The organism is Streptomyces sp. DI166 (assembly GCF_900091315.1).
Classification (GTDB): domain Bacteria; phylum Actinomycetota; class Actinomycetes; order Streptomycetales; family Streptomycetaceae; genus Streptomyces; species Streptomyces fuscus.
Genome location: NZ_FLSP01000040.1, coordinates 1 through 57,186 on the forward strand (window position 1 = coordinate 1; position 57,186 = coordinate 57,186).

The 57,186-nt window shown below is 71.3% G+C and carries 48 protein-coding genes, 1 tRNA gene and 3 pseudogenes (1 of these 52 only partly in view); 26 read left to right on the forward strand and 26 right to left on the reverse strand.

The annotated features are described in order from the left end of the window. Both GA0115233_RS41815 and GA0115233_RS20290 read right to left on the reverse strand, forming a co-directional pair. Positions 1-1,325 (reverse strand): annotated as a pseudogene (locus GA0115233_RS41815) (hypothetical protein); the annotation flags it as partial. A gap of 8 nt (positions 1,326-1,333) precedes the next feature. Continuing rightward, complete coding sequence (locus GA0115233_RS20290; protein ID WP_093721735.1) at positions 1,334-2,371, reverse strand: SMI1/KNR4 family protein; 1,038 nt, start codon at positions 2,369-2,371, stop codon at positions 1,334-1,336. 290 nt (positions 2,372-2,661) lie between these two features. Between GA0115233_RS20290 and GA0115233_RS20295 the strand changes: the two genes are divergently transcribed. Together GA0115233_RS20295 and GA0115233_RS20300 are read left to right on the forward strand one after the other, a co-directional pair. Next, complete coding sequence (locus tag GA0115233_RS20295; protein ID WP_093721681.1) at positions 2,662-3,213, forward strand: YwqJ-related putative deaminase; 552 nt, start codon at positions 2,662-2,664, stop codon at positions 3,211-3,213. A gap of 60 nt (positions 3,214-3,273) precedes the next feature. Next, positions 3,274-3,768 carry an SUKH-3 domain-containing protein gene (locus tag GA0115233_RS20300; protein WP_093721682.1) on the forward strand — a complete coding sequence of 165 codons (495 nt, stop codon included), beginning with the start codon at positions 3,274-3,276 and terminating at the stop codon, positions 3,766-3,768. Between the two features lie 12 nt (positions 3,769-3,780). On the opposite strand, the gene GA0115233_RS20305 is transcribed toward GA0115233_RS20300, so the two are convergent. Further along, complete coding sequence (locus GA0115233_RS20305; RefSeq protein WP_093721683.1) at positions 3,781-5,094, reverse strand: sensor histidine kinase; 1,314 nt, start codon at positions 5,092-5,094, stop codon at positions 3,781-3,783. A gap of 167 nt (positions 5,095-5,261) precedes the next feature. Between GA0115233_RS20305 and GA0115233_RS20310 the strand changes: the two genes are divergently transcribed. The 6 genes from GA0115233_RS20310 to pth all read left to right on the forward strand — a co-directional run bounded on the left by GA0115233_RS20310 (position 5,262) and on the right by pth (position 10,363). Beyond that, positions 5,262-6,122: a hypothetical protein gene (locus GA0115233_RS20310; RefSeq protein ID WP_093721684.1), complete on the forward strand. Its 861-nt coding sequence runs from the start codon at positions 5,262-5,264 to the stop codon at positions 6,120-6,122. Positions 6,123-6,137: 15 nt separating this feature from the next. Continuing rightward, positions 6,138-6,213: transfer RNA gene (locus tag GA0115233_RS20315), tRNA-Gln, on the forward strand. A gap of 112 nt (positions 6,214-6,325) precedes the next feature. Then, positions 6,326-7,774: a bifunctional UDP-N-acetylglucosamine diphosphorylase/glucosamine-1-phosphate N-acetyltransferase GlmU gene (gene glmU, locus GA0115233_RS20320; protein ID WP_093721685.1), complete on the forward strand. Its 1,449-nt coding sequence runs from the start codon at positions 6,326-6,328 to the stop codon at positions 7,772-7,774. Between the two features lie 143 nt (positions 7,775-7,917). Further along, on the forward strand, positions 7,918-8,898 hold the full coding sequence (locus GA0115233_RS20325) for a ribose-phosphate diphosphokinase (RefSeq protein ID WP_093721686.1): 981 nt from the start codon (positions 7,918-7,920) through the stop codon (positions 8,896-8,898). Positions 8,899-9,085: 187 nt separating this feature from the next. After that, positions 9,086-9,682: a 50S ribosomal protein L25/general stress protein Ctc gene (locus GA0115233_RS20330; RefSeq protein WP_093721687.1), complete on the forward strand. Its 597-nt coding sequence runs from the start codon at positions 9,086-9,088 to the stop codon at positions 9,680-9,682. An 84-nt stretch (positions 9,683-9,766) separates the two neighbouring features. Further along, entirely contained in the window at positions 9,767-10,363 is a 597-nt protein-coding gene (gene pth / locus GA0115233_RS20335; protein WP_093721688.1) for an aminoacyl-tRNA hydrolase, read from the forward strand. On the opposite strand, the gene GA0115233_RS20340 is transcribed toward pth, so the two are convergent. Further along, positions 10,320-14,843, reverse strand: coding sequence for a caspase family protein (locus GA0115233_RS20340; RefSeq protein ID WP_093721689.1), 4,524 nt, complete (start codon positions 14,841-14,843; stop codon positions 10,320-10,322). The two genes, pth and GA0115233_RS20340, sit on opposite strands and share 44 nt — an antisense overlap. A 212-nt stretch (positions 14,844-15,055) precedes the next feature. Between GA0115233_RS20340 and GA0115233_RS20345 the strand changes: the two genes are divergently transcribed. Both GA0115233_RS20345 and GA0115233_RS20350 read left to right on the forward strand, forming a co-directional pair. After that, entirely contained in the window at positions 15,056-15,544 is a 489-nt protein-coding gene (locus GA0115233_RS20345; RefSeq protein WP_093721690.1) for a hypothetical protein, read from the forward strand. Positions 15,545-15,674: 130 nt separating this feature from the next. Continuing rightward, complete coding sequence (locus GA0115233_RS20350) at positions 15,675-16,367, forward strand: LPXTG cell wall anchor domain-containing protein (protein WP_093721691.1); 693 nt, start codon at positions 15,675-15,677, stop codon at positions 16,365-16,367. A 55-nt stretch (positions 16,368-16,422) separates the two neighbouring features. Here GA0115233_RS20350 and ppc read toward each other — a convergent pair whose 3' ends face one another. Continuing rightward, positions 16,423-19,164: a phosphoenolpyruvate carboxylase gene (gene ppc, locus GA0115233_RS20355; protein ID WP_093721692.1), complete on the reverse strand. Its 2,742-nt coding sequence runs from the start codon at positions 19,162-19,164 to the stop codon at positions 16,423-16,425. Between the two features lie 309 nt (positions 19,165-19,473). On the opposite strand from ppc, the gene GA0115233_RS20360 reads away from it, so the two are divergent. Continuing rightward, positions 19,474-20,484 carry an acyl-CoA desaturase gene (locus GA0115233_RS20360; RefSeq protein WP_093721693.1) on the forward strand — a complete coding sequence of 337 codons (1,011 nt, stop codon included), beginning with the start codon at positions 19,474-19,476 and terminating at the stop codon, positions 20,482-20,484. Continuing rightward, entirely contained in the window at positions 20,481-21,158 is a 678-nt protein-coding gene (locus GA0115233_RS20365) for a TetR/AcrR family transcriptional regulator (protein ID WP_093721694.1), read from the forward strand. The genes GA0115233_RS20360 and GA0115233_RS20365 overlap by 4 nt, the downstream gene beginning before the upstream one ends. 117 nt (positions 21,159-21,275) lie before the next feature. Here the strand turns inward: GA0115233_RS20365 and GA0115233_RS20370 are convergent, their stop codons facing one another. Next, entirely contained in the window at positions 21,276-21,671 is a 396-nt protein-coding gene (locus tag GA0115233_RS20370) for a VOC family protein (protein ID WP_093721695.1), read from the reverse strand. After that, positions 21,671-22,471, reverse strand: coding sequence for a trans-aconitate 2-methyltransferase (locus GA0115233_RS20375; RefSeq protein ID WP_093721696.1), 801 nt, complete (start codon positions 22,469-22,471; stop codon positions 21,671-21,673). Before GA0115233_RS20375 ends, GA0115233_RS20370 begins: the two co-directional genes overlap by 1 nt. Positions 22,472-22,559: 88 nt before the next feature. On the opposite strand from GA0115233_RS20375, the gene tamR reads away from it, so the two are divergent. Beyond that, entirely contained in the window at positions 22,560-23,057 is a 498-nt protein-coding gene (tamR, locus tag GA0115233_RS20380) for a MarR family transcriptional regulator TamR (RefSeq protein WP_093721736.1), read from the forward strand. A gap of 15 nt (positions 23,058-23,072) precedes the next feature. On the opposite strand, the gene GA0115233_RS20385 is transcribed toward tamR, so the two are convergent. Next, complete coding sequence (locus tag GA0115233_RS20385) at positions 23,073-23,843, reverse strand: LuxR C-terminal-related transcriptional regulator (protein ID WP_093721697.1); 771 nt, start codon at positions 23,841-23,843, stop codon at positions 23,073-23,075. A 228-nt stretch (positions 23,844-24,071) separates the two neighbouring features. Between GA0115233_RS20385 and GA0115233_RS20390 the strand changes: the two genes are divergently transcribed. Next, on the forward strand, positions 24,072-24,527 hold the full coding sequence (locus tag GA0115233_RS20390) for a GNAT family N-acetyltransferase (protein WP_093721698.1): 456 nt from the start codon (positions 24,072-24,074) through the stop codon (positions 24,525-24,527). On the opposite strand, the gene galK is transcribed toward GA0115233_RS20390, so the two are convergent. The 3 genes from galK to galT are packed head-to-tail and all read right to left on the reverse strand — an operon-like array spanning position 24,520 to position 27,691. Beyond that, positions 24,520-25,671 (reverse strand): galactokinase, encoded by a 1,152-nt coding sequence (galK, locus tag GA0115233_RS20395; RefSeq protein ID WP_093721699.1) that lies wholly within the window; start codon positions 25,669-25,671, stop codon positions 24,520-24,522. The two genes, GA0115233_RS20390 and galK, sit on opposite strands and share 8 nt — an antisense overlap. Continuing rightward, positions 25,671-26,633, reverse strand: a complete 963-nt coding sequence (galE, locus tag GA0115233_RS20400; RefSeq protein ID WP_093721700.1) for a UDP-glucose 4-epimerase GalE — start codon at positions 26,631-26,633, stop codon at positions 25,671-25,673. The genes galK and galE overlap by 1 nt, the downstream gene beginning before the upstream one ends. After that, complete coding sequence (galT, locus tag GA0115233_RS20405; protein ID WP_093721737.1) at positions 26,630-27,691, reverse strand: galactose-1-phosphate uridylyltransferase; 1,062 nt, start codon at positions 27,689-27,691, stop codon at positions 26,630-26,632. Before galT ends, galE begins: the two co-directional genes overlap by 4 nt. Before the next feature lie 129 nt (positions 27,692-27,820). Here galT and GA0115233_RS20410 point away from each other — a divergent pair, with 129 nt between their 5' ends. Both GA0115233_RS20410 and GA0115233_RS20415 read left to right on the forward strand, forming a co-directional pair. After that, complete coding sequence (locus GA0115233_RS20410) at positions 27,821-29,521, forward strand: sodium:solute symporter family protein (protein ID WP_093721701.1); 1,701 nt, start codon at positions 27,821-27,823, stop codon at positions 29,519-29,521. A gap of 27 nt (positions 29,522-29,548) precedes the next feature. Then, complete coding sequence (locus GA0115233_RS20415; protein ID WP_093721702.1) at positions 29,549-29,872, forward strand: hypothetical protein; 324 nt, start codon at positions 29,549-29,551, stop codon at positions 29,870-29,872. 43 nt (positions 29,873-29,915) lie between these two features. On the opposite strand, the gene GA0115233_RS20420 is transcribed toward GA0115233_RS20415, so the two are convergent. From GA0115233_RS20420 to rsmI, 10 genes and pseudogenes are all read right to left on the reverse strand, one after another. Next, positions 29,916-30,608, reverse strand: coding sequence for a helix-turn-helix transcriptional regulator (locus GA0115233_RS20420; RefSeq protein ID WP_093721703.1), 693 nt, complete (start codon positions 30,606-30,608; stop codon positions 29,916-29,918). Between the two features lie 219 nt (positions 30,609-30,827). Next, positions 30,828-32,766 (reverse strand): annotated as a pseudogene (locus GA0115233_RS20425) (PQQ-binding-like beta-propeller repeat protein). Positions 32,767-32,833: 67 nt separating this feature from the next. After that, positions 32,834-34,645: pseudogene (locus GA0115233_RS20430) on the reverse strand (PQQ-binding-like beta-propeller repeat protein). 241 nt (positions 34,646-34,886) lie between these two features. Beyond that, the gene (locus GA0115233_RS20435) at positions 34,887-36,689 is read right to left on the reverse strand and encodes an ABC-F family ATP-binding cassette domain-containing protein (RefSeq protein WP_093721705.1); all 1,803 of its coding nucleotides are present in this window, start codon (positions 36,687-36,689) and stop codon (positions 34,887-34,889) included. 187 nt (positions 36,690-36,876) lie between these two features. Next, positions 36,877-37,779: a 4-(cytidine 5'-diphospho)-2-C-methyl-D-erythritol kinase gene (locus GA0115233_RS20440; RefSeq protein WP_093721706.1), complete on the reverse strand. Its 903-nt coding sequence runs from the start codon at positions 37,777-37,779 to the stop codon at positions 36,877-36,879. Then, the gene (rsmA, locus tag GA0115233_RS20445) at positions 37,776-38,651 is read right to left on the reverse strand and encodes a 16S rRNA (adenine(1518)-N(6)/adenine(1519)-N(6))-dimethyltransferase RsmA (protein ID WP_093721707.1); all 876 of its coding nucleotides are present in this window, start codon (positions 38,649-38,651) and stop codon (positions 37,776-37,778) included. The genes GA0115233_RS20440 and rsmA overlap by 4 nt, the downstream gene beginning before the upstream one ends. Positions 38,652-39,004: 353 nt before the next feature. Then, positions 39,005-40,360, reverse strand: coding sequence for a resuscitation-promoting factor (locus tag GA0115233_RS20450; RefSeq protein WP_093721708.1), 1,356 nt, complete (start codon positions 40,358-40,360; stop codon positions 39,005-39,007). Positions 40,361-40,485: 125 nt separating this feature from the next. Beyond that, on the reverse strand, positions 40,486-41,364 hold the full coding sequence (locus GA0115233_RS20455) for a TatD family hydrolase (protein WP_093721709.1): 879 nt from the start codon (positions 41,362-41,364) through the stop codon (positions 40,486-40,488). Between the two features lie 62 nt (positions 41,365-41,426). Beyond that, the gene (locus GA0115233_RS20460; protein WP_093721710.1) at positions 41,427-41,792 is read right to left on the reverse strand and encodes a hypothetical protein; all 366 of its coding nucleotides are present in this window, start codon (positions 41,790-41,792) and stop codon (positions 41,427-41,429) included. Between the two features lie 168 nt (positions 41,793-41,960). Continuing rightward, positions 41,961-42,812 carry a 16S rRNA (cytidine(1402)-2'-O)-methyltransferase gene (gene rsmI, locus GA0115233_RS20465; protein WP_093721711.1) on the reverse strand — a complete coding sequence of 284 codons (852 nt, stop codon included), beginning with the start codon at positions 42,810-42,812 and terminating at the stop codon, positions 41,961-41,963. 62 nt (positions 42,813-42,874) lie between these two features. Between rsmI and GA0115233_RS20470 the strand changes: the two genes are divergently transcribed. From GA0115233_RS20470 to GA0115233_RS20480, 3 genes are all read left to right on the forward strand, one after another. Further along, positions 42,875-44,626 carry a dolichyl-phosphate-mannose--protein mannosyltransferase gene (locus GA0115233_RS20470; protein ID WP_176711880.1) on the forward strand — a complete coding sequence of 584 codons (1,752 nt, stop codon included), beginning with the start codon at positions 42,875-42,877 and terminating at the stop codon, positions 44,624-44,626. A gap of 239 nt (positions 44,627-44,865) precedes the next feature. Continuing rightward, on the forward strand, positions 44,866-46,479 hold the full coding sequence (locus GA0115233_RS20475; RefSeq protein WP_093721713.1) for a penicillin-binding transpeptidase domain-containing protein: 1,614 nt from the start codon (positions 44,866-44,868) through the stop codon (positions 46,477-46,479). A 147-nt stretch (positions 46,480-46,626) separates the two neighbouring features. Next, the gene (locus GA0115233_RS20480; RefSeq protein ID WP_093721714.1) at positions 46,627-48,291 is read left to right on the forward strand and encodes a penicillin-binding transpeptidase domain-containing protein; all 1,665 of its coding nucleotides are present in this window, start codon (positions 46,627-46,629) and stop codon (positions 48,289-48,291) included. A 143-nt stretch (positions 48,292-48,434) separates the two neighbouring features. On the opposite strand, the gene GA0115233_RS20485 is transcribed toward GA0115233_RS20480, so the two are convergent. Further along, positions 48,435-48,794 carry an SsgA family sporulation/cell division regulator gene (locus GA0115233_RS20485; RefSeq protein WP_093721715.1) on the reverse strand — a complete coding sequence of 120 codons (360 nt, stop codon included), beginning with the start codon at positions 48,792-48,794 and terminating at the stop codon, positions 48,435-48,437. A gap of 167 nt (positions 48,795-48,961) precedes the next feature. Here GA0115233_RS20485 and GA0115233_RS20490 point away from each other — a divergent pair, with 167 nt between their 5' ends. The 6 genes from GA0115233_RS20490 to GA0115233_RS20515 all read left to right on the forward strand — a co-directional run bounded on the left by GA0115233_RS20490 (position 48,962) and on the right by GA0115233_RS20515 (position 54,002). Then, positions 48,962-50,032, forward strand: a complete 1,071-nt coding sequence (locus tag GA0115233_RS20490; RefSeq protein WP_093721716.1) for an energy-coupling factor ABC transporter permease — start codon at positions 48,962-48,964, stop codon at positions 50,030-50,032. 1 nt (position 50,033) lies between these two features. After that, positions 50,034-50,795, forward strand: a complete 762-nt coding sequence (gene cbiQ / locus GA0115233_RS20495; RefSeq protein ID WP_093721717.1) for a cobalt ECF transporter T component CbiQ — start codon at positions 50,034-50,036, stop codon at positions 50,793-50,795. Further along, positions 50,783-51,550, forward strand: a complete 768-nt coding sequence (locus GA0115233_RS20500; RefSeq protein ID WP_250747627.1) for an energy-coupling factor ABC transporter ATP-binding protein — start codon at positions 50,783-50,785, stop codon at positions 51,548-51,550. Before cbiQ ends, GA0115233_RS20500 begins: the two co-directional genes overlap by 13 nt. 10 nt (positions 51,551-51,560) lie before the next feature. Then, a complete protein-coding gene (locus GA0115233_RS20505; protein ID WP_093721719.1) occupies positions 51,561-52,028 on the forward strand; it encodes a MarR family winged helix-turn-helix transcriptional regulator in 468 nt (155 codons plus the stop codon). Between the two features lie 304 nt (positions 52,029-52,332). Beyond that, complete coding sequence (locus tag GA0115233_RS20510) at positions 52,333-52,779, forward strand: organic hydroperoxide resistance protein (protein WP_093721720.1); 447 nt, start codon at positions 52,333-52,335, stop codon at positions 52,777-52,779. Positions 52,780-52,823: 44 nt separating this feature from the next. After that, positions 52,824-54,002, forward strand: coding sequence for a serine hydrolase domain-containing protein (locus GA0115233_RS20515; protein WP_093721721.1), 1,179 nt, complete (start codon positions 52,824-52,826; stop codon positions 54,000-54,002). A gap of 114 nt (positions 54,003-54,116) precedes the next feature. Here GA0115233_RS20515 and GA0115233_RS20520 read toward each other — a convergent pair whose 3' ends face one another. Further along, complete coding sequence (locus tag GA0115233_RS20520) at positions 54,117-54,392, reverse strand: DUF1876 domain-containing protein (RefSeq protein WP_093721738.1); 276 nt, start codon at positions 54,390-54,392, stop codon at positions 54,117-54,119. Positions 54,393-54,498: 106 nt separating this feature from the next. Here GA0115233_RS20520 and GA0115233_RS20525 point away from each other — a divergent pair, with 106 nt between their 5' ends. Further along, positions 54,499-54,915 carry a RidA family protein gene (locus tag GA0115233_RS20525; protein WP_093721722.1) on the forward strand — a complete coding sequence of 139 codons (417 nt, stop codon included), beginning with the start codon at positions 54,499-54,501 and terminating at the stop codon, positions 54,913-54,915. 10 nt (positions 54,916-54,925) lie between these two features. On the opposite strand, the gene GA0115233_RS20530 is transcribed toward GA0115233_RS20525, so the two are convergent. The 3 genes from GA0115233_RS20530 to GA0115233_RS20540 form a co-directional block, all read right to left on the reverse strand. After that, positions 54,926-55,771 carry an EamA family transporter gene (locus GA0115233_RS20530; protein WP_093721723.1) on the reverse strand — a complete coding sequence of 282 codons (846 nt, stop codon included), beginning with the start codon at positions 55,769-55,771 and terminating at the stop codon, positions 54,926-54,928. Next, positions 55,768-56,271 carry a YbaK/EbsC family protein gene (locus tag GA0115233_RS20535; RefSeq protein WP_093721724.1) on the reverse strand — a complete coding sequence of 168 codons (504 nt, stop codon included), beginning with the start codon at positions 56,269-56,271 and terminating at the stop codon, positions 55,768-55,770. Before GA0115233_RS20535 ends, GA0115233_RS20530 begins: the two co-directional genes overlap by 4 nt. 141 nt (positions 56,272-56,412) lie before the next feature. After that, positions 56,413-57,186, reverse strand: partial view of an MMPL family transporter gene (locus tag GA0115233_RS20540; RefSeq protein ID WP_093721725.1) — the final stretch only. Its footprint extends 1,446 nt past the window's final position; 774 of the gene's 2,220 nt are visible here — the last part of the coding sequence; its start codon lies off the right edge, out of view; its stop codon occupies positions 56,413-56,415.

The window sequence follows — 57,186 nt, forward strand, 5'->3', positions numbered from 1 at the left end:
CCCGGGGCGCCCGGAGGAGGCGGCGGAGTCGCACCGCCCCGCGCACGGTTCGGCGGAGGCGCCGCCTTGCTCGTCGCGGCATCCGCGATGTCCCCGGCGTTCGACGCGAGAGGCCGACCCGGCGCGGGGGTGCTCGACGGAGGCGGAGGCGTGGCACCGGGCGCGGGGGCGCCCGGAGGGGGCGTACCCGGCCCACCCGCACCACCCGGTCCGTGCGGGTGCCCGTAGGAGGGCGTACCCGGCGCGGGCGTACCACCGGGCACACCAGGCGCGCCGGGCGCACTCGGAACTCCGGGCGCGGGCGTGCCGCCCAGCGCGCCCGGCGCGTGTGCGTCGTCGAGCGCCGGTGCGACCGTCGTCCGCGGCAGCTGGCTGCCGCCCGAGATCAACGCCGTCTTCGCGTCCGGCGCGGCAGGCGGCGGCGTGCTGTCGTCGACCTCGCTCAACGGCGGCGCGAACACCGTCGCGGGCAGCGGGACGGAACGGTCCTCCTCCGCGTCCGCGTTCGTGTCCGTACCGGCCCACGGAGTCGCACCCGGCGCACTCGGAACACTGGGCGCCCCCGAAGAAGCCCCCGCGCCCTCACCGTCACCACTCGCACCAGGGGCATCCGGCCAGGCCGCGCTCCCCTCGGACACACCAGGCGCCCCCGGCGCGGAAGACGGCGCACTCGCCGCAGCCGCACTACCCGTCCCGGAATCAGTACCCGACCCCGGCACCCCGGCCTGCGTCCGCGCCAACTCCTCCGCACCGGCAACAGAACCGGCAGCAGAGGCACCCACCCCGGCACCCGAAGCAGCCCCGGCACCGACAGGCCCAGCCTGCGTCCGCGCCAACTCCTCAGAAGCAGAACCGGAAGAAGAAGATCCGGCCCCCGGCGCCGACCCGACCCCAGCCCCAGCCCCAGCCCCAGAACCCCCGGACGTCTCCGACCCCCGCCGCCCAGGAATCCCCATCTGATCCGCCGCCTCCTGCAACCACTCCGGCGGAGTCAACAAGAACGACGTCTGATTCAGATCCACCCGCGCAGGCGCCGCAGGCACAGCCTCCGGCTCGGCATCCGCAAGCCGCCCGTACTCCTCCTCGTACCGCCGGATCACCTCACCCACCGGCAGCGCGGGCCACAACGTGGCCTCCCCGCTGTCCCGGGCGATCACCAGCCGCTGCGCCCCACCGTCCGAACGCGGCCCGTCCGCACGGTCCTCCGCCCAGACGACAAAACCCAGATCGAACTCCCGCACCCGCACCTCACGATGCTGATACGCCGGCACATCACCGTTGATCCATTCCTCGGCGCGCTCCTGCGCCTGAGCGAACGTCACCATCGCGAAACTCACTCCCCCGACACGGAATCGGACACCGCACCGGACACCGGCACGGAACGGGCGAAACCACCGTCGACCATCAGATTCGCCACCGTCTCCAACTCCGGCGGAGAACCCGCCAGACGGGACAGGAAGGCATCGAAATCCTCACCGCACGGCAACAACAACCGCTCCACACGCTCAGCCGGCGGCAACGAAGGATCGACATCCCGCGCATCGTCGTACGCGCAGAACCACACCGACCCGATCCGCTCGCCCTTCACCTTCACAGCCAGCAGACCGCCCTGGACAAACCCGACACCCAGATAGTCCTTGGTCAGATGGTCACGCAGACATTTGTTGACGTACACCAGGTCATTGACCGCCGCCTCGTCCCGCACCGTGAAGAACGGCTGGTCGATCAGCAGCCCCAGCTCCGCATCCAGCGCACACCCCACCGGCGCACAGCCACCCGCAGCCTTCAGGAACGAGCGGTACGCACCCGGCAACCGGTAACCGAGATCCTCCTCGACACCCAGCACCTGCGACTCACTCACCGCCACCCCGGACTTCGGCAGCCCGAAATGCGCCGGACGCGTCTCCTGCAACGGCCGCGTACCCCGCTTGTCCTGGTCCACCGCCGCCGTCGCCACCCCGCCGTGATGCCGCAGCAACGCCTTGACCTCGACCGGAACCAGCTCCAGACGACGCGTACCGGCCACGTGATGCCACGTCCAGCCGTGCGGCGTGGCAACCGACGGCACCGTGTCCCACAACTCGTGCCCCGTCGCCGCCAGCGCCGCATTCGCCGACACGTAATCCGTCAGCCGCAACTCATCGACACCGAAACCCTCCGGAGGCTCCGCGATCTCCGCGGCCGCCCGCGCATACGGCGAGAAGTCCGGATAGCCGTGCTCGTCCACCCGTACCCCTCTCGGGTGACGGGCAGCCCTCACCGGATCCGGGAAATGCACGACCTGCCCGGCATAGGCGGCGTTCGGCGGCGCGGCGTGTCCCCCGGCCTGACGGCCGGGAGGCGTCCCCAGCCCGAGCCGACCTGTCGTCATGGCGGTTGCCCCCTGCGGCATTCTGGTACGGCGCGCGATGACCTCCTTCGGCCACTACGCCCCGTATCGACTTCTCTCCACGCGTCAACCGCATGGATCGCGGTGCCGACAGCCTATGCGGTACCGCGACACCGGTCACCGGGCACCGGTCACGGCCCCTCCGCTTCCGTGACCAGCCGTCACCCCACCGTGACAGCCCGCCCAAACCCGGGCGTGTCGCACCGCCCCAGCTTCCGCACCAGCCACGGCATTTGGCACTCTGTGTCGTCCGGGGGGATGCTCGGGAGGGGATGACGATCATGAACGCGACGCAGACAGGACCACACGGCGGGCCGAAAACCGGCACCACCGCGGGCCCCGCGTCCGGCGACCCCCGCATCGGCTGGAGCGCCACCGAAGCCCCCGACACGCCTACGCTGCGCCACCGCCGCGACGGCATACTCCCCACCATCGCCGCCGCCCTCTCCGTGCGCGGCGCCACCCTCACCGGCACCGCCGCCCGCGGCGACCAGCCACCCGCACTCCACCCACTCGTCCAGGACTTCCTCGACACCCTCACCAGCGCCCAACGCGACCGCTTCACCGGCCGCTGCGCCGAGACCATCCTCATCTCCCGGCACATCTCCAACATCGACGCCACCCGCAGCAAACGTGCCGCCCGCAAACCCATGACCAACGGCGAAGCACGCAAAGCCCTCAAACAAGCCAAACTCACCGCCCGCCACATCCGCGAGGACGGCGACCCACTGCACGGCGGCTTCGCCCCACCCTGCCGCGCCTGCGCCGCCCTCAGCGCCCACTTCGGCGTACGCGTCATCGACCCCGCGAGCGACGACGGCTGACCCGCCCCAGCCCCCTATCCACACACCCGCACACCCGCACACCCGCACAAACGAGGGCAGATGCACCCGGACCGCACGTCCACCACCCGATTCCCCGTACCCGTCGACGCCGCACTGCGCGCCGCCGGCTGGCAACCCGGCCGCTGGGACATCAAACAAGCCGAAATCTGGGCCGACACCCTGCGCGAACACACCTCCCCCGCCGGACACCGCCACACCGTCTTCCCCGCAGCCGTAGAAGCCTGGGCCGAATTCGGCGGACTCCACATCAACCCCACCGGACCCGGCCGCCAGGTCGCCCCCGTACCCCTGCACCTCGACCCACTCCACGGCCTGCACATGGCCCGCACCCTCAACGACCTCGGCCGCGCCCTCGACACCGAGGTCTGCCCACTCGGCGCCGAAACCGACAGCCAAGCCCTCCTCGCCATCGACACCGAAGGCCGCGTCTACACCCTCGACCACACCGGCGACTGGTACCTCGGCCCGGACATCGACACCGCCCTGACCACCCTCGTCGCAGGCACCGAACCCGTACGGCTCACCGCCCCCTGACAGCCGAAAACCTCACGCCGCCGGAATCACCGCCGACACCCGGAACCCCCCGGCATCCGTCGGCCCCGACACAAACACCCCACCCAGAGCGGAAACCCGCTCCTTCATACCCACCAGACCATTGCCGCCCGACGGCAACCGCGCGGAAGACGCCGCCTCCGGCGGAGGCTCGTTCTCCACCTGCATCGCGATCTCCGACACCCGATGCGCCAGACGCACATACGTCTTCGCCCCCGCCGCATGCTTGTGCACGTTCGTCAACGCCTCCTGCACCACGCGATACGCCGTCTGCTCCACCTCCGGCGGATAACTGCGCGCATCCCCCTCCACCGAGAGAGCCACCACCATCCCCGCCGCCGCGGACTGCCCGATCAACTCATCCAGCTCCGCCAGCGACGGCCCCTCGGACTCCTCCGCGGCCCGCGAAACCTCCCGCGACGCCGCAGCCGCAGCAGCAGCCCCCACCGCCACCAACGGCACCCCCGCACGCCGCTCGGCCGCCGCATCACCACCCGACCGCAGCACACCCAACATCTCGCGCAACTCCGTCAACGCCTGACGGCCCATGTCACCCACCAAAGCGGCATTCCTGACCGCCTTCTCCGGATCCTTACGCGCAACCGCCTGCAACGCCGCCGCATGCACCACCATCAGGCTCACCCGGTGCGCCACCACATCGTGCATCTCACGCGCGATCCGCGTGCGCTCCTCACCACGCGCCCACTCCGCACGCTCCTCCGCACGCTCCGCCAGCAACTGCAGCTCCCGCTCCAGACTGTCCGCACGCTCACGCAACGACTCCATCAGCCGACGCCGCGCCCCCACATACAGACCCAGCAGCAAAGGCGGCGCCGTCATACCCAGCGACGTCGTGATCGCACCAAACGGCACGAACCAGCCACCGAACTCCAGATCACCCTGATCCACACCCTGACGCAGCCAGACGAACGTCACGATCAGCATCCCGACCGTCGCCATCGCCGCCAGCGCCCCGATGATCCGCCGCGGCAGCTCGGAAGCGGCCAGCGTGTACAGACCCACCAGGATCATCAAGAAGCCCATCTGGGCAGGCATCACGGCAATCGACACCAGCACCACAGCGATGGGCCACCGCCGGCGCACCACCAGCACCGAACCGGCCAGCACACCGAACAGCACACCCACAAAAGCGGGGATCCCCGCGTCCGCGGCGAAGCTGAACCCTTTCGCCCCGCACTCCAACGCGGACACGGCGGCCAGCCCGATGTCCAACGCGGCACTGCGCCACCTCGCCCACCACCACGGCCCGGTGCGGGCCCCGGTGTCGTCTTCCCCCGTCGCGGTCATGCCTCCAGCCTACGGGCGCGGGGCGCGGCTTTTCCGGCGAGTTTCCGGTACTGGCCTACACCACCCCGAGTGACCGCCCGGACGCGGAACGCCCCGAAATCCCTCGAACTGGTGAATCGCTTACTGTTCGACCCCGGAAGATCCAATTCCGCCCCGACGGTATGCCTATGGCACATGCAGAAGGCAAGTACGCCGACTTCGAAGGCTTACGGGAACGGGCGGTGGCGCTGCGGCGCGCGGGCCACAGCCTCCGGCAGATCCGGGACGAACTGAAGATCTACAACAACGACATCCTGAACCGCCTGGTAAAGGGCGAGCCTCCCCCGGAGTGGACCAAACACCCTCGCGCCAAGGACGACCTGCGCGACAGGGCACGGGAACTGCGCAAGCAGGGGTGGACGTACGACCGGATCCAGGCGGAGCTGGGGTGCTCGAAGAGTTCGATCTCCCTGTGGGTGCGGGATCTGCCGAAGCCGGAGCGGCGCGACCCGACGGAGCAGGCGACGCTGGCGGCCCGAAAGCGCTGGGAGCACGAGCTCGCGGTGCGGGACGCGGAGCGTCAGCGAACCAAGGCTGCCGCAGCTGTGCAGATCGGTGAGCTGTCCGACCGCGACCTGTTCCTGACCGGAGTCGCCCTCTACTGGGCCGAGGGCGCGAAGGACAAGCCCTACGCCCGACGGGAGGACGTCCTCTTCGTCAACAGCGATCAAGGCGTGATCCAGCTCTACCTGGCCTGGCTCGCCCTGCTCGGGGTGGAGCCCGAGCGCCTGAGGTACCGCGTGATGATCCATCTGACCGCGGACGTGGCAGGGGCCGAGCAGTACTGGGCCGACGTAGTGGGCGTCGATGTCTCGGCCCTCCAGAAGACGACGATCAAGAGGCACAACCCCAGGACGGTGCGCAAGAACGTCGGCGAGAACTACCGGGGCTGCTTGGTGATCCGGGTGGCACAAGGGGCCGAGCTCTACCGTCGGATCGAAGGCTGGTGGACAGGAATGGTGGCTCAGGCGTCGGCGCGTCTCAGGTAAGGTCTGACGCAGCCATCCGCCATGGGGTAACTGGTAGCCCGCGGGCCTTTGAAGCCCTGTAGTGCTGGTTCGAATCCAGCTGGCGGAGCCACGAGTTAGGGCCCTGACACCTCAGTCAGGGCCCGCTCTCATTTCCCCCGCGAAACGCCCCGGTATCCTGCGGATGTCACCCCACCCCATCCCAAAAGCCGAAGGGCAACTCCGTGAGCGCCATTCGCCCGGCAGCCGTCGTCGTTCTCGCAGCGGGTGAGGGCACCCGTATGAAGTCCGCCACACCCAAGGTGCTGCACGAGATCTGCGGTCGCAGTCTCGTGGGGCATGTGCTCGCCGCCGCGCGCGAGTTGCAGCCCGAGAACCTGGTCGTGGTCGTCGGCCACGCCCGCGAGAAGGTCACCGCGCATCTCGCCGAGGTCGATCCGCACGTCCGTACCGCCGTGCAAGCGGAGCAGAACGGCACCGGGCACGCCGTCCGGATGGGTCTGGAGGAGCTGGGCGGGCGCGTCGAGGGCACCGTCATCGTCGTGTGCGGGGACACCCCGCTGCTGACCGGCGCCACGCTCCAGGCGCTCGCCGCCACGCACTCCGCCGACGGCAACGCCGTGACGGTGCTGACGGCCGAGGTGCCGGACGCGACCGGGTACGGCCGGATCGTGCGGGACGCGGCGACCGGTGCCGTCACCGCGATCGTGGAGCACAAGGACGCGACCGACGAGCAGCGGGCGATCCGGGAGATCAATTCCGGGGTGTTCGCGTTCGACGGAGCGCTGCTGACGGACGCGCTGAAGCAGGTGCGTACGGACAACAGTCAGGGTGAGGAATACCTGACCGATGTGCTGGGGATTCTGCGGGAGGCGGGGCACCGGGTGGGGGCCTCGGTTGCGGGTGATCACCGGGAGATCGCCGGTATCAACAACCGGGTGCAGCTTGCGGAGGCGCGTCGGATTCTCAATGACCGGTTGCTGACCGAGGCGATGCTGGCCGGGGTGACGGTGGTGGATCCGGCGTCGACCTGGGTGGATGTCACGGTGACGTTCGAGCAGGACGCGGTGGTGCACCCGGGTACGCAGCTGTTGGGTGCCACGCATCTCGGTGAGGGTGCCGAGGTGGGTCCGAACTGCCGGCTGGCCGATACGCGTGTGGGTGCGGGTGCGCGGGTGGACAACACGGTGGCGGATCGGGCCGAGGTGGGGGCTCAGGCGTCGGTGGGGCCGTTCGCGTATCTGCGGCCGGGGACGCGGCTGGGTGCGAAGGGCAAGATCGGGACGTACGTCGAGACGAAGAACGCGTCGATCGGTGAGGGCACGAAGGTGCCGCATCTGTCGTATGTCGGGGACGCGACGATCGGTGAGTACACGAACATCGGTGCGGCGAGTGTGTTTGTGAACTACGACGGGCAGGACAAGCATCACACGACCGTCGGGTCGCACTGCCGGACGGGTTCGGACAACATGTTTGTGGCTCCTGTCACGATCGGGGACGGTGCGTACACCGCTGCCGGGTCCGTGATCACGAAGGATGTGCCGCCCGGTTCGCTGGCCGTGGCCCGTGGTCAGCAGCGGAATATCGAGGGCTGGGTGGCCCGTAAGCGTCCGGGGAGTGCCGCGGCGAAGGCTGCCGAGGTGGCGTCCCGGGAGTCGGACGGCGAAGGCTGACCGGAAACAGGTGCGTCGGGGACGGCGTACCGTGATAAGTGCACATCCGCACCTAACCAGCTGAGACGGCCTCTCGCACCAGCCGGGACGGGCTGGTGCGTTCTCTCGACTTCCAGCTGAGACACCTCTGAGGAGACAGTGCTGTGACCGGGATCAAGACGACCGGCGAGAAGAAGATGATGTTCTTCTCCGGCCGCGCCCACCCCGAGCTTGCCGAGGAGGTCGCCCAGCAGTTGGGTGTCGGGGTTGTCCCGACAAAGGCCTTCGACTTCGCCAATGGCGAGATCTATGTGCGGTACCAGGAGTCGGCGCGTGGTGCGGACTGCTTCCTGATCCAGAGCCACACGGCTCCGATCAATAAGTGGATCATGGAGCAGTTGATCATGATCGACGCGCTGAAGCGTGCGTCGGCCCGTTCCATCACCGTGATCGTGCCGTTCTACGGCTATGCGCGGCAGGACAAGAAGCACCGTGGCCGTGAGCCGATCTCGGCGCGGCTGATCGCGGATCTGATGAAGACGGCGGGCGCGGACCGGATTCTGGCGGTCGACCTGCACACGGACCAGATCCAGGGCTTCTTCGACGGTCCGGTGGACCATCTGTTCGCGCTGCCGCTGCTGGCGGACTATGTGGGCCGCAAGGTGGACCGGGAGAAGCTGACCGTGGTGTCGCCGGACGCGGGCCGTGTGCGGGTCGCGGACCGCTGGTGCGACCGGCTGGGTGCGCCGCTGGCGATCGTGCACAAGCGGCGTGACAAGGACGTGGCGAACCAGGTGACCGTCCACGAGGTCGTGGGTGAGGTCAAGGGCCGCGTGTGTGTGCTGGTGGACGACATGATCGACACCGGTGGCACGATCTGTGCCGCGGCGGACGCGCTGTTCGCACACGGTGCGGAGGATGTCATCGTGACGGCGACGCACGGTGTGCTGTCGGGTCCGGCGGCGGACCGGTTGAAGAACTCGCGGGTGAGCGAGTTCGTGTTCACGAACACGCTGCCGACGCCGGGTGAGCTGGCGGACGATCTGGACAAGATCACGGTGCTGTCGATCGCGCCGACGATCGCGCGTGCGGTGCGTGAGGTGTTCCAGGACGGTTCGGTGACCAGCCTGTTCGACGAGCAGTAGGAGCCGTCGGGCTCCGCTGAAAGATCGTTTTGGGTGTGGCCTCCCCTGCCGAGTAGACTGCTGCAGTTGCTCGGCGAGGGAGGCCGTACTCATGTGTACGGCGGTCCGTTATCGACGCGCTCTTCGTAGCAGGCCGTTCGTGGCCGGGTGACCCTGTCCGTTTCTCACCCTACGAGGAGTGATCGCTATGTCCGAGGTGAAGCTCGCCGCCGAGACCCGTACCGAGTTCGGCAAGGGTGCGGCCCGTCGCATCCGCCGTGCCAGCAAGGTTCCCGGTGTTCTCTACGGCCACGGTTCCGACCCGCTGCACCTGACCCTTCCGGGTCACGACCTGCTGCTGGCGCTGCGTACGCCGAACGTCCTGATCTCCCTGGACATCGACGGCAAGACCAACGAGCTGGCGATCCCGAAGGCCGTGCAGCGCGACCCGCTGAAGGGCTTCCTGGAGCACGTCGACCTGCTGCTGGTCAAGCGCGGCGAGAAGGTCACGGTCGAGATCCCGGTGCACACCGAGGGCGAGCTGGCCGCGGGCGGCAACCTGCTGGAGCACGTGCTGAACGCGCTTCCGGTCGAGGCCGAGGCCACCCACATCCCCGAGGCCGTCACCGTCTCCGTCGAGGGCCTGGAGGCCGGTGCCTCGGTGCTCGCCAAGGACATCACGCTGCCCAGCGGTGTGACCCTGGCCGTCGACGAGGACGCGGTCGTCCTGCAGGTCCTGGCCGCGCAGGCCGAGGAGGCCCCGGAGGGCGAGGCCGCCGAGGGTGAAGAGGCCGCCGAGGCCTGATCGGCGCCGAAGCCGTAGTTACTTGTTCGCCGGCCGCTGCTTCCTTCCGGGAAGCGGCGGCCGGCGCGTATCGAGGAGACGCACGTGACGACCGACGCCAATGCCCCGTGGCTGATCGTGGGCCTCGGCAATCCCGGGCCGGAGTACGCCATGAACCGGCACAACGTCGGGTTCATGGTGGTGGATCTGCTGGCCGAGCGGATCGGGGGGAGGTTCAAGCGGGCCGGGAAGGCGCAGGCGCAGGTCGTGGAGGGGCGGATCGGGCCGCCTGGGCCGCTGAACCGGCGGGTGATCCTGGTGAAGCCGATGTCGTTCATGAACCTGTCGGGCGGGCCGGTGAACGCGCTGAAGGACTTCTACAAGGTGCCGGTGGCGAACATCGTGGCGATCCATGACGAGTTGGACATCGACTACGGCACGCTGCGGTTGAAGCTGGGTGGCGGCGACAACGGGCACAACGGTCTGAAGTCGATGACGAAGGCGATGGGTTCGGACTATCACCGGGTGCGGTTCGGGATCGGGCGTCCGCCGGGGCGGATGCAGGTCGCGGATTTCGTGCTGAGGGATTTCGCCTCCGCCGAGCGCAAGGAGCTGGACTACTTCGTGGACCGGGCGGCGGACGCGGTGGAGTGTCTGGTCATCGAGGGCTTGGAGCGGGCTCAGCAGACCTACAACTCGTAGGCGCGAAGGCCGCCATGAGGCGGTCGTGGTCGGCGGTGTCGGGGTTGGCCGCGGCCCAGGTGACGGCGTAGGCGTGCAGGGTGTCGCGGTGCCTGGCGGCGGGGGTGTAGCCGGCGAGGCGGGAGATGACGCGCCAGGCGGGTTCGCTCGCGCCGTGTTCGGCGAGCCAGGCGAGGGCTTGGCCGACGATGCCGTCGTCGGGTTCGGCGGACTGTTGCATGCGCAGCAGCAGGGGGGCGAGGACGTAGGCGGCGTCCTCGGTGTTGGCGTGTTTTTTCAGCCAGGTGCGGGCGTGGGCGAGCGCGGGCTGTTCGGCGTCGTCGGGCAGGTGCTCGAACTGGAGCAGGTGGCAGAGCACGAAGCCGGCCTCGGGGAGGCGGTGGTGCCGGTCGAGCCATTGCACCGCCCGGGTCACGATGCGGGGGTCGGGGTTGTCGGCGGCGCGCTGGCGGCGTACGGCGGCCTGGAGGAGGCGGGCGTCGCCGGGGTTGGTCATGCCGGGGGTGAGGACGCGGCGGACCTGGCGCAGGAGGCGCTGTTCGGTCTGTGCGGGCAGGGGTGGCAGCCGGTGCAGGTAGTGCAGGGCGTTGTCCTGGCCGATTTCTTCGCGGGGCCGGTCGCGGTAGAGGCGCAGTGCGATGTCGACGGCGCGTTGGGCCTGGGTGGTGGTCAGGCGGGAGCCGAAGCGGAACAGGACGCGGACGAGGACTTGCCGTCGGTAGCCGGCGGGGTCGTCGGAGCTCAGGGGGCTTTCGGGGGTGTCGGTGTCGTCGAGGGGGTGTTCGTCTGCCGGGTCCGCGGGGCGGGGGCTGTGGGCGTCGGGGTCCTCCAGCCAGTCGAGGACGTGGTCGATGATGGTGGTCATGACCTGTGTGGCGTCGAGGGTGTCGGTGGCGACGTCCCAGTAGAAGAGCAGTTTGCGCAGGACGGCGAAGGCCTGGGGGGTGCGGCCGTGGTCGCGCAGCCAGTCCAGGGCGAGGGTGGCGCCGGTGCGTCTGGTCGCGGCGGGGATCTCGTCGGGCTGGGCGAGGAGGAGGTAGGGGCCGAGGACGAGGGCGGCGTCGACTGCGGTGCCGTGGGCGGTGAGCCAGGCGGTGGCGCGGGCGAGGGCGAGGTTCTTGGTGGGGGTGGGCAGGTTCCCGGCGGCGCGCAGGAGGCCGCCGATGGTGTGCCGGTCGCTCTCCTCGGGGGTTTCGGGGAGCCGTTGGAGGGCGACGGCGGTGACGCGTTCGGTCTGGTGCTCGGTGAGGGCGTGGGTGCGGAAGAAGACTGCTTTGAGGAGCCGGTCGTCGTCGGCGGTGGCGCCGAAGGAGTCCAGCCAGTCGACGGCGGGTTCGAGGGTGCGGCGGACGATGTCGGCCTCGTCGTGGTTTTGGGTGGACAGGCCCTGCCATTCGAGGAGGTTGCGTATGACGAAGTCGGCGCCGGGGGCCTTGGGGTGGAGGTCGGTCCAGGTGAGAGCCCGGTCGACGGCGTCGGTGAGGTGGCCGGGGTCGGCGGTGGGGCCGTGGCGGCGCAGGACTTGGAGCAGGGGCTGGAGGACGAAGGACGCCTGGGGGGTGGTGCCGTTGCGGGCGAGCCAGGTCAGGGCGTGTTCGACGGCGCGGCGTTCCATGGTGGCGGTCTGGCCGCGGCGGCTGAGGATGTCGTGCAGGACGAAGCAGGCTTTTTCCTTGCGGCCGTGGGCGTCGAGCCAGTCGAGGGCGTAGCGGGCGATCTGTTCGGCGAGGCCGGGTCGTACGTCGGGGTCGCGGCGGCGCAGGGCGGCGGAGATCAGGAAGGTGGCGCGTTCCCGGGCGCGGTAGTGGGTGAGCCAGTCGCGGGCCGCGGTGTGCAGGAGGTTGCTGTCGGCCTCGTCGGTGCGGGCGGTGCGCATGAGGGCGGTGATGAGGCGTTCGGTGTCGGGGCGGCCACGTAGTTGGTGGGCGAGGGCGATGGTGGTGCGGGTGGCCTGGTCGAGGACTTCGGGGCCGGGGCCGGGGGCGGGGTCGCCGTCGCGGGGTGCGGTGAGCAGGGCGAGGAGGGCGTAGCGGGCCTCGGGGGCGGCGCCGTGGGCGTGGAGCCAGGTGAGGGTGAGGGCGTCGAGGCGGGTGTGTTCGGGGTCGTCGGGGTCGTGGGCGCGGCGCAGGGCGCTGATGAGCTGGAGGGCGTCGAGGTCGTCGGCGGTGTGGGCGTCGAGCCAGGTGTGGGCGTGGTGGAGCAGGACGGGTGGGACGGGCCGGGGGCTGTTGCGGACGGCGTCGGTGAGCAGGACGCGGACGAGGCCGGGTTGGGTGGTGGCGGCGATCCAGGGTCCGGTGAGGCTGTCCCAGGTGTCGATGACGGCTTGTTGCCAGGGGCCTGCGCTGCTCATCGAGACGAGGGCGCGCATGCCCTGGTCGGGGGTGGACAGCAGCAGGGCGAGGACGTCGGGGGCCTGGCGGGTGAGCCATTTGGAGAGGGTGGCGGCGAGTTTCTTGCGGACGGACTCGCTCTGGTCGTGGGCCCAGCGGCTGAGGTGGCCGACGGCTCGTCGGAAGGCGGTGAGGTCGGCGAGGAGGGCGTCGAGGAAGGCGCGCAGGACGGTTGTGTCGACGGTGACGGCCTGGGGCAGGCAGCTCTGTTCGAGGAGCTGGTCGGTGACGATGTCGTGGATGGTGTCGACGGTGTCGGGTCCGTCGACGGTGGTGACGAGCCAGCCGAGGGCTTCCAGGTTGTCGACGACGGATTCGCCGGTGTGGTGGGTGTCGGCGGCGTGTTCAAGGAAGCGGTCGACGACTTCTTCGACGGCGGTGCGGCGTTGGACGCAGGCGAGGGTGGCGAGGGCGCTGGCCCGGACGAGGACGGGGTCGGGTTCGCCGCGGGGGGCGCCGTCGGCGGTGGCGATGTCGCGGCGGGTGCGGCGGTTGAGCCAGTCGACGAGTTCCGCGGGCGGGGGTACGGCGGTCCGGTCGCCGTCGCGCTGGTCGAGGGCGCCTTCGAAGGCGATGGCGAACAGCAGGGCGAGGATGGGCCGGGTGCCGCAGATCCGGGCCATGTCGTCGGCGCCCCACGCGTCGAGGGCGTTGGGCGCGACCCGTTCGAAGATCCGGGCCGCGACGGTACGCAGATGGCCTTCCGCCTGTTCGAGTTCGACCTCCTCGAACAGGGTGCGTGAGCCGCGTGCGCGTACCTCGGCCAGGGCGCCGGGGCGGACCGAGGCGAGGCAGGCGATGCGGGCGCCCTCGGCCCGTTCGGCGTGCAGCAGGTCGGCGAGGTCGCGCAGGTCGAGGCTGGACTGGTCGCGGATGTGCTGGTCGAGGTAGTCCAGGACGAGCAGTACGCGCTGGTCCTGTCGGTCTTTCAGCTCTTCCTGGATCTCTTCGAACAGCACGCGTGCGGAGAGTGCGCCCGCCTCGTGGATGTGCAGGACGAGCCAGCCGCTGCGTTCGGCGAGGGAGGCGATCTCCAGGCAGGTGCGGGTCTTGCCTGCGCCGGCGAGACCGGTGAGGAGCAGTCCGCAGCCGGGGCCGCCGAACCTGCCGCGGGCGGGGTCGTCGAGGCGGGCGAGGAGGTTGTCCGGGCGGGCGGGGTGGCCGGGGTCCTCGGGGGCTACGTAGGGGAGGGTGTCGTTGGTGAGGTAGGTGCCCCGGTTGCCCAGGCGGCGCAGGACCTCGTCGGTGGTCAGCAGCCAGGTGGGGCGGGTGCGGGGGCGGTAGCCGGCGTAGTGCAGTGGCTCGGCGTCCCAGGTGCGGGCGTCGATGGCGGGGATCTGCGGGGCGTCGGTGTCGGCGGCCATCCGGTCGCGGACCGGTTCGATCAGCGGCCGCGGGTCGGGGGGCCAGGGGCCCGGGGCGGTGGCGAGTTCGGTGAGCAGGGCGCGGGTGAAGACGCCGCCGCGTTCGTCGCCGTAGGAGATGTCGCCGTCCTGGGTGGCGTGCATCAGGAGCAGGCGGCTGGTGGTGGGGACGGCCGGGCCTGCGCCGAGGCGGCTCTCGCCGAAGACGTCCAGGGTTTCGACGTGGTTGCGGCAGGCGTCGATGCTGACGATCTTGTGCCGGATGCGCTGGTAGCGCGGGTTGTACAGGAGGGCGTTCTGGATGTTGGCGGTGTCGAGGGCGGCGTCCTCGAAGGGTCTGGCGTCGGCGTGGATGAGCAGGTGGCGGGGGGTGCCGGAGGTGATGGCGGCGTGGCCGCTCCAGGCGAACCAGAGCAGATCGGCGTCCCACTCGGGCAGTTCGTCCCGGATGACGCGGTGGACGGTGGCGTGGTCGGCGCCGAGGAGGGGGATGCCGAGTTCGCGGGCGGCGGCCTCGGTCTGTTCGCGGCGGTGGGCGAGCGGGGAGACGCAGAGCCGGATGTTCTCGGCGGGGACGCCGCTCGCGCGCAGCCAGCGGGCGTGGCCGAGGGCGTCCTGGGCGGAGCCGTCGAGGTCGTGGAAGGGGTCGCCGCCGTAGCTCTCCACGCCGACGAGGACGGCCCGGGTGCGTTCCGGGGTGATGCCGGACAGCTCCGTGCTCATGCGGCCGCCCGCGGGGCGGCGCCGGGCGTGCTGTCGCGGGCGGATCGCCGTGCCCCTGTGCCGTGGACGAACAGCGGTGTGCTCATGGGTCTCCCCGTCTCACGGCGGTGTCCGTCACCATCCGTTCATTTTAAGAAAGTTGGAAGGGGTCCCGGAGTTCCCGACCGGCCTCGGATTGACTTTCGGCAAGGCAATGGCCAAGGATCGCGGCCATGCCAAGTGCCGTCATCTCCAGCCGGGGCGCCGTCTCCGCGCTGCGGTTCGGGCGCGCGGCGGCGATGGGCACGCTCGCGGCGCTGATCCTGATCGCGGGCGTGTGGGCGTCCTGGGGCACCGCTCAGCACGTGATGCTCACCAAGGGGCGCGAAAGCGGCACGGTGCGCGTGGCGCGCTGCGCCGAGGACGTCTGCACCGGCCCCTACACCCCCGTCTCGCGCGGCTCGCAGCCCCGCCAAAAGGTCGTCATCGCCCACACCGCGTCGGTGCGCGAGGGCCTGACCTACTCGGTCGTCGTCAAGCCCGGCTCCAGCCACGTCGTACGCTCCGGCCCGGCCGGAATCCTCTACGCCTGGGTCCCCTTCGGCGGCGCCCTGCTCCTCGCCGCGGTCGTGGTCGCCGGCGGCCTGCGCCGGGCCCGGCCGGCCTGGGCGATGGCCGGCACCGGGGTAGCCCTGATCACGGGCGCGTTCGTGACGATGTGAGGCGTCGGCCGTAACCCTGTGAAGAAACCGAGTGTTCCCTGTTCGTGATTGACCCGGAGTCGGCGGCGGCCGGAAGCTGAGCCGCCCCCTCCACATCTTCCCGTTCGTGTCACGAAGATGGGACTGCCCCATGCCTACCCTCACCCGCGCCTGCGCCGTCTCCGCCGCCGCGGCGGCGGCGCTGTTCCTCGCCCCCACCGCCCACGCCACACCGCACGGCGACAACGGCACCGTGAAGATCCACGATGCCACGACCGACGAGGAGCTCCGCCACAACGAGCCCCACGTGTGCGCCTTCTACCTGGACGCCTTCGGCTTCGACGGCGGACAGCGGGTCGGCTGGCACATCGAGTCCTGGGCCCCGACGGCCGGCGCCAAGGGCGAGACCGTGAAGTCCGGCGAGCTGGTCCTGGACACCGACGGCCACGGCCGCACCGAGGACATGACGCTGCCGGACGGCCACTACAAGCTGTTCTGGAACTTCGACGGCGAGCACGGCTCGGCCAAGCACAAGGTGTTCTGGACGGACTGCGAGGACTCCGGGGACGACGGCGACAACGGCTCGTCCGCCTCCCCGTCGAGCCCGGCGGGCGGTACCGAACCGAGCACGGAGCCGAGCACGAGCACGGAGCCCGGCCCCGAGCCGAGCACCGGCTCCTCCGAGGACGCGCAGCCCTCCTCGGCACCCTCGCCCCAGGGCGACAAGCCCGGCGGCGATCTCGCCGAGACCGGCAGCGGTGCCCCGGTGGGCCTGCTGAGCGCGGTCGCCGCCGTGCTGGTGGCCGCGGGCGGCTTCCTGCTGTACCGGCGTCGCAAGGCCTGACGTACGGCGAAGGGCGCCCCCCGGCAGGGAGCGCCCTTCGCGGTTCCGGTGCGGGTCAGCCGGTGTTGCGCAGGCCGGCCGCGACGCCGTTCACCGTGAGCAGCAGCGCGCGGGAGAGCAGCGGGTCCGGCTCCTCGCCCGCGGCGGCCGCGTCACGCTGGCGCTTGAGCAGGGCCACCTGGAGGTAGGAGATCGGGTCCAGGTAGGCGTCCCGGATGCTGAACGTCTGCTTCAGCACCGGGGTCGCGTCCAGCAGCTCCGCCTCGCCCGTCACCTTCAGCACCTCGCGCACGGTCAGCTCGTGCTCGGCCTTGATGGTGTCGAACACGTGCTTGAGCTCGTCGGGGACGAGGGTGTCGACGTAGTGCTGGGCGATGCGCAGGTCCGTCTTCGCGAGCGTCATCTCCACGTTGGAGATGAAGTTGCGGAAGAAGTGCCACTGCTCGTGCATCTCCTCCAGGACCGTGTCCAGGCCCGCCTCGCGCAGCGCCTTCAGCCCGGAGCCCACGCCGAACCAGCCCGGCACGATCTGCCGCGACTGGGTCCAGCCGAACACCCACGGGATGGCGCGCAGGCCGTCGAGGGAGACGCCCGAGCCGGGGCGGCGGGAGGGCCGCGAGCCGAGGTGCAGTTCGGCGAGCTGGTCCACCGGGGTCGAGGCGAGGAAGTACGTCGGCAGGTCCGGGTCCTCGACGAACCTGCGGTACGCGGCGTGCGCGGCGTCGGAGACCACGTCCATCGCCGCGTCCCAGCGGGCCAGCGCCTCGCCCGACTGGCGCGGGGCGGTGTGCAGGGCGGACGCCTGGAGCGTGGCCGCGACGGTCAGCTCCAGGTTCTCCCGGGCCAGCGACGGCACCAAGTACTTGTCGGAGATGACCTCGCCCTGCTCGGTCACCTTGATCTCGCCCTCCAGGGTGCCCCAGGGCTGGGCGAGGATCGCGTCGTGCGAGGGGCCGCCGCCGCGGCCGACGGTGCCGCCGCGGCCGTGGAAGAGCCGCAGCCGTACGCCGTAGCGGTGCGCCACGTCGCGCAGCCGGCGCTGGGCGCGGTGGATCTCCCACTGCGAGGTGGTGATGCCGCCGAACTTGGAGGAGTCGGAGTAACCGAGCATGACCTCCTGGACGTCGCCGCGCAGGGCGACCAGCCGCCGGTAGGAGGGGTCGGCGAGCATGTCCTCCAGGATCGTGTCGGCGGCCTTGAGCTCGTCGGTGGTCTCCAGCAGCGGCACGATGCCGATCCTGGCCCAGCCGGCGTGCAGGTCGATCAGGCCCGCCTCGCGCGCCAGCACGGCCGCGGCGAACACGTCGTCGGCGCCCTGGCACATGGAGATGATGTACGACTCGATCACCTCGGGCCCGAACACCTCAAGGGCCCGCTTGATCGTCTGGAAGACGCCGAGGGTCTTCTCGCCCGCCGCGTCCACCGGCGCCGGGCTCGGGGCCAGCGGACGGCGCGAGCGCAGTTCCTTGGCGAGCAGCTTGGCCCGGTACTCACGCGGCATGTCCGCGTACCGCCAGGACTCCTCGCCGAGCCGGTCGAACAGCTGGCCGAGGGCGTGGTGGTGGGCGTCGGCGTGCTCACGGACGTCCATCGTGGCGAGCTGCAGGCCGAAGGCGGACAGCGTGCGGATGGTGCGGTTCATCCGGCCGTCGGCGAACAGGCCGCCGCGGTGCTCGCGCAGCGAGGTCTGGATCAGCGTCAGGTCGTGCAGCAGCTCGGAGGTGCCGAGGTAGTCGCGGCCCTCCTCGTGCGGGATGCCCTTGGCCAGGCGCGTCTTGGTGTTCTCCAGCTTCTGCCGGATGCAGGTGGCCTTGAGCCGGTAGGGCTCCTCGGCGTTCAGCCGCTTGTAGCGGGGGCTGATCTCCGGCAGGCGCTCCAGGTCCTGCTGCAGGGAGTCCAGCAGCTCCTGGGTGGCGCCGGTGTAGCGGATGGAGTTCGACAGGAAGCCGCGCAGCTCGTCGATCATCTCCAGCGCGTCGTTGATGCCGTGCTCGTGCTGGAGGATCAGCACGTCCCAGGTGACCTGCGGGGTGACGTTGGGGTTGCCGTCGCGGTCGCCGCCGATCCAGGTGCCGAAGGTGAGCGGGCGGGTGTCGTCGGGGAGCTTGACCCCGACCCGCTCCAGCTCGGCCGTCAGGTCCTCCAGGACGTCGCCGACGGCACCGGCGTGCAGCTCGTCGAGGTAGTAGATCGCGTTGCGCGCCTCGTCCGCGGGCTCCGGACGGACCACGCGCAGTTCGTCGGTCTGCCAGACGAGGTCGATGTTCTCCGCCAGACGGGTGTCGTGGCGCCGCCGGTCGGACTCGATGACCGGGGTCTCCAGCAGCGCCGCGATACGCCGGAGCTTGTTCAGTACCGACCGGCGCGCGGCCTCGGTGGGGTGCGCGGTGAAGACCGGGCGGACGTTGAGGTGCTCGACCGTCTGGCGCAGGTGCTCGGGGTCGGCGTCCTTGAGCCGGTCGGCCGTACGGGCGAGCAGACCGCCCTCGGCGGCGCGCCTGGCGCGCAGCTCGCGTCCGCGGTGCACCTGCTCGGTGACGTTGGCGAGGTGGAAGTAGGTGGAGAAGGCCCGCACCAGCTTGGCCGCGGTGTCGAGCTCGGTGCCGCGCAGCAGCTCGGCGGCGGCCTCGCCGTCCTCGCGCGTGAGTCGGCGGACCCTCTCGACGAGGTCGAGGAGTTCTGGACCCTCCTGCCGGACGAGGGTCTCGCCAAGGAGATCACCCAGGCGCCTGATGTCGGCGCGCAGCTCACTGCTGCTCGACGTGGTGCTGGTAGTCAGGTCGTCGGCACTGCTCACAGGTGCGGCTCCTTGCAGTGTTGAAGCTCGTCTGGAGGGAACCCGAAGGCCCGTCACGCGCGGCGGCTCGCCGCATACGGTCCGGACATCCGGGAAGAAATCAGAGCGGACCGCGCTGTCCGACCGACACAAGGATAGGTGCCGAGGTGGACGCGCTGTCTCACGGGCTCTTGCCGCCAGGCGACGCGCTGCCATACTTACGACGCCGTAGGTTACGGAACCGTAGGGACCGTTGCACCCCGACCGGAAGGCGGTTCCCGCGGCCGTCCGGCATTTGTCTCACCACCCTCGACCCCACAGGGGACGCCCATGACCACGAGCTCCGATGTGATCGAAGACGCCCCGCAGGCGAACGACGACACCACGACCGCCTCCGCCACGCTCGGCGGGGAGCAGAAGCGGTCGATCGAGCAGATCGCGCTGCTGCTGTTCATCACCGTCCCGTTCCTCGCGCTGCTGGCCGCGGTGCCGCTGGCCTGGGGCTGGGGAGTGAGCTGGCTCGACCTCGGCCTGCTGGTCTTCTTCTACTACCTGGGCTGCCACGGCATCACGATCGGTTTCCACCGGCACTTCACCCACGGTTCCTTCAAGGCGAAGCGGCCCCTGAAGATCGCGCTGGCGATCGCCGGGTCGATGGCGGTCGAGGGGCCCCTGGTCCGCTGGGTCGCCGACCACCGCAAGCACCACAAGTTCTCCGACGCCGAGGGCGACCCGCATTCGCCGTGGCGCTACGGCGAGACCCTTCCGGCGCTGCTGAAGGGCCTGTGGTGGGCGCACATCGGCTGGATGTTCGACGAGGAGCAGACCCCGCAGGACAAGTACGCGCCGGATCTGATCAAGGACCCGGCACTGCGGGCGATCTCCCGGCAGTTCGTGCTGTGGACCGTACTGTCGCTGGCGCTGCCCGCGCTGATCGGCGGTCTGGTGACCTGGTCCTGGTGGGGCGCCTTCACCGGCTTCTTCTGGGGCTCGCTGGTGCGGGTGGCGCTGCTGCACCACGTGACCTGGTCGATCAACTCCATCTGCCACGCGGTCGGCAAGCGGCCCTTCAAGTCGCGTGACCGCTCGGGCAACGTGTGGTGGCTGGCGGTGCTGTCCTGCGGCGAGTCCTGGCACAACCTGCACCACGCCGACCCGACATCGGCGCGGCACGGGGTGATGCGCGGGCAGCTCGATTCGAGCGCGCGCCTGATCCGCTGGTTCGAGCTGGCGGGCTGGGCTTATGACGTGCGCTGGCCGTCACGCTCGCGTATCGATTCCCGCCGTGTCACCGAGGAAGAAGGCTCCCGACGCCGGGCCAAGGCCGCAAAGGCGGCATGATTGACGCCGTGGCGACCGACTCCAGCAGTACCCAGGGCAACGACAAACCGCGGCGTGCGCGCCGCACCCGGATGACCGGTGCGGAGCGCCGTCAGCAGCTACTGGAGATCGGTCGCACCCTCTTCGCCGCGAAGGGGTTCGAGGGCACGTCGGTGGAGGAGATCGCGGCGAAGGCCGGGGTCTCCAAGCCGGTGGTGTACGAGCACTTCGGCGGCAAGGAGGGGCTGTACGCGGTGGTCGTGGACCGTGAGATGCGGCGGCTGCTGGACATGGTGACCGGGTCGCTGACGGCCGGGCATCCGCGTGAACTGTGCGAGCAGGCGGCGTTCGCTCTTCTGGACTACATCGAGGAGTACACGGACGGGTTCCGCATCCTGGTCCGTGACTCGCCGATCCCGCAGTCGACGGGGTCCTTCGCCTCGCTGATCTCCGACATCGCCACCCAGGTGGAGGACATCCTGGGGCGCGAGTTCAAGAGCCGGGGCTTCGATCCCAAGCTCGCGCCGCTGTACGCGCAGGCGCTGGTCGGGATGGTCGCGCTGACCGGGCAGTGGTGGCTGGACGTACGCCGCCCGAAGAAGGCGGAGGTGGCGGCGCATCTGGTGAACCTGGCGTGGCACGGGCTGGACGGGCTGGAGGCGAAGCCGCACCTCATAGGGCGGCGTAAGGCGTAGGGCAGGGCGCGCCGACGGGGGCGGCGCCTTTGGTTTCTCGCCCCCGCCGCCCCTTCCCGTCCCGTCCCTGGGGGCTGCGCCCCCAGACCCCCCTTCGGCCCTGAACGGGCCTCGTCCTCAAACGCCGGACGGGCTGGGATGGCCGGGCTGGCTGGAGAGGCGCTCCAGGAACTCGATTCTGTTCCCGACCGGGTCCTCCGAGTAGAAGCGCTTGTGGCCCGGCAGGTTGTCGTCCCAGGTCACCTTTGCGCCCCTGGCCTCCAGGCGGGCCGCGTACGTCTCGATGTCCGTTACGCGCAGGCCCGGGTGGGCCTTGCGGGCGGGGTGGAAGTTCTGGTCGATGCCCAGGTGGAGTTGGACGGTGCCCGACTCGAACCAGCAGCCGCCGCGGGCCGCCAGGACCGGGGGCTTCGGTAGCTCGGTCATGCCCAGGACGCCGACGTAGTACGCGCGCAGTGCGTCCTCGGAGCCGGGCGGGGCTGCCAGTTGGACGTGGTCGACCGAGTGCAGCATCAGGTCTCCTTTCGGCGGGCCACGGCGAAGACGCGGCGGAAGGGGAAGGGCGTGCCGTGCGGTCCGGCGGGGTACGCCGCGCGCAGGGCGGTGCGGTACTCCTCGACGAAGGCGTCCCGGGCCTCCGGGTCGTCCGCCAGTGCTGTGAGGACGGGGCGCAGGCCCGTTCCCTTGACCCAGTCCAGGACCGGGTCCTCGCCGGGGAGCAGATGGACGTACGTCGTCTCCCACACGTCCGCCTCGCAGCCGAGGCCGGTCAGCTCGGCCAGGTACTCCTGCGGTGTGCGGATGGCGCCGTCGTGGCGCAGGGCGCCGGAGAGGCGGTCGCGCCAGCGCGCGGAGCCCGCGATCTCGCGCATCAGACGGTGGCTCGGGGAGTCGAAGTTCCCCGGCACCTGGAAGGCGAGGGTGCCGCCGGGCACCAGCCCGTCCACCCAGACCCCGAACCGCTCCACGTGCCCGGGCACCCACTGCAGGGTCGCGTTGCTGACGATCAGGTCGTACGGCCGTTCGGGCACCCAGGTCCGTACGTCCGCGTGGGCGAAGCGGAGCCGCTCGCCGCCGTGGTCCGCGCGGGCCTTGGCGAGCATCTCCTCGGAGTTGTCGTAGCCGGTGATCTCCGCGGTGGGCCAGCGCTCGGCGAGCAGGGCGGTGACATTGCCCGGGCCGCAGCCGAGGTCGGCCACGCGGGGCCGGTCGCCGGGCGGTTCGCCGACGCGGGCCAGCAGGTCCGTGAAGGGACGGGCCCGGTGATCCGCGTGCCGGAGGTACTGGGCGGGGTCCCAGATGGGGGTCGTCATGACAGCCACCTTCCCCCAGATTTAGCTCGATATCAAGATGCTCGACATCAAGAGACTTCACGTCGACACAACCACTACACTGATCGTCATGGAGGACGAGGTCGATCGGCTGGTCGCGGCGTGGCGTCGGGAACGCCCCGACCTCGACGTGGAGCCGCTGGAGGTGCTGAGCCGTGTCAGCAGGCTGGCCCGGCACCTGGACCGCGCGCGCCGGCTGGCGTTCTCCGAGCACGCCCTGGAGCCCTGGGAGTTCGACGTGCTCACCGCGCTGCGCCGCGCGGGGGCTCCGTACCAGCTCTCCCCCGGGCAGTTGCTGACGCAGACCCTGGTCACCTCCGGCACGATGACCAACCGCATCGACCGGCTGACCAAAAAGGGCCTGGTGGAGCGTCTCCCCGACCCCAGTGACCGGCGCGGGGTGCTGGTGCGGCTCACCGACGAGGGCCGCGACCGCGCGGACCAGGCACTGGCCGGACTGCTGGAGCAGGAGCGCGCGATCCTCTCCGAACTGTCCCGCGCCCAGCGCGGCGAACTGGCCGGGCTGCTGCGGCAACTGACCGCACCCTTCGACAACATCCCCGGCTGACCGGGGGCGGCGCGCCTACGCCAGCTGCTGTCCCCCGCGCTCCACCACGTCGTTCGCCAGGTCCACCGGCCCCACCCCCGCCCGGCGCGCGAGCGCCACCGCGGCCAGGGTGGAGTGGACGCCGAGTTTGCCCAGCACGTTCTGCATATGCGTACGGACGGTGTGCGGGGACAGATACAGGCGCTCGGCGACCGCCTTGCGCCCCAGGCCCGCCACCATGCACCGCAGGACCTCGCGCTCGCGCGGGGTCAGGGACTCCACGAGCCGTTCGCTCTCGGTGCGGTGCTTGCGCGCGGCCGTCAGTTCGCGCAGGACGCCCGTGAGCAGGGCGGGCGGCAGATGCGTCTCATCGCGCAGCACGCCCCGGATGACGCTCAGCAGCCGCGACAGCGAGCAGTCCTTGGCGACCCAGCCGGAGGCTCCCGCCTGGAGCGCGAGTGCCGCGCGCCGCGGGTCGTCCTTCTCGGCGAGCACCACGATCCGCACCCCGGGCTGTGCCGAGCGCACCCCGGCGACGAGGGAGATGCCGTCGACCAGACCGTCCTCCCCCACCTCCTGGACCGGCACGGCGGGCCTGAGGCCGGGCATCGTGCCGCCCAGGTCGGCGTCCACGAGCAGCACGTCGTAGCGGCGCCCCTCGGCGGCCGCGCGCTCCAGGCTGCGCAGGGCGGCCGGGCCGCTGCCCGCGGCGGAGACGTCGACGTCGGGCTCGGCGGCCAGCGCGGCGGCGAGCGACTCGGCGAAGATGCGGTGGTCGTCGACGACCAGGACTCGGATGCGAACCACTGAAACCCCCACTGGTCCGGAGAACGACGACAGGCGCAGGCACGACGCCCACGGTTTGGCGCAGCCACACGGCCGCCGCCGTGCAGAAACTGGTACCCCCACCGCGGGCGTCGTACCCGACTGTCTCGCCCCCTGATCAGCACCGGCCCCCACCGGCGCTGTTCATCAGAGTACGGGCGGGGGGCGGGAGCGGAAGGCAATTTGCAGAACTGGCCCGTTCCCGCGTTTATGGTGAGCCGCATGTTCCGAATGGAGACAGAAGTCGACAAAGAGCGGCGCGATCTTCTTCGTGCGCGGCTGCGGGAGACCAACACCGCGGCCTCGCCGGTGATCAGCGCGCTGCGCGGAACCCCGGCCGAACGCGAGGTTCCGCTGCATGTGTGGCTGCTGGACGACTCGGGCGAACTGGCCGGCGGGCTGGTCGGGCACACCTGGGCGGGCTGGCTCCATGTGACCTATCTGTGGGTCGACGTGCGCCACCGAGGTGCGGGGCTCGGTTCACGGCTGCTCGACGAGGCGGAGCGGGTGGCCCGCGAGGAGCGGGGCTGTGCCGCCGTACGCCTGGAGACGTGGGACTTCCAGGCGCCGGAGTTCTACAAGCAGCACGGGTACGAGGTGGTGTGCGTGATCCCCGACTATCCGCCGGGGATCACGGAGTACACCCTGACCAAGCGGTTCAGCTGAGGCGCCGGGCGCCCGCGGCGGGGACCGCCTCGAAGACGCGCGGGGCGGTGAACCCGGCGGCGGCGAAGGCCTCCTGGACCGCCTTGGTGACGGTGTCCACGTCCGCCGCCTCGGCCAGCACGATCGCCGAGCCGCCGAAGCCGCCGCCGGTCATCCGGGCGCCCAGGGCGCCGGTGGCGAGCGCGGTGTCGACGACCAGGTCCAGTTCGGGGCAGGAGATCCGGAAGTCGTCGCGCAGCGAGGCGTGGCCCGCCACCAGCACCGGCCCGATGGCCCGCGGGTCGCCCGCCCGGAGCAGTTCGACGACCTTCTCCACCCGCTCGTCCTCGGTGACGACGTGCCGGACCAGGCGCACCGCCTCCTCGTCGTCCCCGAGCCGTGCCAGGGCCGCGTCCAGTTCGCCGTAGGGCACGTCCCGCAGCGCGTCCACGCCCAGCAGCGCCGCGCCGCGTTCGCAGCCCGCGCGGCGCTTGCCGTACTCGCCCTCGCTGTGCGAGTGCTTGACCCGGGTGTCGACGACCAGCAGGCGCATGCCCTCGGCGGCGAGGTCGAAGGGGATCTGCCGCTGGGACAGGTCCCGGGTGTCGAGGAAGAGCGCGTGGCCCTCCTCGCAGCAGGCGGAGGCGGTCTGGTCCATGATCCCGGTGGGGGCGCCGACGTAGACGTTCTCGGCGCGCTGGCACAGCCGGGCCAGCTTCCAGCGGGGCAGGCCAAGTTCGTACAGGTCGTTCAACGCCAGGGCGACGACGACCTCCAGGGCGGCGGAGGAGGACAGGCCGGCACCCGCCGGGACCGTGGAGGCGAGGTGGACGTCGGCGCCGGTGACCGGGTGCCCGGCCTCGCGCAGCGCCCAGACCACTCCGGCCGGGTACGCCGTCCAGGTGCGGTCGGTGCCGGGCACGAGGTCGTCGAGCCGCAGCTCCACCACGCCGCCGTCGACGTCCGCCGAGTGCAGGCGCAGAACGCCGTCGGCGCGCCGGGAGACGGCGGCGACGGCGGTGTGCGGCAGCGCGAAGGGCATCACGAAGCCGTCGTTGTAGTCGGTGTGCTCACCGATGAGGTTGACGCGGCCCGGCGCCGACCAGACTCCTTCGGGCGCGGTCCCGTACAGCTCGGCGAAACCGTCGCGCACCTGCTCCCCCACTACTCCTCCTCCGCGGTCTTCTGTGCGAACTCCCAGGCGTCCGCGACGATCCCCTTGAGGTCGGCGCGCGACGGGTTCCAGCCGAGCCTTTCGCGGGCCGCGGCGGCGGACGCCACCAGGACCGCGGGGTCGCCGCCCCGGCGGGGGGCCACGACGGCGGGGATCGGGTGCCCGGTGACCTGACGGGCCGTCTCGACGACCTCGCGCACGGAGAAGCCGCTGCCGTTGCCGAGGTTGCAGATCAGGTGCTCGCCGGGCTGCGCGGCCCCCAGGGCCAGCAGGTGGGCCTCGGCGAGGTCGGCGACGTGGATGTAGTCGCGTACGCAGGTGCCGTCCGGTGTCGGGTAGTCGTCGCCGAAGATCGAGACGGCCTCGCGGCGGCCCTGCGCGACCTGGAGGACCAGCGGGATCAGGTGCGACTCGGGGTCGTGGCGCTCGCCGAACGCGCCGTAGGCACCGGCCACGTTGAAGTAGCGCAGCGAGACCGCGGCCAGGCCGTGGGCGGTCGCCTCGCTGGTGATCATGTGGTCGACGGCGAGCTTGGTGGCGCCGTAGGGGTTGGTGGGCTCGGTGCGCGCGCTCTCCACGATGGGGACCTGTTCGGGCTCGCCGTAGGTGGCGGCCGTGGAGGAGAACACCAGCCTGCGCACGCCCGCCGCGCGCATGACGCCGATCAGGGCCATGGAGCCGCCGACGTTGTTCTCCCAGTACTTCTCGGGCTTGACGACCGACTCGCCGACCTGCGAGGAGGCGGCGAAGTGCAGTACGGCGTCGTAGGAGTCGTCGAGCCACTTGGCGGCGTCGCGGATGTCGCCCTCAACGAAGGCGGCGCCCGCGGGGACGCCCGCGCGGAAGCCGGTGGAGAGGTTGTCCAGCACGGTGACCTCGTGGCCCGCCTCCAGCAGATGCTGGGCGACCACACTGCCGACGTACCCCGCACCGCCCGTCACCAGGTACTTCATGAACTCGCTACCTCTCGCAGTCGCGCGGCCGCCCGCTCCGGCGGCACGTCGTTGATGAACACGCTCATGCCGGATTCCGAACCCGCGAGGAACTTCAGCTTGCCGCGGGTGCGGCGGATGGTGAAAAGCTCAAGGTGCAGCGCGAAGTCCTCGCGGACCACGCCCTCGAACTCCTCCAGCGCCCCGAACGGCGCCTGGTGCCAAGCGGCAATGTACGGCGTCGGAGGCTCGCCCTCACCGAAGATCCGGTCGAAGCGCCTCAAGAGTTCCAGATAAACCTGGGGGAACTCTGAGCGCGCGGCCTCGTCGAGCGCCAGCAGGTCCGGCACACGGCGGCGCGGATACAGGTGGACCTCGTACGGCCAGTGCGCGGTGTACGGCACGAAGGCGACCCAGTGTTCACTCGTCAGGACGACCCGCTCGTCGGCGAGTTCACGCTCCAGGACGGCGTCGAAGATGTTCTCCCCGCCGGTCGCCTCCTTGTGCCGGGCTACCTGGCGCAGCATCAGGGCGGTACGGGGCGTGGTGAAGGGGTACGCGTAGATCTGCCCGTGCGGGTGGCCGAGGGTCACGCCGATCTCGGCGCCGCGGTTCTCGAAGCAGAACACCTGCTCCACGGAGGGCAGATGGGACAGCTCCGCGGTGCGGTCGGTCCAGGCGTCCAGGACCAGCCGGGCCTGTTCCTCGGTGAGGTCGGCGAAGGAGGCGTGGTGGTCGGAGGTGAAGCAGACCACCTCGCAGCGCCCGGAGTCGCCGGCCAGGGAGGGGAAGCGGTTCTCGAAGACCACCACGTCGTAGGAGGAGTCCGGGATCTCGCTCAGCCGTTCGCCCTCGCTGGGGCACAGCGGGCACTCGTCGGCCGGGGGGTGGTAGGTGCGGCCCTGGCGGTGCGAGGCGATGGCGACCGAGTCGCCGAGCAGCGGGTCGCGGCGGATCTCGGAGGTGGTCACGGTCGGCTCCAGGGGCCGGCGGTCCACCGCGTCCCGTACGCCGTCGTCGCGCAGGTCGTAGTAGATCAGCTCGCGACCGTCGGCCAGCCGGGTCGAGGTCTTCTTCACCACCGGACTCCTTTTCCCCACCATGAATTCCCGCACCCGAACAGAAACAAACACAAGTAATCATAACTCGACAGTCGCGTCAACGCCGGAATCAAACAAAGTTGAACGACGGAAGGGTTCAATGTCGGGATGCAAAGCCCCACAAACGGTGCGTTTCCTGCCACACTCGCCGCTGCCGAGCTACGGCTCCCCACGAACTGGCTCGACTACACGATCCTCGGCATCTACTTCGTCGTCGTGCTGGGCATCGGCTTCGCCGCCCGCGCCTCGGTCAAGACCAGCCTCGACTTCTTCCTCTCCGGACGCTCGCTGCCGGCCTGGATCACCGGCCTCGCGTTCATCTCCGCCAACCTGGCCGCCACCGAGATCCTCGGCATGGCCGCCAACAGCGCGCAGTACGGCGTCTACACCGTGCACTGGTACTGGATCGGCGCCATCCCGGCGATGGTCTTCCTGGGCCTGGTGATGATGCCGTTCTACTACTCGTCGAAGGTGCGCTCGGTCCCCGAGATGCTGCTGCTGCGCTTCGACAAATGGGCACATCTGCTCAGTTCGCTGCTGTTCGCCTTCGCGGCGATCCTGATCTCCGGGGTCAACCTGTACGCGCTCGCCATCGTCGTGGAGGCGCTGCTGGGCTGGCCGCAGTGGGTGGCGATCGTGGTGGCCGGGGCCTTCGTGCTGGCGTACATCACCCTGGGCGGTCTGTCCTCGGCGATCTACAACGAGGTGCTGCAGTTCTTCGTGATCCTCGCGGCCCTGATCCCGCTCGTCACGCTGAGCATGAAGAAGGTCGGCGGCTGGGACGGCCTGTCGGACAAGCTCACCGAGACGCACGGCGCCGACTTCACCACCGCCTGGGGCGGCACCGGCATCGGCAGCGACAACCCGCTCGGCGCCAACTGGCTGACCATCGTCCTGGGCCTCGGCTTCGTGCTGAGCTTCGGCTACTGGACGACGAACTTCGCCGAGGTGCAGCGCGCGCTGTCGGCGAAGAACCTCAGCGCCGCCCAGCGCACGCCGCTGATCGCCGCGTACCCGAAGATCTTCATCGTCTTCCTGGTGATGCTGCCGGGCCTCGCCGCGGCGGCCCTGATCCCGGGCTTCGGCACCGAGGAGTCGGGCTACCAGTACAACGACGCCATCCCGTACCTGATGGAGCAGTTGCTGCCCAACGGCGTGCTCGGCATCGCGGTGACGGGCCTGCTGGCGGCCTTCATGGCGGGCATGGCGGCGAACGTGTCGTCCTTCAACACCGTGTTCACCAACGACATCTGGGCGCGGTACGCGGTCAGGGGGCGGCCGGACGCGTACTACGTCCGCTTCGGCCGGCTGATCACCGTGATCGGGGTGTGCGCCTCGGTGGGCACGGCGTTCCTGGCCTCGTCCTTCTCCAACATCATGGCCTACCTCCAGACCCTGTTCTCCTTCTTCAACGTGCCGATGTTCGTCGTCTTCATCATCGGCATGTTCTGGAAGCGGGCGTCCGCGGTGTCCGGGTTCTGGGGCCTGCTCGCGGGCACGGTCGCGGCAATGGTCAACTACTTCTGGATCTACAAGCAGGAGATCATCGACATCCCCACCGACCAGGGCGCCAACTTCGTCTCCGCGATCGTCGGCTTCGTCGCGGGCGCGGTGGTGATGTTCGCCGTCTCGCTGTTCACCGCGCCCAAGCCCGCGGAGGAACTCCAGGGCCTGGTCTACGGCACCCGCTCGCCCGGCATGAGCGAACCCCCCGCCGAGGGCGACGACGCCTGGTACCGCCGGCCCGCGCTGCTCGGCTGGGGCGCGATCGTCCTCGCCGCCGCCTGCTACATCCCGTTCTCGTTCTGACCCCCGCGCGGGAGAATTGGAGGAACCATGTCCGACCACCACGGATACTCCGAGCAGGACGTCCAGCGCGAGGTCACGGAACTACAGGCGCAGTCCGCCACCGCGGCCCGCATCTTCGACCTGCGCCGCATCATCGGCGGCCTCTTCGTCGTCTACGGCGTCATCGTCACGATCGCCGGGATCAACCCCTCGGACGCCACCCTGGACAAGGCCGAGGGCGTCAACATCAACCTCTGGACCGGCCTGGGCATGCTGCTGCTCGGCATCTTCTTCCTGGTCTGGCTGAAACTGCGCCCGACCCCTCCCCCGCCTCCCCCGACGGCGGAATCGGAGGAGAAGCCGGGCGAGTGACAGGGAGGCGGGGCCGGGCCCTTCGGGCCCGGCCCCGTCGCTCTCACGAGGGCTCGGGGCCCCGGTTCTCCAGCGGCCCCGCCCGGTCCAGCAGGCCCGTACGGGCGGCCAGGGCCGCGGCCTCCAGACGGGAGCCGACGCCCAGCTTCATCAGGACCCGCTGGACGTGGGTGCGGGCCGTGGACGGGGCGATGCCCATGCCCGCGGCGATCAGCCGGGTGTCCTCGCCGTCGGCGACCCGGACCAGGACCTCGACCTCGCGCGGGGTGAGCATCTGGAGCAGACGCTGACCCTCGTCGTCCGGCTGGGCCGCCGGGTTGAGCAGTTCGCTGAAGGCGCCCTGGAGCAGCTGCGGGGCGACCGCCGCCTCACCCGCCCGCGCCTTCATGATCGCGCGCTCCACGCCCTCGATGCGCTCGTCGTGCCGGACATAGCCGGAGGCCCCCGCCGCGAACGCCGCCGCGATCCCCCTCGGACTCGGCACCGGCCCCAGGACCAGCACCGCCACCTGGGGCCGCTCCCGCTTGATCTTCACTACCGGGTCGAACATCCCCGGCTCCGCCGGTGTCGCCGTCCCCAGCAGGCACACCTCCGGCGCCCTGCTGATCACCAGGTCCGCCGCCCCCGCGGCCGGTGCCGCCGCGGCCAGCACCCTGTGCCCCCTCAGTTTCAGGGCCGAGGCCAGTGCCTCGGCGAGCAATCGGTGGTCGTCGACCACCATGAGCCGCACTCCCATCGAGCAACCCCCCAGTCCCCCCAATGGATCCCCACACATCCACAGACACTCCCCCGTGGATGCCCCCGGAAGCTACACGCTTGTTCGACGTTGCGCTCCCCCTACTGGAGAGAACTGCCCCGGATCGCCGAAAATCCTCTCATTCGAGGGTGATGAGCGGTACGTGAAAGGCCCCGCCCCTGAACAGGGACGGGGCCGTGAACACGCGCGTTCGAGCGGCTACTTCGCGCCGAACGCGATCACCAGGTACTCCTCCTCGCCGCTGGAGCCGAGCTCACTGGCGAAGACGTCGGACATGAACAGCCGGCCGTTCGTGTACAGGATCTCGGCGTAGTCGGGGAGCATGCTGCGCTCCACGTCCATCACCGACTCCGTGGCCGGGTTCTCCATCAGCTTCGTCTCCTTGAAGGAGCCGCCGTCGATGGACACGACCTGCCCGCCCTTGTCGTACGGGCCGCGCTTGTAGGCGATCAGGTTCGGGCCGTCCATGCGCAGCGGGCACAGCTCGTAGTCGTCGCCCGCGTCGGCCCGCTGGCCGGTCTGCTTGCCCGTGGCCAGGTCGAAGGCGATGATCTCGTTGGTGTCGCTGTACTCGCCCTTGCCGTCGTGCTTCTCGGTCGGCAGGTAGAGCCGGTCGTTGCCGACGGCCAGCAGACGGCACTCCTCGACCTTGGTGATCCCGTCGCAGGAGGCGTTGAACTGCTCGCCCGGCGCGGAGATACGGGAGCGCAGCTTGCCGGTCTTGTTGTCGATGGAGAAGAAGTCCGAGATCCCGCTGCCGTCCCCGGCCGAGTCACCGACGTCGGCGGCCACGACCAGCGGCTCGGTGGAGACCACGCTGGCGTACTCGATGCCCTTGGTCATCTTGTACTCCGAGATCACCTTGCCGGACTTCGAGTCGAGGGTCTGGATGGACAGCTGGCGCTCGCCGTACGAACCGCACTTGCGCACCGCCACCAGCTTGGGACCGCCGCCGTACCCGGCGTCGTAGCAGGTGTCCGTGGCCTTCGGCGCCCACACCCGGTCACCGGTGGCGATGTCGAAGCCGGCGCCGCCGCTGGTGCTGCCGACCGCGACCGTGCTCCCGCTGACCGTGACATTGTCGAAGCTGATCGGCTGGGTACCGCTCTCGACCGTCTTGGTCCACAGCTTCTTACCGGTGTCGAGGTCGATGCCCGCGACCTGGGTGCAGCCGTGCGAGGGCTGGGACTTGGTGGGCATCTTCGGCTGGAAGGTGATCGCCGTCCGGTTGTCCTCGGTGGCGTGGTTGCTGCCCTGGCAGACCGGGCCGGGGAGCTTGATCGTCCACAGCTTGGTGCCCTTGTCGAGGTCGTAGCCGACGACCTCGGCGACGCCGCTCTTGGCGTACACCTTGTCCGTCACCCACGAGCCGACGGTCGGGATGGTCCGGTCGTCCTTGACCTCGGGCGCCGGGACCTGGAAGAGGACCTTGGAGTTGGTGTCGGAGGGCACCTTCTCGGTCGCCTTGGTGGACTGGCCGCCGGTGTCGCCACCGCTGTCGCCACCCTTGTCCCCTCCCTTGTCGCCGCCGGTGCCGCCGCTGGAGCTCGCGGTGTCGTCCTTGCCGCCGTCGTCGGAGGAGGACGCGTACCAGATGCCGCCGGTGACGATCAGGGCGATGGCGACCACGGCCGCCACGATGATCAGCACCGACGAGTTCAGCTTGCGGCCGCCGCCGGTGCCGGGCTGCGGCTGCATCGGCATGGTCGGCGGCTGCGGGTAGCCGTAGGGCTGCTGGCCGTACGCCGGGGTCGGCGGCTGGCCGGGCTGGCCCGGGTAGCCGTAGCCCTGCGGGGGCGTCTGCGGGTAGCCGTACCCCTGCGGCGGGGTCGGCGGCTGCGGGTATCCGTAGCCCTGCGGCGGCGTGGGCGGCTGGGCCGCGGGCTGCTGCGGGGGCGTGGGGGCGCCGAAGCCGCCCTGCGGCGGGGCGGGCGGGGGCGTCTGCGGGGCCTGGGGCGCGCCGAAAACCTCCCTGCTGGGCGGGCGGCTGGGGCGCGCCGAAGCCGGGCTGCTGCGCGGGCGGCTGGGCCGGGGGCTGCGCGGGCTGCTGGGCAGGCTGCTGCGGTTCGTCCTGCGGCGGACCGAAACCGCCCCCCTGCGGGGGCTGGTTGGGCGGCGGCGGAGGGGGCGTGGTCATGGTGTGAGTACCTCGGGAAGGGGACGACGGCTCGATGCAGACGGGGCCGGGCAGCGGCTCACTGGGCTCACTTGCCGAAGGCGAGCATCAGCTTCTCCTTCGCCTCGTCGTTGCCGGACAGCCGCGTGGTGGAAAGGTAGAAGCGGCCGTCGACCCAGTCGTAGGTGCCGGAGTAGAAGCCGTCCTCGATGTCCGCGGTGCCCTCCGGGTTCTGCAGGAGCTTGGTGGGCTTGTGGCTGCTGCCCGCGGTCGGGATCGACACGACCTGGCCGCCGGCCTCCCAGGACGGCTTGACGTAGGCGATGAGCTTGTCGCCGTCCATGCGCAGCGGCATCATCGATTCGTCGGCCGGGGACTTCACCCGCCACTTCTCCTTGCCGGTGGCCAGGCTGATCGCGACGATCTCGTTGGCGCCCGTGGTGGCGTCGGTGGGCAGGTAGAGGTTCTTGCCGTCGCTGGCCACGCCCTGGCAGCCCTGCAGGTCGCGCTGGAGGATGGCCCAGCCGCACTCGGGGGCGAACTTCTCGTCCACGTCGACCTGCGAGGCGATGGTGCCGCCGGAGCCGAGCGTGGAGATGTTCCAGGCGTTCTTGTCCTCGTTGGTGCTGTAGACCACGACCGGGTTCATGGAGTAGACGCGGCCGACGCGCCAGCCCTTGTCGGGCTTCCAGGTCCAGTTGACCTTGCCGGTCCTCGGGTCCAGCTCCTGGACCTCGTCGTGCTCGTTGCTGCCGCCCGCGCCACAGGAGGAGACCGCGAGCAGCTTCTCGCCGCCCGCGAAGGCGGCCGGGAAGCAGGCGTCGCCGTACTTCTTCTTGTCCCACAGCTTCTTGCCGCTGGTGACGTCGTACGCCGTGCCGGACTGCGAGCGGCCCACCATCAGCGTCTTGCCGGTGATGGACATCTCGATCTGGAGCGTGGAGTCGAACAGCTCGCCGTCGGCGACCTCGCCGGTCCAGCCCTTCTCGCCGGTGCTCAGGTCCAGTTCCTGGAGCTGGTTGCACTCGGCGCGGTCGCCGGAGCCGCTCATGTAGGCGATGACGACCTTGTCGTCGGCCGTCTTCTGCGGGGTGACCGCGCAGATCTTCTCCGGGAAGGTGATCGGGTCCCAGGTCGGGGTGCCGTCGGCGACGTCGTAGGCGAAGACCTGCTTGTACGCGGCCTTCACCGCCGTCTTGTCGGTGATCCACACGGGGTACGCGTCCGCGCCGGAACCGGGCGCGTCGGGCGCCGACTTGTACCAGAGCACCTTCGCCTCGCCGGCCTTGCGGCCCGCGTTGAGGTCCTCGGGGTCCTCGTCGCCGCTGCCGCTGCCGTCGCCCGGGTTGACCGGGTCCTCGGAGGGCTTGGCGTCGTCGGTCTTCTGCGCGACCGGCTTCTTCTTCTTTCCGCCGTCGTCGTCACCGCGGGTCACCGCGAACACGGTGCCGCCGATGACCAGCAGCGCCGCCACGGCGGCACCGATGACGACCGCGGGCTTGCCCTTGAACGGGTTGCGGGAGCCGCCGGGCGGCGGGGTGGGGGCACCGGGGTACTGCGGCTGCTGCGGGTAGCCGTAACCGGGCTGGGGTGTACGGGGCCGGGCTGCTGCGGCTGGCCGTACGGGCCGGGGGCCGGAGTGCCGTAGGGGCCCCGGCTGGTTGTACGGGCCCGGCTGCTGCGGGGCGCCGTAGGGGCCGGGCGCCGGGGTGGGCGGCTGCTGCGGGTAGCCGTAGCCCGGCTGCGGGGCGGTCGGCGGGGTCGGGGGTGCCTGGGGCGGCTGCGGGGCCTGGCCCGGCGGCTGCTGCGGTGGCTGCGGTGCGCCGAACCCTCCCTGCGGCGGCGGGTCCTGCGGCGCGCCGAAACCTCCGTTCGGCGGCTGGCTGGGCGGCTGGCTCATCAGCGGTTTCCCCCTTGGTGACCGATGTGGCGCCGCGCTCGGTGGCGCTGCGTTTCCGCCACACCCGATTGTTCTCAGACGGTTCTCAGACGGCTCTTTCTATCACTCGGCACCGACAACACAGCGGGCCGGTCAACCCCTGTTCCCAAGGGACGACCGGCCCGTGATACCGCCGTTACGCGTCTTCACCCGCCCTTCACGCCCGCACACGGCACCTTTGCGAGCGGGGCGGGCCGGAGTACTACGCGTCCTCGGCCAGTTCCAGCCAGCGCAGTTCCAGCTCCTCCCGCTGGCCGGCCAACTCGCGCAGCTCGGCGTCGAGTTCCGCCACCTTCGCGAAGTCGGTGGCGTTTTCGGCGATTTGGGCGTGGAGCTTGGTCTCCCGCTCGGAGACCTTGTCGAGCTGCCGTTCGATCCGCTGGAGCTCCTTCTTGGCGGCGCGCTGGTCGGCGGCGCTCTTCTCGGGCGCGGCCTTCTCCACCACGGGGGACGCGGCGGCGGCCGCCTCCTCCATCCGGTGGCGGCGCTCCAGGTACTCGTCGATCCCGCGCGGGAGCATCCGCAGGGTGGCGTCGCCCAGGAGGGCGAAGACACGGTCCGTGGTCCGCTCGACGAAGAACCGGTCGTGGGAGATCACGATCATCGAGCCGGGCCAGCCGTCGAGGAGGTCCTCCAACTGGGTGAGGGTCTCGATGTCGAGGTCGTTGGTGGGCTCGTCGAGGAAGAGGACGTTCGGCTCGTCCATCAGCAGCCGCAGCAACTGCAGGCGGCGGCGCTCACCGCCGGAGAGGTCGCCGACCGGCGTCCACTGCTTCTCCTTGTTGAAGCCGAACGTCTCGCACAGCTGACCGGCCGTCATCTCGCGGCCCTTGCCGAGGTCGACGCGCTCGCGCACCTGCTGCACGGCCTCCAGCACCCGCCACGTGGGGTCGAGTTCGGCGACCTCCTGGGAGAGGTAGGCGAGCTTCACGGTCCTGCCCACCGCGATCCGCCCGCCCGCGGGCTGGGTCTCGCCCTCGCTGCGGGCGGCCTCCGCCATGGCCCGCAGCAGCGAGGTCTTGCCCGCGCCGTTGACCCCGACCAGGCCGATGCGGTCACCGGGGCCGAGCTGCCAGGTGACGTGCTTGAGCAGCACCTTGGGGCCCGCCTGGACGGTCACGTCCTCCAGGTCGAACACGGTCTTGCCGAGCCGGGAGGAGGCGAACTTCATCAGCTCGCTGCTGTCCCGGGGCGGCGGCACGTCCTTGATCAGCTCGTTGGCGGCCTCCACCCGGAAGCGCGGCTTGCTCGTCCGCGCGGGGGCGCCCCGGCGCAGCCAGGCCAGCTCCTTGCGGACCAGGTTCTGCCGCTTGGCCTCCTCGGTGGCGGCGATCCGCTCCCGTTCGGCCCGCGCGAAGACGTAGTCGGAGTAGCCGCCCTCGTACTCGTAGACGGCGCCGCGCTGCACGTCCCACATGCGCGTGCAGACCTGGTCGAGGAACCAGCGGTCGTGGGTCACGCACACCAGCGCCGAGCGCCGCTCGCGCAGGTGCTGGGCGAGCCAGGCGATGCCCTCGACGTCGAGGTGGTTGGTGGGCTCGTCGAGGACGATCAGGTCCTGTTCCTCGATGAGCAGCTTGGCGAGCGCGATCCGGCGCCGCTCACCGCCGGAGAGCGGCCCGATGACGGTGTCCAGGCCCTGCGGGAAGCCCGGCAGGTCCAGCCCGCCGAAGAGCCCGGTCAGCACGTCCCGGATCTTGGCGTTGCCCGCCCACTCGTGGTCGGCCATGTCCCGGATGACCTCGTGCCGCACGGTGGCGGCGGAGTCGAGCGAGTCGTGCTGGGTGAGCACGCCGATGCGCAGCCCGCCGGAGTGCGTGACCCGGCCGGTGTCCGCCTCCTCCAGCTTGGCCAGCATCCGGATCAGGGTGGTCTTGCCGTCGCCGTTGCGCCCGACGACCCCGATCCGGTCCCCCTCCGAGACGCCGAGCGACACACCGTCGAGCAGGGCACGGGTGCCGTACACCTTGCTGACGTTCTCGACATTGACCAGATTGACGGCCATTTCTCTCCTGCGTACGGGGGACGGTCAGCCTTCTAGCGTAGGGCCTGCGGGGGTGGGGGCGGGGAGCGGTCTTGGGGACGGCCTCGGAGGGACGGCCTCGGAGGAGGGTTCGGAGGCGCCTCAGGGGAGGGCTTCAGAAGCTCTTCAGAGCCTCAGGGAGGGCTTCAGAAGCTCTTCAGAGGTGCCGTCAGAGCACCGTCGCCCCCGCCACCGGCCCCGACGCCGTCCGTACCGACCTGCAGGTGCCCGAGGTGCGCAGTGTCTCGGCGACCTTCCGCGCCGACTCCGCGTCCCGGACGAGGAAGGCGGTGGTCGGGCCCGAGCCCGAGACCAGGGTCGCGAGGGCGCCCGCGGCGCGGCCCGCCGCGAGGGTGTCGGCGAGTTCGGGGAAGAGGGAGAGCGCGGCGGGCTGGAGGTCGTTGGAGACGGCCGCGGCGAGCGCGTCCGCGTCGCCCTTGGCGAGCGCCGTCAGCAGGTCCGGGGAGGCCACCGGCTCCGGGACGTCCCGGCCCTCGGCGAGCCGGTCGAACTCACGGAACACCGCCGGGGTCGACAGCCCGCGCGAGGCCATCGCGAACACCCAGTGGAAGGTCCCGCCGGTCTCCAGCGTGCGCAGCTTCTCACCCCGCCCGGTGCCGAGCGCGGCCCCGCCGACCAGGCTGAAGGGCACGTCACTGCCCAGCTCCGCGCAGATGTCGAGCAGTTCGTCGCGGGACGCGCGCGTGCCCCACAGCGCGTCGCAGGCGAGCAGGGCGCCCGCGCCGTCCGCGCTGCCGCCCGCCATACCGCCCGCGACGGGGATGTCCTTGGCGATGTGGACGTGCACGTCGGGGCTGATGCCGTGGCGCGCGGCGAGCGCCTCGGCCGCCCGGACGGCGAGGTTGGTGCCGTCCAGCGGGACCTGCGCGGCGTCGGGGCCCTCGCAGGTCACGCGCGGTCCGCTGCCGGGCTGCCGCGCGGTGACGGTGACCTCGTCGTACAGGCCGACCGCGAGGAAGACGTTGGCCAGGTCGTGGAAGCCGTCGGGGCGCGCGGCGCCCACCGCGAGCTGGACGTTGACCTTGGCGGGGACGCGTACGGTGACGCTCACTGGTGACCGGACTCCTTGTGCTCGGCGATGCGCGCGAACTCCTCCACCGTCAGCGACTCCCCGCGCGCCTGCGGCGAGACCCCGGCCGCGACCAGCGCCGCCTCCGCCGCGGGCGCGGAACCGGCCCATCCGGCGAGCGCGGCCCTGAGCGTCTTGCGCCGCTGCGCGAACGCGGCGTCCACGACGGCGAACACCTCCTTCTTGGAGGCGGTGGTCTTCAGCGGCTCTGACCTGCGGACCAGGGAGACCAGCCCGCTGTCGACGTTCGGGGCCGGCCAGAAGACGTTGCGGCCGATGGCTCCGGCCCGCTTGACCTCGGCGTACCAGTTCGCCTTCACCGAGGGCACGCCGTACACCTTCGAACCGGGCGCCGCGGCCAGCCGGTCGGCGACCTCGGCCTGCACCATGACGAGGGTGCGCTCGATGCTCGGGAAGGTGTCGAGCATGTGCAGCAGCACGGGGACGGCGACGTTGTACGGCAGGTTCGCCACCAGCGCGGTCGGGGCGGGGCCGGGCAGCTCGGTGACGTGCATGGCGTCGGAGTGGACCAGCGCGAACCGGTCGGCGCGCCCGGGCATCCGGGCGGCGACGGTGGCGGGCAGCGCGCCCGCGAGGACGTCGTCGATCTCGACTGCGGTGACCCGGTCGGCCACCTCCAGCAGCGCCAGCGTGAGCGAGCCGAGCCCGGGGCCGACCTCCACGACCACGTCGTCGGGCCGCACGTCCGCGGTACGGACGATACGGCGCACGGTGTTCGCGTCGATCACGAAGTTCTGGCCGCGCTGCTTGGTGGGCCGTACGCCGAGGACTTCCGCGAGCTCACGGATGTCGGCGGGGCCCAGGAGGGCGTCGGGGGCGGGGCTGCTGCTCACGGGACAAGGGTACGGGCCGGGGAAAGGGCGTCCGTCCTGCGCGGGGGTGGCGGGGTAGGGGCGGGTGTGGGGGGGCGTGCGAGGTGGCGTGCGCCGCGTGGTGCGTACCACGCGCCGCGTGCCGCGTGCCGCGTGCCGCGTGCCGCGGGAGGGGAGCGGCGCGTGCGCGGCGTGGTGCGCGTCGCGTGCCGCGTGCCGCGGGAGGGGAGCAGCGCCCGTGTGGCGCGGGGTGCGCTCTGCGTGACGGGAGGGGGCGCGAGGTGCATCACGCGCGCCCGGCGCTCACACCCGCACCGCACTCCCCGCGCGCACCCGCTGCCGCGCGCCCCGCGCACACATCACGCGCCCCGCGCTCACCCCTGCAAACGCGCCCCGCAGTGCGGCCAGGGGCTCGCGCCGCGCTGCACATACAGCTTCTTCGCGCGGAGCGTCTGCTCGGACGCCGGCGCGTCCTGGGGGCGGCCGCTGCCGCCGAGGCTGCGCCAGGTGCCGGTGTCGAACTGGTACAGGCCGCCGTACGTCCCCGAGGGGTCCACCGCGTCGGCCCGCCCGCCCGACTCGCAGGTCGCGAGCGCCTGCCAGTTCAGGTGGTCAGCGCCGCGCACGGAGGTCGGCATGGGCTTGGTGCCGACCCGTACCACCTGGGTGCGCGGTTCGCGCACCAGCTCGGTCCTGATCCGGCGCGGCTTCTGCCGCACACCGTTGACCGTGCGCAGGGAGTAGGTGATCCGGCGCAGGCCCGGATGTCCGGCGCGCTCGACGACCTCGGTCCCGCGGAACAGCGAGGGGTCCTCGGTGCGCCGGACGTCGAAGGGGATCTCCTCCTCGCGGACCTCCTGGGTGCCGGTGATCCGCAGCACGGTCACCGTCTGCCCGTCGCGCGGGAAGCTGTCGAGCGGGACGGCGGTGGTGTCCTCGCCGCGCAGGGTGATCCCGGCCTCCTCGACGGCCTGCCGTACGGTCGCGGCGTTGGTGCGCACGGTGCGGGCGCGCCCGTCCGCCATGACGGTCACGGAGCGCTCGGTGCGCACGTTCAGCGCGAGCCCGGCGCGCCCGATCTTCAGGGAGCGCGCGACAGAGATGTACGCCCCCTCCGCGCGCACGCCCCACTGGCGCAGCGCCTCCTCCACGGTGCGCGCCGTCGTCCACACCTCGTGGCGCTCGCCGTCGAGCATGAGCCGTACCGGGCGCCCGTACCGCACCTCGATCTCGTCCCCGCTGCTCAGCTCGGCGCCGGGGGCGGGCGCGACCACGTCGTGCGCCCCCACCCGCACGCCCTCCTCGGCGAGCAGCTCACCGACGTCGTCGGCGAAGGTGTGCAGGGTGCGCGGCTTGCCGTCGATGCTGAGCTCGATCGCCTTGTCCTTGGCGACGAAGGCGGTGGTGCCGCCCGCGAGGAAGGCGACGACCAGCGCCTGCGGCAGCAGACGGCGCACGGAGCCGTCCGCGCTCCCGGCGTACCGCGACTTCCTGCGGCGCGCACCCCGACGCCCCGCTCCGGCGCGCGCAACAGGAGCGAGCACCCCCTCCTCCGGCGCGCTCCAGCCGCCCGCGTCGTACGCCCCCTCCTCGTACGCCGGGCGGTACGTGTCCACGTACACCTGCCCGTACGCCAGCGTCTCCGCGCTGTGCAGATCCGCGGGGGGCGCGTCGTAGCCGCCGTACGCCGGTGGCGCTGTGTACGTGCCGTACTGCGAGTTGCTGCTCACGTGGCCACGCTCCAGAGGGCCAGAGGGTCCCGATCGGGCCCCCAGAACCTAGCGGAGCGAGCGTCACTCTCCAAAGCGACGCGACTACACACCGTCGCGAGCGGCGCGCGTTCGACGGAACGCGCTCAGTACCCGAACGCGCGCGCCGTGTTCGCGCCCAGCGCCGTCGCCAGCGCGTCCTCGTCGATCCCGCGCACGGCGGCCATCGCGCGCACCGTGACCGGGATCAGGTACGGCGCGTTGGGCCGTCCGCGGTACGGCGCGGGCGTCAGGAAGGGCGCGTCGGTCTCCACCAGGAGCAACTCCAGCGGGGCGACGGCCACGGCGTCCCGCAGGTCCTGGGCGTTCTTGAAGGTGACGTTGCCGGCGAAGGACATGAAGTACCCCGCGCGGGCGCAGATCTCCGCCATCTCGGCGTCACCGGAGTAGCAGTGGAAGACGGTGCGCTCCGGCGCGCCCTCCTCCTTCAGCACCCGCAGCACGTCCGCGTGGGCGTCCCGGTCGTGGATGACCAGCGCCTTGCCGTGCCGCTTGGCGATCTCGATGTGGGCCCGGAAGGAGCGGTCCTGTGCCTCCTTGCCGCCCTCGCCGGTGCGGAAGTAGTCCAGGCCGGTCTCTCCGACGGCCTTCACATGCGGCAGCGCGGCCAGCCGGTCGATCTCGGCGAGCGCCGCGTCGAGCCCCGCGTCCCCGAGCGGCTCCCGCGCCCCCTGCCGGGACCAGCCGTCGGGGTCGCCGTGCACGATCCGCGGGGCCTCGTTGGGGTGCAGGGCGACGGCGGCGTGGACGTTGTCGTGCGCCGCCGCCGTGTCCGCCGCCCACTGCGAGCCGCGCACGTCGCAGCCGACCTGCACGACCGTCGTCACACCGACCGACGCGGCCTTGGCGAGCCCCTCCTCCACCGTGCCGGACTGCATGTCGAGGTGGGTGTGGGAGTCGGCGACGGGCACCCGCAGGGGATCCGGGAGCGGCGGCGCGGCGTTCTTGTCGGTGGCGGAAGACATGCCGTCGATCCTACGGAAACGGCAGGCCGGGACCGTACCCGGTAAAGGGCCCCCGGGGCTCCTCAGCGCGCCCCGCGCTGGAAGGGATGCAGCAGGTCGGACAGATGCCAGTGGTGCCGCTCCCCGGCGGCTCCCCCGTCCTCGTGTCCGTACGCGGCGTCGCGCACCGCCGACACCCGCCCCGCGCGCATGATCCGTACGAGATGCGCGTCGCAGTTCTGGCACGTGGGCCGGCGCAGCGGGGACGGCACGACCCGGCCGTCGGACACGTACAGCACGAACTCCTGCCCCTCGGCGTCCGTGTGGTGCTCTATCTCGTAGGACTGCTCCCAGCCGTGCCCGCAGCGCATGCAGGCGAAGGAGTACGACTCGTGGACGACGGGTGTGGTCGCGGTGCGCAGACGGGTCCGCCCTGCGGTGTCGCTCATACCGGCTCCAGATGATCCGCTGGTGGGGCGGATTGCGCCCCTGTGGCCAGTGGACTCCTCGGCGGAGCCGAAAGCACGCGAACTGTGCACTGTTGGCCGCGACTTGGGCGTTCCTTGCCGAAGCGCCCGTACCGCTTTACCGCGGCATGGCGAGGGGCGCCGCGGACATCACTTGGTCTTTGCCGCCACCACGGCGTCGAACACGACCCGCTTGGGCAGCCCCGCCTCCACCGCCACCGCGGCGATCGCCTCCTTGCGGCGCTCCCCCGCCTCCTCACGGACCCGCACCCGCCGCACCAGCTCCTCCGGGCCGATCTCCTCGGGCCCCTTGTCCGGCGCGCCCTCCACGACGACCGTGATCTCCCCGCGCACGCCCTCGGCGGCCCAGGCGGCCAGCTCGCCGAGCGTGCCGCGCCTGACCTCCTCGTAGGTCTTGGTCAGCTCCCGGCACACCGCGGCCCGCCGCTCCTCGCCGAAGACGGAGGCCATCGCGGCCAGGGTGTCGTCGAGGCGGTGCGGGGCCTCGAAGTAGACCATCGTGCGCCGCTCCTCGGCGACCTCGCGCAGCCGGGTGAGCCGTTCGCCCGCCTTGCGCGGCAGGAACCCCTCGAAGCAGAACCGGTCCACGGGCAGCCCGGACAGCGCGAGCGCGGTGAGCACGGCGGACGGGCCGGGAACGGCCGTGATCGGCACGTCCCGTTCGACGGCGGCGGCGACCAGCCGGTAGCCGGGGTCGGAGACGGAGGGCATCCCGGCGTCGGTGACGAGCAGCACACGCGCACCGCCGAGCAGTTCCTCGACGAGTTCGGGGGTGCGGGCCGACTCGTTGCCCTCGAAGTACGACACCACGCGCCCCTTGGGAGTGACGCCCAGCGCCTGGGTCAGCCGACGCAGCCGCCGGGTGTCCTCGGCGGCGACGACATCGGCGCCGGCGAGCTCCTCGGCGAGCCGGGGCGGGGCGTCGGCGATCTCCCCGATGGGGGTGCCGGCGAGGACCAGGGTTCCGGGCGTTACTGTCACGTTTCCATCCTCGCAGGCGCCATGCGCGGGATTCCCACAGACGGGTTCCCTACGATGGCGCGGTGACCAGTACAGCGTCGTCCATGGACACCACGGACACCCGGCAGGGCCAGACGCCGCAGGACCAGCGGCCCTCGTGGCAGCAGCGGCTGCGGCGATTCGGATACACGGCGGGGCCGAAGAGCGATGTCCGCGACCGCCTGGTACCGCCGTACGCGCAGCCCGGACCGAGACTGTGGAAGGTGCTTGGCCTGCCGCCGACCCTCACCGACCGGCTGCTGCGCTGGTCCGGCTGGGGCGGACCGCTGCTGGTCACGCTGTTCGCGGGCATCCTGCGGTTCTGGAACCTGGGCAGCCCGAAGGCGGTGATATTCGACGAGACGTACTACGCCAAGGACGCCTGGGCGCTCGTCCACCGCGGCTTCGAGGTCAACTGGGACAAGAACGCCAACAACGCGGTGCTGGACCTGGCCGACAAGGTCGCCATCCCGACGGACGCCGCGTACGTCGTCCATCCGCCGGTCGGCAAGTACGTCATCGGGCTGGGCGAGCTGATGTTCGGGTTCGACCCGTTCGGCTGGCGGTTCATGACCGCGCTGCTCGGCACGCTGTCGGTGCTGATGCTCTGCCGGATCGGCCGCCGGATCTTCCGCTCCACCTTCCTCGGGTGCCTCGCGGGCGCGCTGATGGCGGTGGACGGACTGCACTTCGTGATGAGCCGCACCGCGCTGCTCGACGGGGTGCTGATGTTCTTCGTGCTGGCCGCGTTCGGCTGTCTGGTGGTCGACCGCGACAAGGCGCGCGAACGGCTCGCCGCGGCCCTCCCCACGGACGACGCGGGCCGGGTCCTCCCGCACGCGCCCACCGCCGACACCCTGGGCCTGGGCTGGCGGCCCTGGCGCTGGGCGGCCGGTGTGATGCTGGGCCTGGCCATCGGCACCAAGTGGAACGGCCTGTACTTCCTGGTCGCGTTCGGCCTGCTCACGGTCCTGTGGGACGTCGGCACCCGCAAGGTGGCCGGCGCGGGCCGCCCCTACGCCGCGGTCGTCCGGCACGACCTGGGCCTGGCCTTCCTGGCCACGGTGCCCGTCGCGATCGTCACCTACCTGGCGTCCTGGACCGGCTGGATCATGTCCGCCACGGACGGTTCCGGCGGCTACTACCGCAACTGGGCCGTGAAGGACGGCAGGAACAGCGACTGGTCCTGGCTGTTCCCCGACTGGTGGCGCAGCCTGTGGCACTACGAGACGCAGGTCTACGAGTTCCACGTCGGCCTGTCCTCGCCGCACACCTACGAGTCCAACCCGTGGAGCTGGATCATCACCGGCCGCCCGGTGTCCTACTTCTACGAGTCCCCGGCCCCCGGCAAGGACGGCTGCCCCGTCGACGCCGGCGAGAAGTGCGCCCGCGAGGTCCTGGCCATCGGCACCCCGCTGCTGTGGTGGGTCGCCGCCTTCGCGGTGCTGTACGTCCTGTGGCGCTGGTTCTTCCGCCGCGACTGGCGCGCGGGCGCCATCGCCTGCGGCATCGCGGCCGGCTACCTGCCCTGGTTCCTCTACCAGGAACGCACGATCTTCTTCTTCTACGCCGTCGTCTTCCTGCCCTTCCTCTGCCTCGCGGTGGCCATGCTCCTCGGCGCGATCATCGGCCCCCCGAACTCCACGGAGACCCGCCGCGTGGCGGGCGCCACCGGTGCGGGCGTCTTGGTCCTGCTGATCGCGTGGAACTTCATCTACTTCTGGCCCATCTACACCGGCACCGCCATCCCGATCGACGACTGGCGGGCGCGGATGTGGCTGGATACGTGGGTCTAGCCCGGCAGGCGACCGGCGACCGCCCGTCATGAGACGTACCCCGCTCCGAGCAGGAGCCAGGCGGGCGCGGTCGCCGGTCAGGCGCCCCGAGCTTGCCAGCACCCGGGGCGCGGTGATCGTATCCGCCCGCCCGCGCGTTCGAGGATGCGCACCAGACAACGATCGGGAAACTCCCGGCCCGTGTGTCACACCCTCCCCGTACAGTGCAAGGCATACGGGGAAACGGGGAGGGCTGCCCAATGGGCAAGGGGGTCAAGGCCGCAGTCATCGGCGGGGTGTTCGCCGTGATGGTGGGCGGTGCCGGGTACGGCGCCTACAACATCGTGTCCGCGGTCAGCGGTGACGGGACGCCGGAGGTGCGGACCGGGCCGCCGACCGAGGACGAGGTCGAGGAGACGTCGCAGAAGTTCTTCACGGCCTGGGAGAAGGGGCAGGCGACGCAGGCCGCGTCGTACACCGACTTCGCGCAGGAGGCCGAGCCGCTGCTCACCGCGTACGGCGAGGCCGCGCACATCGAGGACGTGCGGATCACTCCCCGCCCCGCGAACGGCGGCGTCGTGCGCTTCTCCGTCAAGGCGAAGGTGTCCTACGACGGGACCACCAAGCCGCTCGCCTACGACAGCGAACTGAAGGTCGTGCGCGGCAAGTCCTCCGGGCGGGCACTGGTCGACTGGGACCCGTCCGTCGTCCATCCGCAGCTGAAGAAGAACGACACCCTGGTCACCGAGGAGTCCGCGAGCCCGCCCATCGAGGCCGTGGACCGCGACGGGCAGGTGCTCACGAAGAAGGAGTACCCCTCCCTCGGCCTGGTCATCGACACCCTGCGCCAGCGCTACGGCAGTAAGGCGGGCGGCACTCCCGGTGTCGAGCTGGTGATCAGACACGCGGCTGAGGAGGTCGCCGACACCCCGCTGCTCACGATCGCCGAGGGCGAGCCCGGCAAGCTGCGCACCACGCTGAGCGCGCGCGTACAGGCGGCGGCCGAGAAGGCCGTGAAGAACTACCCGGAGTCGTCCGTCGTCGCGCTCAAGCCGAGCACCGGCGAGGTGCTGGCGCTGGCCAACCATCGCGAGGACGCCTTCAACGCCGCCTTCGAGGGCAAGGTGGCCCCCGGTTCGACGATGAAGATCGTCACGACGGCCATGCTGATCGACAACGGCGTGGCCTCCATGAACAGCCCGGCGCCCTGCCCCGACACCGCCACCTGGCAGAGCCAGACCTTCAAGAACCTGCCCGGTCTGCAGCCCAACGAGAACGCCACCCTCGCCAACACCTTCATGCGCTCCTGCAACACCGGATTCATCAAGCTCATCGACGAGGAGCCGCTGACCGACGCCTCACTGACGGCGGAGGCCGAGGAGCGGTTCGGGCTCGGGCGGGACAACTGGCAGACCGGTATCTCCTCCTTCGACGGCAGCGTGCCCGCCTCCGGCGGACCGGACCGCGCGGCCAACGCCATCGGACAGGGTCAGGTCCAGATGAGCCCGCTGAACATGGCCTCCGTCACGGCGACCGCGATCACCGGGGCGTTCCGGCAGCCGTATCTCGTCTCCCCCGACCTGGACGACCGTCAACTGGCCACCGCCAAGGGCCTGCCGGCCGGCACCTCGGCCCAGCTCAAGCAGATGATGCGGCTCACCGCGACGCAGGGCACCGCCAGTGCGGTGATGCGGGGGCTCGGCGGGGACATAGGCGCCAAGACCGGTTCCGCCGAGGTGGACGGTCAGGCCGCCAACAGCTGGTTCACCGGCTTCCGCAACGATGTCGCCGCGGCGGCCATGAGCGTGTCCGGCGGGCGCGGCGGCGAGGCGGCGGGGCCGATCGTGCGGGCCGTGCTGGCGGCGGGGGGCTGAGCGGGGGCCGTGTCCGGCCGGGGGCTGAGCGGGGGGCCGTAGCCCGGCTGGGGGTGCTGAAGCTCACCCGCCGGGGACGGGACTCTAGGGTGGTGCCGTCGTCGGGCCGGTCGGCAACCCCGGGCAAACGCGGAGGATCGAAGGACAGTGGGCAAGAGAAGGCGCGTCGCCGAGCGACGGAGGACCAGACCCGCCGTGCTGGCCGGCGGGGCGATCGCCGTGGTCGCCGTGGGCGCCGGCGTCGGCGGGTACGCGCTGTTCGGCGGCGGTGCCGCGGCCGAGGACCGCACCCAAGCCGCGGCCGAGCAGAAGCCGAAGGTCAAGACCGGCCCGCTGTCCGCGAAGGAGGTCGCCACCGCCTCCCGTACCTTCCTCACCGCCTGGCAGAAGGGCAAGGTCACCGAGGCCGCCGAGGCCACCGACGACGCCGAGGCCGCCCGGAAGCTCCTCACCGGCTACACCAAGGACGCCCGCATCAAGGACGTCACCCTCACCCCGGGCACCCCGAAGGGCGCCGGGGTCCCCTTCTCCGTCAAGGGCACGGTGACGCACGGAAAGATCAGCAAGCCACTGGCGTACGACAGCGCGCTGACGGTCGTACGGCGCGAGTCCGACGGCGAACCGGTCGTCGCGTGGAAGCCGTCCGTCGTGCACCCCGACCTCAAGGACGGCGACACCCTGGTCACCGGCGAGGCCGGGACCCCGCCCGTCAAGGCCCTCGACCGGGACGGCGGCGAGCTGACGACCGACAAGTACGCCTCGCTCGGCTCGATCCTGGACAGCCTGCGCGAGAAGTACGGCAAGAAGGCCGGCGGCAAGGCGGGCATCGAACTGCGCGTGGACCGCGCCAAGGGCTCGAAGTCGGCGGACAAGACGCTGCTGGAGCTCAGCAAGGGCACCCCCGGCACCGTGAAGACCACCCTCGACCCCGAACTCCAGGCCGCCGCCGAGGCACAGGTCGCGCGGAAGCCGCGCTCGTCCGTGGTGGTGCTGCGCGCCTCCACCGGTGAGATCCTCGCCGCGGCGAACGCCTCCAAGGGCTTCAACACCGCTTTCCAGGGCTCCCTCGCGCCGGGCTCCACCATGAAGGTCGTCACCTCCTCGCTGCTCATCGAGAAGGGGCTGGCCTCGGCGAACAAGCCGCACCCGTGCCCGAAGTACTTCACGCACGGCGGCTGGAAGTTCCAGAACGACGACAAGTTCCAGATCAAGGGCGGCACCTTCAAGGCGAGCTTCGCCCGCTCCTGCAACACCGCCTTCATCAGCCAGGCCCCGGAACTGGACGACGACAGCCTCACCAAGCAGGCCCAGGAGGTCTTCGGGCTCGGCCTGAACAACTGGTCCGTGGGCGTGTCGACCTTCGACGGCTCCGTACCCGTGCAGTCGAAGGCGCAGATGGCGGCCGAGCTGATCGGCCAGGGCGGGGTGCGGATGAACCCGCTGAACATGGCGTCGGTCTCGGCGACGGTGAAGTCGGGCGTCTTCCACCAGCCCTACCTGGTCTCGCCCGAGGTGGACGGCAGGCAGCTGGCGAAGGCCGCGCGCACGATGTCCGCGGACACGCTGTCCCAGCTCCGCGAGCTGATGAGCTACACGGCCGCCTACGGCACGGCCGCCGAGGCGATGGCCGGGGTCGGCGGCGATGTCGGCGCGAAGACCGGCTCGGCGGAGGTGGACAACCAGAAGAAGCCGAACGGCTGGTTCACCGCGTACCGGGGCGACCTGGCCGCGGCGGGCGTGGTCCAGGCGGCCGGACACGGCGGTGAGACGGCGGGGCCGATCGTGGCGGCCCTGCTGAAGCTGGGCGGCTGAGCCTTACGGGCTCTGTGCTGCACGGGCTCGGCGGGAGGCCGAGCTCAGTGGTGCACGGGCCTGGCGGGAAGCCGGGCTCTGTGCTGCACGGGCCGGGCGGGAAGCCGGGCTCAGTGGTGCACGGGCCGGGCGGGAAGCCGGGCTCAGTGGTGCACGGGCTCGGCGGCCGCGATGTACGTGCGTCGCAGGAACCGCAGCAGCGCCTTGCTCTCGAACTGCACGACGGAGACGCCCTGCGCCGAGTGGAACTCGACCACCGCCTGGACGCGGCCGCACGGCCACACCCGTATCTCGCCGCTGCCGGCCGGGGCGCGCAGCCCCTGCTCCAGCAGGGACCGGTCGCAGGTCCACTCGTGCGCCCCGGGCAGCCCGAACCGCACCGCGCGCGGGTCGAGATCGGGGTCGTAGCGCAGGACTACGGGGACGGCGTCGCTTTCTTCCTGTAGTCGGACGTCGGTGTCGGTGACGATGTGGGCGCGTGCGTACTGCTCGACTACGGACATCGGACGGCCCCTTCACACTGAGCGACCTATGCGAAAGCTAAGAATCCGCTTTCTCTCCAATGTCGCACATTTTCAGCGGCGCGCCCCTGGAGCCGGAGACTGTGCGCCGGTTGTTTTCTGCCACACGCTCTTGCAAGTAGTTCGCAACAAGCCACTATCATCGAACGGTGCATGTGCCTGACGGATTCATAGACGCCCCGACCTCGGTCGCGACCGGAGCGGTCGCCGCCGCAGCGGTCGCCGTGAGCCTGCGCGGCGCACGCCGTGAGCTCGACGAACGCACCGCCCCGCTGGCCGGCCTGGTGGCCGCCTTCATCTTCGCGGTGCAGATGCTGAACTTCCCCGTCGCCGCCGGCACCAGCGGCCATCTGCTCGGCGGCGCCCTCGCCGCGATCCTCGTCGGCCCCTACACAGGTGTGCTGTGCGTGTCCGTGGTCCTGCTCATGCAGGGCATCCTCTTCGCGGACGGCGGCCTGACCGCGCTCGGTGTGAACATCACCAACATGGCGGTCGTGACCACGGTCGTCGCCTACGCCCTCTTCCGCCCGCTGGTGAAGCTGCTGCCGCGCACCCGGCGGTCGGTGACCATCGCCTCTTTCGTCGCCGCGCTGGTCTCGGTACCGGCCTCCGCGCTGGTCTTCACGCTGATGTACGCCGTCGGCGGCACCACCGACGTCTCGATCGGCAAGGTCGCGGGCGCCATGGTCGGCGTGCACCTGCTCATCGGGATCGGAGAGGCGGCGATCACGGCGCTCACGGTGGGCGCGGTCATCGCCGTGCGCCCTGATCTCGTGTACGGCGCGCGCGGCCTGCGTCAGCGCCTGCAACTGCGGGTGAACGGCGCGCTGGTGGACGCTCCGGCGCCCGATGAGGCGCGTGACGGAGCGCGCACGGCGCCCGTCGCGGCGCGCACGTCCCGCCGCGCGCTGTGGATCTCGGGCCTGGTCACCTCGCTCGTCCTCGCGGGCTTCGTCAGCTTCTACGCCTCGGCGAACCCCGACGGCCTGGAGAAGGTCGCCGCCGACCACGGCATCGACAAGAAGGCCGAGGAACACGACTACGCCGACTCCCCGTTGGCGGACTACGGGGTGAAGGACGTGGACGACGCCCGCCTGTCCGGGGGGCTGGCGGGCGTCATCGGCGTCGGTGTCACGGTCGCCGCGGGCACGGGCGTGTTCTGGGCGGTGCGCAGGCGCCGTTCGGCGGACGACGTCTCCCCGGTGAGCACGAGCGTCTGACATGGGCGCCGGGCACGCGCACAGGCTCTACCGGCACGGGCACTCCCCCGTGCACGGTCTGCCGCCGCACACCAAGCTGGCCGCCACGTTCGCGTTCGTGGTGGTCGTGGTCTCCACCCCGCGCGAGGCGATGTGGGCGTTCGGCCTGTACGCCGCCCTGCTCGCGGGAGTGGCGTACCACGCGCGCGTGCCCGCCGGTTTCCTGCTCAAACGGCTGCTGATCGAGGTGCCGTTCGTCGCCTTCGCGGTGCTCATGCCCTTCGTGGCGGAGGGCGAGCGCGTCGAGGTCCTCGGCATGTCGCTGAGCGTCAGCGGTCTGTGGGGCGCCTGGAACGTCCTCGCCAAGGGCACCCTGGGCGTGGCCGCCTCGGTGCTCCTGGCGGCCACCACCGAACTGCGCGAACTCCTGCTGGGTCTGGAGCGCCTGAAGCTCCCGCCGCTGCTGGTCCAGATCGCCTCCTTCATGATCCGGTACGGCGACGTCATCACCGACGAGATGCGGCGCATGCGCATCGCCCGGGAGTCGCGCGGCTTCGAGGCGCGGGGCGTACGGCACTGGGGGGTGCTCGCGAAGTCGGCGGGCGCCCTGTTCATCCGCTCCTACGAACGCGGCGAGCGCGTCCACCTGGCCATGGTCAGCCGCGGGTACACCGGTGCCATGCCGGTCATCGACGAGGTGACCGCGTCCCGCGCGCAGTGGGCGCACGCCTTCACCCTCCCCTTGGCCGCCCTCGTCGTATGTCTGCTGGGATGGACGCTGTGACTGCTTCTCTGGAGGTCTCCGGCCTCGCCTTCGCCTACCCCGACGGCCACCAGGCCCTGTTCGGCGTCGACTTCAGCATCGAGCGCGGCGAACGGGTCGCGCTGCTCGGCCCGAACGGCGCCGGCAAGACCACCCTCGTGCTGCACCTCAACGGCATCCTGACCGGCGGCACCGGCACGGTGAAGGTCGCGGGGCTGCCGGTGGGGCGCGCGCACATGGCCGAGATCCGGCGCAAGGTCGGCATCGTCTTCCAGGACCCCGACGACCAGCTCTTCATGCCGACGGTCCGCGAGGACGTGGCCTTCGGGCCCGCGGCGGCCGGGCTGAAGGGGGCCGCGCTGGAGGAGCGGGTGGACCTGGCGCTGGAGCAGGTCGGCATGGCCGAGTTCAAGGAACGGCCGCCGCACCACCTGTCGTTCGGGCAGCGCCGCCGGGTGGCGGTGGCGACGGTGCTGGCGATGGAGCCGGAGATCCTCGTCCTGGACGAGCCCTCCTCCAACCTCGACCCCGCCTCGCGCCGCGAACTGGCCGACATCCTGCGCTCGCTGGACGTCACCGTCCTGATGGTCACCCACGACCTGCCCTACGCCCTGGAACTGTGCCCGCGCGCGCTGATCCTGAGCGAGGGAGTGATCGCCGCGGACGGCGGGACCGGGGAACTGCTCGCCGACGAGGAGCTGATGCGCGCGCACCGGCTGGAGCTGCCCTTCGGTTTCGATCCGCGTTCCGTCCCGGTGCCCGGCGCCCGTCCGTGACAATGGGCGGGTGACGAGCCACCAAGACAGCGCCGCCGGGTCCCTGCTGCTGGACGAGCAGCTGTGCTTCGCGCTGTACGCGGCCCAGCGCGCGGTCACGGCCGCGTACCGGCCGCTGCTCGACGACCTCGGGCTCACGTATCCGCAGTACCTGGTGCTGCTGGTGCTGTGGGAGCGGGGCGAGACGACGGTGAAGGAGCTGGCGGGGGCGCTGCGGCTGGACTACGGCACGGTGTCGCCCTTGCTCAAGCGGCTGGAGAGCGCGGGGCTTGTGCGCCGGGAGCGCGCGGCGGGCGACGAGCGCTCGGTGCTCGTGGCGTGCACGGGGCGCGCGGAGGAACTCCGGGAGCGCGCGGCGCGCGTACCGGGCGCGCTGCTCGCGGCGACGGAGCTCGACGGGCCGGAGGTCGCGCGGTTGCGCGAGGAGTTGTGGCGGCTGGCGGACAAGGCGCAGTCGGCGGCGGACCGCGCGCGGTGAGCGACGCGCGCTGAGGAGTGCGCGCAGGGGCGCGCGCCGAGCCGCGTGGCGCGCCGAGCCGCGTGCGTCGATCTTTGCGCGCGAGAGTCGCGTGGGCCCGACCGGCGCCCGCGGCAGTCGCGCGCACCGCCTTTCGCGCCGGGCCTCGCACGCCGGGCGCCCGGCGGCCCCTACACGCCCGCGCTCACCCCCTCACCCCGGCGTTACCCCCGGTTCCCACCCCCCTGCCCGCACCTCCACCACCTACCGGCCAGTACCTTGTGCACGATGTAATTACGCACACTCTTTCCGGGAGGCGACGGCCTTGACCGAGGGCACCGCTGTCGACACCCGTCCCACCAAGATCATGTACGTCGCCGAGGCCACCGCGCACGGCGGCAGGGACGGCTACGTCACCAGTCAGGACGGCCACCTGGAACTGCGCGTGGCGATGCCTCCGCAGCTCGGCGGTGACGGGAACGGCACCAACCCCGAGCAGCTGTTCGCCGCCGGATTCAGCGCCTGCTTCCACAACGCGCTGGTCCTGGTCGGACGCCGCGCCGGTTACGACCTGTCCGGCTCCACCGTCGCCGCGAAGGTCGGCATCGGCCCCAACAAGCAGCGCGGTTACGGGCTCGCGGTCGCCCTCAACGTCTCCCTGCCGGTGCTGGACCCGGACGTCGCGACGAAGCTGGTGGACGCCGCCCACGAGGTCTGCCCCTACTCCAACGCGACCCGCGGGAACATCGACGTGTCCGTCCTGCTTGGGTGAGAGGGAGACAGCTTCACCTGAGCAGGGCACGAAGGAGTACGGACGTGGACGTGAACGGCGCAGTGGCCGAGGGCTTCGAGCCGGTCGGAGAGGCGTTCGCGCGGAACTTCGCCACGCTCGGGGAGCGGGGCGCGGCGGTCGCCGTCTACCGGGACGGGCGGAAGGTCGTCGACCTGTGGGCCGGTGCCAAGGACGTCGACGGCACCGACCCCTGGCAGCGGGGGACGGCGCAGGTCGTGCGCTCGGCGACCAAGGGCGTCGCCGCCGCCGTACTCCTGCTGCTGCATCAGCGCGGGCAGCTGGACCTGGACGCGCCGGTGGGTGAGTACTGGCCGGAGTTCAAGGCGCGGGGCAAGGAGCGGGTGACGGTCCGGCAGGTGCTCAACCACCGGGCCGGGCTGCCGGTGCTCGACCGGCCGCTCACGCCGCAGGAGGCGCTCGATCCGGCGCGGGGGCCCGAGGCGGTGGCCGCGCAGGCGCCCGCGTGGGAGCCGGGGAGCGCGCACGGCTATCACGCGCTGACCTACGGCTGGATGCTCGACGAGATCGTGCGCCGGATCACGGGGCAGAGCGCGGGCGAGTGGATCGCGGCCGAGATCGCCGGGCCGCTCGGCGCCGACTTCTGGCTCGGACTCCCGGCCGCCGAGGAGAGCGCGGGGCGTGCGGGGCGCGTCGGCGACATCGAGGGGCCCGAACCGCCGGCCGGGGCGGTCCTGCGCGCCCGCCCCAAGCGCTCGGTCACCGCCGCCTACACCGACCCTGACTCCCTCACCCGCCGCGCCTTCGCCGCGATCACTCCCTTCCCGGAGCAGAACGAACCGGCGTACCGGGCGTCCGCGCTGCCCGCCACCAACGGCATAGCCACCGCCGACGGACTCGCCCGTATATACGCGGCGCTCATCGGCGAGGTCGACGGGGTGCGCCTGTTCGACGAGGCCACGGCGAAGCTCGCCCGCGCGGAGGAGTCCGCAGGACCGGACCGCGTCCTGGTGGTGAACACCCGCTTCGGCCTCGGGTTCATGCTGCACGGCAGCGCGTCCCCGTTCCTGTCCCCCGACTCCTTCGGCCACCCCGGCCGCGGCGGCTCCCTCGGTTTCGCCGACCCGGCCTCCGGCATCGCGTTCGGCTATGTCACGAACGGCTTCCGCAAGACGGTGACCGCTGACCCGCGCGCCCAGGCGCTGGTCCGTGCGGTGCGCGAGTCGCTCACCAAGGGCGCGTAAGAGCACACGCACGCGGGGCGCGCACACCTTCGCGCACGCCCCGCGCACCCGGAACACGCCCGGCGCTCGACAGCCATCAAGCGCCCCGCGCCCCTCAGTGCACCCCCTCACACCTCACACATGAATCGGATGCGACGTCCGCCCGGAAACCGCGTCGATCTCCCCGTGCGCCTTCGTCAGAAGCTGCATGGCGAGTTCGTTCAGCGCCCGCGCACCCGCTATCTCCTCACCGACCCGCGGCTGATTCTCATCGGTCTGGTGGCGGCTGGCATGCCCCTGGGCCCGTACTTCCGTGCCGTCGGGCAGTCGCACCATCGCCGCCGCGCGCGTGTGCCGCTCGTCCTCACTGAACTCCATGTCGACGTGCCAGCCGACTGTGGTGTGCATCATGACGATCACCTCCGGAACACCTGATTCCAGGGTGCTCCTCCAGCCACCTTCCGCACCACCGCAGCCGCACGGAATGCGCGCCCGGCGCCCGGGTGTTGAGTGGATCATGACGTCCGACGAGCGCACGATCACCAACCCGTCCACGCTCCACGACCCGACCTCCTTCGGCTACAGCCACGCCGTCTCCGCACCCGGCGAGATCGTCCACATCGCCGGCCAGTACGCCTCCGACGCCTCCGGCGCGCCGGTCCCCGGCGACTTCGCCACCCAGGTGGAGCTCGCCTTCGACCGTCTGCGCTCGGCGCTGGAGGCCGTGGGCCTCGGCTTCGAGCACGTGGTGCGGCTCGGCACATTCATCGTCGACCACGACCCCTCGAAGCTGGAGGTGCTCGGCAAGGCGCTCGCCGCCCGCTTCGGCGACCGCCTCCCCGCCCAGACCCTGAGCGGAGTCGCCGCCCTGGCCCTGCCCGGGATGCTCTTCGAGGTCGACGCGGTCGCCGTACGCCCGGCGCACCGGACCTGACCGGCGGCGCCTACCCGGCCCGCAGCATCAACCCGATCCCCGCCACCACCAGCGCCGCGGCCACGATCCGCGGCGCTCCGAACCGCTCCTTGAAGAACACCGCGCCGATGGCCGCACCCACGATGATCGAGGACTCCCGGAGCGCGGCGATCGGCGCCAGCGCGGCCCGGGTCTGGGCCCACAGGACCAGGGCGTACGCGGCCACCGACAGGGCGGCGCCGAGCAGGCCGAGCGCGGCGTGGGGCCGTAGCACCGCGACCGCGCCGGAGCGCCAGCGCCAAGCCGCGTACGCGGGGATGACCGCGCCCTGCACCGCCATCAGCCAGGCGATGTAGCCGAGGGAGGTGCCCGAGGCGCGTACGCCGAGGCCGTCGACGACCGTGTAGGCGGCGATGGTCAGGCCCGTCGCGACCGCGGCGCCGATGGCCGCCCAGTTCGGCCGCCGCCCGCGCAGCCCCCACAGCGCGACCCCGGTCAGTCCCGCGCAGGAGACGGCGACGCCGGTGGCCGCCCAGCCGTCGGGTACCTCGTGGGCGAAGACCGCCGCCAGCACCGTGACGACCAGGGGCGCGGTACCGCGCGCGATGGGGTACGCCTGGCCGAAGTCGCCGAGCCGGAAGGACCTCATCAGCAGGGCGTAGTAGGCCATGTGGATCGCCGCGGAGCACAACAGGTACGGCCACGCCCCCGCGGCCGGGAACGCCGTGAACGGCGCCGCCGCCAGCCCGATCAGCATCCCCCCGCCGGAGATCAGGGTGAACCCGACGAGCTTGTCGGGGATGTGGTGGGCGAGGGCGTTCCAGCCCGCGTGCGTGACCGCGGCGAGCAGTACCGCCGTGGCGACCAGGGGTGTCACGCGGTGCGCTCGCGCACGTCCACCAAGGTGCCGCCGGCGTGGGCGACCAGGGACTTGGGCTCCATGGGGAAGACGGTGTACGGCGTGCCGGCCGCCGCCCAGACGACGTCGTGGTCGAGCAGCGAGCGGTCGGCGAGGACCCGGGTCCGGGTGCGGTGCCCGAAGGGCGGTACGCCGCCGATGGCGTAGCCGGTGGTCTCCCGTACGACGTCCGCCTTGGCCCGGGTGACCTTCTCGGCGCCGAGTTCGCGGCGCACCCGTTCCACGTCGACGCGGGAGGCGCCGTCCATGAGCACGAGGACGGGCTCGCCGTCGGCGGCGAAGATCAGGGACTTGCAGATCTGGCTCAGCTCGCACCCGATCGCGGCGGCGGCCTCCTCGGCGGTCCGGGTGGCCTCCGGGAAGCGCCGGACCTGCGCGAGGACTGATCCGAGCCCCAGCTCGTCCAGAGCCGCGGCAAACCTGGGGTGGGCCTCGGTGGAGGCATCGGCAGACGTCATGCGGGCACGCTAGCGGTACGTGTACCGGGCACGCGACCGCATTGCGCCCGCGCCGAACGGCCGTACGGAACAAGCAGCCGGTGAGGGCGCCACCGTCCCCACGCTGGCCCTCACCGGCTGGTCCTTGTCAGGAGCCGTACGTCACACGCGTACGAGTTCCTTGTCGTCGTCCTCCGCGCGGGAGTCCTCCCCGGCGGTCTTCAGGCCCTCGCCCTCGACGTCGACGTTGGGCAGGGCGCGGTCCAGCCACTTCGGCAGCCACCAGGCCCGCTTGCCGAGCAGGGCCAGGACCGCCGGGACGATCGCCATGCGGACCACGAAGGCGTCGAAGAAGACGGCGATGGCGAGGCCGAAGCCGATCATCTTGACCATCGACTCGGAGGAGCCGATGAAGCCCGCGAAGACCGCCATCATGATCACCGCGGCGGCGGTGACCACCCGCGCCCCGTGCCGGAAGCCGGTGACCACGGCCTGGCCGGGGGTCTCGCCGTGGACGTACGCCTCGCGCATCCGGGTCACCAGGAAGACCTCGTAGTCCATCGCGAGGCCGAAGACCACGCCGACCATGAAGATCGGCATCATCGACATGATCGGGCCGGTCTCCTCCACGCCCAGCAGGCCGGACAGCCAGCCCCACTGGAAGACCGCGACCACGGCGCCGAGTGCGGCGAGCACGCTCAGCAGGAAGCCGAGCGCCGCCTTCAGCGGGACGAGGACCGACCGGAACACCGCGATCAGCAGCAGGAAGGCCAGGCCCACGACGAGCGCCAGGTACGGGATCAGCGCGTCGTTCATCTTCTGCGAGAAGTCGATGTTCATCGCCGTGGTGCCGCTGACCAGTACCTCGGTGTCGGTGTCGGCCTCGATGCCGGCGCCGGTGTCGCGGATGGCGTGGACCAGGTCCTCGGTCTCGGT

Coding starts and splice junctions, on each gene's coding strand:
- GA0115233_RS20290 (WP_093721735.1), bottom strand. CDS start 2,371: ATGACGACAGGTCGGCTCGGGCTGGGGACGCCTCCCGGCCGTCAGGCC.
- GA0115233_RS20295 (WP_093721681.1), top strand. CDS start 2,662: ATGACGATCATGAACGCGACGCAGACAGGACCACACGGCGGGCCGAAA.
- GA0115233_RS20300 (WP_093721682.1), top strand. CDS start 3,274: ATGCACCCGGACCGCACGTCCACCACCCGATTCCCCGTACCCGTCGAC.
- GA0115233_RS20305 (WP_093721683.1), bottom strand. CDS start 5,094: ATGACCGCGACGGGGGAAGACGACACCGGGGCCCGCACCGGGCCGTGG.
- GA0115233_RS20310 (WP_093721684.1), top strand. CDS start 5,262: ATGGCACATGCAGAAGGCAAGTACGCCGACTTCGAAGGCTTACGGGAA.
- GA0115233_RS20330 (WP_093721687.1), top strand. CDS start 9,086: ATGTCCGAGGTGAAGCTCGCCGCCGAGACCCGTACCGAGTTCGGCAAG.
- GA0115233_RS20340 (WP_093721689.1), bottom strand. CDS start 14,843: ATGAGCACGGAGCTGTCCGGCATCACCCCGGAACGCACCCGGGCCGTC.
- GA0115233_RS20345 (WP_093721690.1), top strand. CDS start 15,056: ATGCCAAGTGCCGTCATCTCCAGCCGGGGCGCCGTCTCCGCGCTGCGG.
- GA0115233_RS20350 (WP_093721691.1), top strand. CDS start 15,675: ATGCCTACCCTCACCCGCGCCTGCGCCGTCTCCGCCGCCGCGGCGGCG.
- GA0115233_RS20360 (WP_093721693.1), top strand. CDS start 19,474: ATGACCACGAGCTCCGATGTGATCGAAGACGCCCCGCAGGCGAACGAC.
- GA0115233_RS20365 (WP_093721694.1), top strand. CDS start 20,481: ATGATTGACGCCGTGGCGACCGACTCCAGCAGTACCCAGGGCAACGAC.
- GA0115233_RS20370 (WP_093721695.1), bottom strand. CDS start 21,671: ATGCTGCACTCGGTCGACCACGTCCAACTGGCAGCCCCGCCCGGCTCC.
- GA0115233_RS20375 (WP_093721696.1), bottom strand. CDS start 22,471: ATGACGACCCCCATCTGGGACCCCGCCCAGTACCTCCGGCACGCGGAT.
- tamR (WP_093721736.1), top strand. CDS start 22,560: ATGGAGGACGAGGTCGATCGGCTGGTCGCGGCGTGGCGTCGGGAACGC.
- GA0115233_RS20390 (WP_093721698.1), top strand. CDS start 24,072: ATGGTGAGCCGCATGTTCCGAATGGAGACAGAAGTCGACAAAGAGCGG.
- galE (WP_093721700.1), bottom strand. CDS start 26,633: ATGAAGTACCTGGTGACGGGCGGTGCGGGGTACGTCGGCAGTGTGGTC.
- GA0115233_RS20410 (WP_093721701.1), top strand. CDS start 27,821: ATGCAAAGCCCCACAAACGGTGCGTTTCCTGCCACACTCGCCGCTGCC.
- GA0115233_RS20415 (WP_093721702.1), top strand. CDS start 29,549: ATGTCCGACCACCACGGATACTCCGAGCAGGACGTCCAGCGCGAGGTC.
- GA0115233_RS20420 (WP_093721703.1), bottom strand. CDS start 30,608: ATGGGAGTGCGGCTCATGGTGGTCGACGACCACCGATTGCTCGCCGAG.
- GA0115233_RS20435 (WP_093721705.1), bottom strand. CDS start 36,689: ATGGCCGTCAATCTGGTCAATGTCGAGAACGTCAGCAAGGTGTACGGC.
- GA0115233_RS20455 (WP_093721709.1), bottom strand. CDS start 41,364: ATGTCTTCCGCCACCGACAAGAACGCCGCGCCGCCGCTCCCGGATCCC.
- GA0115233_RS20460 (WP_093721710.1), bottom strand. CDS start 41,792: ATGAGCGACACCGCAGGGCGGACCCGTCTGCGCACCGCGACCACACCC.
- GA0115233_RS20475 (WP_093721713.1), top strand. CDS start 44,866: ATGGGCAAGGGGGTCAAGGCCGCAGTCATCGGCGGGGTGTTCGCCGTG.
- GA0115233_RS20485 (WP_093721715.1), bottom strand. CDS start 48,794: ATGTCCGTAGTCGAGCAGTACGCACGCGCCCACATCGTCACCGACACC.
- cbiQ (WP_093721717.1), top strand. CDS start 50,034: ATGGGCGCCGGGCACGCGCACAGGCTCTACCGGCACGGGCACTCCCCC.
- GA0115233_RS20500 (WP_250747627.1), top strand. CDS start 50,783: ATGGACGCTGTGACTGCTTCTCTGGAGGTCTCCGGCCTCGCCTTCGCC.
- GA0115233_RS20520 (WP_093721738.1), bottom strand. CDS start 54,392: ATGATGCACACCACAGTCGGCTGGCACGTCGACATGGAGTTCAGTGAG.
- GA0115233_RS20525 (WP_093721722.1), top strand. CDS start 54,499: ATGACGTCCGACGAGCGCACGATCACCAACCCGTCCACGCTCCACGAC.
- GA0115233_RS20535 (WP_093721724.1), bottom strand. CDS start 56,271: ATGACGTCTGCCGATGCCTCCACCGAGGCCCACCCCAGGTTTGCCGCG.